The following is a 57,671-nucleotide window of genomic DNA, read 5'->3' on the forward strand; positions in this document are numbered from 1 at the left end:
ATTATCTTTTGCAAATCCTAATTCGCTTCCGGAACGGGCAATGGCAATTACCCGGTAATCCTTTTCAAGGAACTTTTTTACCGTAACGGCGCCCAGGTTTCCATTGGCACCGGTAATAATTATTGTTTTCATAATGTGAAATATACAAAAAAAAAAGACTCTTGCCGAAGTTCGGTTAGGTGCATTTCAAATTTTAAATCTCAAATTCCATTATTGCGCCAGCGATATATTAACCTGCACACCTGCCCTGGTAGTTACCATAGGTGCAGAAGAAGAAATATAAGGGATGGTTCTTTGCTGATCGAAATAGAATTTCAGTTGTATGCGGTTGCTTAACACATAATCTATAGTAGGGTTAATGGTAATTACTTTTTGTCCCTGGGTGGCAAAAGCATTGCTTTGATCAAGCCTGCTGTTGGAAGTAATATTATCCGTTACGCTGAAATCTATAGTAAACTTCACATCGCTTTCCGATCTTTTGCTGGTCGTGTCTGAAGTTTTGTTAAATAAATTAATATTAAAAGGGAGGGAGAAGCCGCGTATGCGCCATGACCCGCTGAAGTTTATCCCCGAAGAGCGCATTTCACTCAACTGGTAATCAATAAGGCTCAGGCTGAGCGTGCGGCTTTTAATGTACTCGAATCTTACCGATACCTGGTTTTTTAGCGAAAAAGTAACGCCAAGCAATGGCGAAAATTTTTCTTCTATAGTAATGTTTGGTACTAAAAAGTAAGGAATGAAATTATTGGAGGTGGTATCAAGAAACGATGGAAAGCCCAACCTCCACCTGTCCTGGAAGAGCAGGTTGGAATTAAAAGCGTTCATGCCCAAAGTGCTTTTGTAATCATGGGTCAGGGTAAAGTCGTTAAATATTTTGCTTAATGATTCTATGCGGCTGAGACCTGCATATTCAATATGCCAGTTGGGTTTGGGCAGGTAGCCCGAAAACGGGTTAGACCTTACATTGGTGCCACCTGTTTTTAATAATGATACCTGGTTGGGATCTTTTTTGGTATATGCCGCAATAAAAGACGGGATGAGTACATCCTGCGCGTAACGGCTGTAACCTAAGTAATAACCATCGGAGCCCTTTACCTGGCTATAAGGATTTTTAACGCCTAACCGTTCCGACAAAACAATACGGTTTTCCTGGAATTTTTGAAACGTTTCACTGATCAGGTTAGGATCCGTTTTTTTAAACATGGTTTGAAAGGCAATATAGCTGATGCTAAAGCCGCCACCCGCGTAAGGGTTAAGATGGCCGAACTGTCCGTTTCCAATTGTGTCTTTAAACAACTCGCTATACGTTCTGTTGAATGTTTTACTCAAATTAAAATCAATACGCAGGTCGCGTACGGGTTCCAATTGCGCGGTAGCAGTAAATTGCTGGTCAAAGGTTTGACGTGTGAGATTATTCTGCAGGCTGTCTTTTGATATTAATCCTTTTTGTGCTGCTTTGTTGAGCCAGTTACTATTGGGTTGGTTGCCCAGAATGAAGCCAAGTCCAGGTGCCATACTGCCCCAGTTCTGCCCCAGGTATTTGGTACTGTCGGTATAGCCCGGTATAAATGAAGTAGCGCCTTCACTATAGGTGAAATTAATCCGTTTAACAGATGTGATAATTTTACCGATGCCTTTCACAAAACCATTCAATTCGGGCAGCTCATTTGGATTGCGCTTTTTTCTGGTATTAGCCGTATCTGCTTTTTGATTGCCGGCTGGCGGTGGTTTCGGGGCGTTATCGCCCTGTTGCTCCAATGCCCTGAATATCCTGAATTTGCTGTACAGCCTGTTAAAATCAAGATCAACCGTAGCTGCTTTTGCGTTGCTGTTTTGTATGGTATTACCCAGGTTTATTGCCAGCCGCGATGCCCCGATCCAGCTATATGTTGTTTTATAGGCGAGGTTGGCGTTTGTCCAGTCGAGTACCGGCAATTTGGAAGTAGGTAAAGCATAGGTAAGATCGGCCCGCTGGTTGTATAACACATTTCTTCCCCCTTTAAATAAATTCCGGAATACGGTATCTTTTTTTGCCTTATTATCCAATCTGCCGGCAGGCTCGTCTATCCTGGCATTATTCATGGCCTCGTAATCGAAATTCAGCGAGCGGCTGATATCCCAGCGGTAATTATAATGCCTGTCGAAAGTAAAGAACTTATCGTAAGTTTCGGGAATTTTAAAGGGGCTGGGAGCTGTACCCGGAACATATACTTCACGGGGGCGCAACGCGCCAAACTGCCGGTTCACATCCCAGCGGATACCAATAAGCGAAGGGGTGAAATTGAGATTAAAATCACGCACCATTGCCAGCCATGCCGATTTGCTTTTGAACATGTTTTTAAATGGCTCCCACGATTTTACCTGGCCGGTGTAATTGTATCCTATACCTGCTTTATATTTTTTGATCTCGTTGTTTTCAACCAGCGGATTGTGCTGTTTAATGGAAGTATAGGAGTAGCTGAGGTCGAGATTGGAAATGCTCCATAATCTTTGCCGCTTTCCTTCCGGCAATACTTTTCTTACATTGGTGAAATTTACGGTTTTAATGGTGGTAATATCAATGGCTGCGTTTCTTATGGAGTCTTTTAAATTTCCCTGTGCGGCCCCCAGCTTATCTTTTAGCTTGATATCCATGTCATAGGGGTCATATTCCGGGGTGCTGATGGTTTGGGAAACACTGGCGTAAAAAGGGATTTCTATTCCGGCACCACGGGGCAGTAATTTTCCTAACTCTAAGTTAGCAGCAGCATCGAACTGAGCAAAATTATCTCTTGCCCTTTCATTTACTCTTTGTTCCAATGCGCCAAACCCAACAGAATGGGTATTGCCTGAAAAAGTAAGCGTACCCAAATCGGCCAGGGCAATGTCAACCCTGCCCAAGGCGGCCCATCCGCCTTTTTCATCAATCTGTGAAAGCCGGAGTTCATTTATCCATACTTCTGTACAGACAGGCGATCCCGTGCCGTCACCAGGGTTTTCAATGCCCACCAGGAATCCTTTTACTTCGCCGAAGTTGGGATTACCGATCACCGAATACATACGGCTATCCACTGTTTTCCGGTAAATGGCATTGGGGTTAACCAATTGAAGATTCCTTTCCGCTTTTAATTGCTCCAGTACGCCCAGGTCAAAATCGAGGTTGTTTTCTTCCGGCCATATATCTGTGTCAGCCGTAGCGCCAGGCGGGGTTATTTTAAGCGGAATTTTTATTTCATAAAAATTGTTGATGAAATCATTCCCGATTCTTATTACTGCATTAATTCTTCCATCGGATAAAGCAGGTTGCCCATTTACACTTTCGGCATGAATGAACATCATTAACCGGCGATACTGCCTGATGTCTAAATTCATGGTTTTAAATACGCTCCTTGATTCTCCATTAGGCAGATTACATATCTGCATGTTCATGGATTGTTCATTCTGTAAAATATTAATACCGCCGTTGCTGAGCGATTGTACTCTTTCAATACCGGGCGGCATGCGATAGGGAACCGGTTGCCGGCGATCGTTTTCTTCTATATTTACCGCACCCACATTAAAATTTACCGGATCTGCGGGGCTGATGGGTTTATAGATACCTGCTGTATCTAATTCATAAGTAAATTTTCTCCATTGATTTCTTACTAATTCCAGTTTGGCAAAACGCAGTACGGTAGAGTCTTCAAAACCGGTGAGGAACATCCTGATAAATTGTATGGATTTAAAATCGGGGATATTGCCGATTTTTTTATCGTACGCGTCAATCGGAACCCGGAACTGGTACCACATTTGATTTTCTTTACTCCCATTCGCGAGCTGTACGGCTACTTCTTTTTTATCAACAATAAAGTTGTTTCCAATCTGCATTTCAGGATCGGTAGTAGGCTTAATGGCTATGCGATACTGAAAATATTCTTCATTTTCATTAAGTGTATTGTCTTTGTTCAGGTCTTCGGCATCGGGATACATGGTGGCGGCAGACGAAAACTCCGAGCTACCCGATGAAACGGGGGAGTTGCCCTGCGGACCGTTGAAGTTTTTATAACGGCCGAGTATACCCGTATTGGATTGATCGTACGCGCCATCCCGGTAGTAACGGAAATTATCTGAAGAAGGGTCGGCCAGTGCCTGCTGGTATGCTGCTGAGCCACTTCCTAATGTGCTTTCTAAGATTTGAAGATACTGCTGGTGTAATATTTGTTCGTCTTCATCCCTGTTGCCATCAAACCCTACATCCTGGTAAGGCCGGTCATCGGGTTCATTACTGAATGCCTGTGTAACCTGTATAGGGTTAACGGGAACGGTACCCCAAATAGAATGATCTGTTTGGGCAGGGATTTTAGGGGTGGGGAGTCCGTTTTCATAGGCTCTCTTGCCATCTTTCAAAATGTCTTCCGATACATTGCCTAAATTAAAATACAGTTGCCCGCCGGCGGGGTTAGTATTTTTAATAAAAGGATCGAGTATCCAGAACTCAATGAATTCCACATTATTGGTTTCAAAATCTGTTTGGTCAATAGCGCGCATCATGCCGCCCCATCTTTTTAACGGGTTATTTAGTTTGCCCGTTCCGTCTATGCCGGTTGCATCGTAGTTATAAGGACCTCTTTCTTTTGGATAATAGGCCAGGTCAAATGTTACTAATTGATTTAATCCAAAATCAGGCGTGCGCAGGGGAAATATTTCCGACTGGGATACCGCCCGTACGCGGGGGTCAGAAAGCTCCTCTATATTATTCTGGAGCGGGTTACTGGCGTTTCTTCTTTCCTGTAATACCGGTTCAATATTGTACCATGCTAATTTTGCCCTGTTTTTGCCATAATCATAGTTGTTATAAAGTGCGGCTTCAGGAAACAGCACATTCCCGTTTTTATCGGTAGCGCCAAGGGGCGTACTTGCCAAAGCCCAGCTTATAAGCGGGAAGCGCAAATCAATACTCGCTCTTGTTCCTTCAAAGTCATCAATATAAATCAGGCCGTTTTTGCCTTTCCCGATCTGCGGCGCATGTCCGGGAATAATTTTTGCCGCTTCACCAAAAGCGGTAATGGAGGAAATGCCTTCGGGCGTATAAAAAGGAAGCTTATCCAATAGCCTGTTCAGCCGCGGCACTTCGTTGCGGTAGCTGAAATCCATGCCCAGCATGGTATTGCGTATGGGATCTTCGCCATAACCCATCTTGGTAAAATAGGGTCTTTCACTCAGCCGTACGGCAGTGGCGCCTATAGTAAGGTTTTTGTTTGCCAGGTAATCTAAGCGCAGTCCCATATAATTCCGCTGCTGCATGCCAAACGCAGCCTGGTTTTCAAACTGCACGTCTACGGGTATGCCGGAACTCAGAATGGCCTGGTTAAGTATCCTTACTGTTCCCAGGCTATAGTTCACTTCATAATCGGCGCCCTCCTGTAGTGTTCGTCCTCCGGCGGAAACGGTTACCGACCCCTGGGGTACATTAAACGCGTTCAATGATATTTCAGATTGGCCCATAGAAGAGGCCTTTGCCATTCCTTTCATTACAAACCGGTTCAGGTTGGCATAGGTTTGTGCTATAGCTTTAATGGTGTCGTATAATGGCAGGTACAAATACTTTTGTTGAAGAGCAGGGTCGCTAAAGGCAAAAGCAAGGTCGCGGCCAAAAGGCTCCAGTACGGGAAACACAATCTGAGCTTTATCCGACATAACGGTATAGCCTTCCATAAAGTCGAAAACACCATCCGGCTGAGGATCGTTTTGGTTATTGAGCCTGTCGAGGTTCAGCAGTGTAAGTAAAGGTACACCTGCCTGGTTGCCTTCCGGTAAGTATCTTTTTTGCCCTCCCCCGGGTTCATCATATAATACATTTAACTGAAAGTCGGTACGGTCTAATGAGGAGAGGTAGTCTCCGTTATCACTTTTGAGCGTATAAATATTTTTCATCATCAGGTCCCAAACAGGTAGCTGGGTACGTGCTGATGTGGCTTTTAATAATTTCAGGAACAGCACTTTTTGAACGCCGGAAGTAGAATCAACCGGAATATCCTGTGAAAACTCACCTACCTGGTATACCCGTCCGTTATAGGAATACTGAAAGGCTACAGCCAATACTTCGTTGGGTTGTAATGCGCCGTTTAATGACACATAACCCAATTGCGAATTATAAATATACTGGCTCGAATCGAGTTTGCGTGCAAAGGTCTTTTCAAAATCCTGCACCTGCCGTAACCCCATTCCTGTAAGGTTGCCTACTACCAGGGAGGGATTTCTGTTTGACTGGTTGCCGGTAATCTGGCGGTAGAGGTTATTGGCATCATTACCGGGCAATTCCAGGTTATTTCCCGATCCTCCCCACGGTCCAAAGGGGCGGGGTTCTCCAATATCCATCAATCCCACAATGTCCCTGGTATCGGTGGTAGTGCCGCCCATTCTGTTGGTTACCCACACTTCCAGGCGCATTACCTGTACCTGGGAGCTTATTACCGGCAGGGTTTTCATGGCATCGTTGTACTTTTTATTGAAGTATTGAGCCAATAAAAAGTGGCGGTTCTCATCATAATCATCACCTCTCACCGTAATTTGCGATGTAGATGCGCCTCCCTGCAGCGCTCTCGACTGTCTTTGTGATTTTTGGGTAGCAAATACACCGGTTACCCAAAGTTTTCCAAACTGCAACTGTGTTTTTATACCAAAAAGCGATTGGGCTCCCGGAATTAAAGTGCCTTTGGAAGCGAAACTGGTATTACCCAGCTCAATTTTTTTAATGATTTCATCAGCGGTACCCGTATATTCCAGCTTCAACTGGTTTTCCCAGTCAAATGTAGATTGCGTGTTATATGAAATGGGCAGTTTTACCTTACTGCCAATATTGGCAATTACGTTAAGGTTTGCAGCCATATCAAAATCGAAGCCTCCGTTTTTCCGGGCTCTCTCCGGCAACGTAGGGTTTTTGATGTTCTGACCCTGGTAGCCGGCGGTAATGGTTACGTTACCCTGTGGCCGAATATCAATCTTCCCGTTTCCAAAAAGACGGTTGAACAAATCATCGGTAGCGGTAAGTTTAGGGCGCAGCAGGCTCCTGTTCAATAAGCTGATGGTATTGGCGCGCTGCCTGAAATAATCATTTTCCTGCCTTCTTGCCTGTATCCTGGTAAATTCTTCAAAAGTGAGCGAAGTAGGTTTGCGGTAGTATTTATTACCTATTTTTTCAATGATGTAATATTTTTTCTCCTTATAATCATAAACAATAGAATCGGTAATATTAGCGGGGTCTTTAAGGTCGAAGCCCCGGAAACGCGTTGAGCTAAACTGGTCGCTCCGCCGGTCTGAAATGGGGTATTTTAATGTATCCTGTACGGGTAATGAATCCTGGGGCAGGGGTATAGTATCCCTGATCTGGTATGTATTACCGGCGCGCGCAGGAGCAGCAAATACTACTGTGCCAAATGTTGATACCGCAGCAATACATACTATTGTACGAAGTATGTTCCAGTTTCGTAAAGCCAATTTTCCCTTCTTGTTTAGTAGGTAGATTTTTTCTCAAATAAGCTGTAATGCTTTTTTAATTAATGTTTCGAGGTTTTCAGCAGAGGGAGCGGACGCGGAGGCTTTTTTAATGGCATTTTCCGCTACGTTGCGAACAATGCCCAGTGCCACCAGGGCATTTAACGCATCCTGTTCCAAAGTATTGTTTATGAGGGCGGAACCGGTGGTTTCAAAGCTGGTTTTGCCCATTTTATCTCTCAGTTCAAGTACAATCCTTTCTGCCGATTTTTTGCCTATACCTTTTATTTTTTCCAAACGAAAGGTATCACCTTTTATAATAGCCTGCGCCAGCTCATCGGGCTGCATAGCTGAAAGCATCATCCTGGCTGTTGAAGTACCTACGCCGTTTACGCTGATTAACTGGGTAAATATATTTTTTTCAGCCATGTCGAAAAAACCATATAAGGTATGGGCGTCTTCCTTAATATGAAGCCAGGTATACAAAGAGCCTTTTTCAAGCGATTGTATTTTGGAATAGGTATTGAGGCTTACCTGCACCTCATAGCCTACTCCATTAACATCTACATGCACTACTGCGGGAGATTTATATACAAACTTACCTGTAACAAAAGCTATCATTTCTTATTGTAAAGATGGCAAAGATAAAGCATTGTGCTTGCAGGAAAGCTATTAATTCCTGTTTGCACGGGTTATAAAGAAAGGATTTCCTCAAAAAATTAAGCGCATGTTCCCTGTTCAATTTTTAAGCCGGATTTTTATATAATATAAATTAAACAGAAAAACGGTATCCCTGGGTTGGTTTATCACTATAATTGTATTTTCGTGCCCAATTTTGAAATACAAGGAATATGAGTTCAAAAATTACTGCCGCCATTACTGCCGTTGGCGGATATGTGCCTGAATACCGTTTAACAAACGCTGAACTGGAAAAAATGGTAGACACCAATGATGAGTGGATACTTACCCGAACGGGAATAGCAGAAAGAAGGATATTGAAAGGTCAAAACCTGGGTACATCTGATATGGTAGTGCCGGCCGTGCAGGAAATTTTAGACAAAAGAAAAATAGGGGCAGATGAAATAGATTGTTTAATAGTGGGAACGGTTACCCCCGATACCATATTTCCTTCTACAGCAAATATTGCCTGTCATAAACTGGGTGCGGTAAATGCCTGGGGCTTTGACCTGGCGGCTGCCTGTTCAGGTTTTTTATATGCTTTAACTACAGGAGCCGCGCTAATAGAAAGCGGGCGGTACAAAAAAGTGATAGTGGCCGGAGGCGACAAAATGAGCGCTATAGTTGATTATAGCGATCGTACTACCTGCATTATTTTTGGCGATGGTGCTGGTGCGGTTTTGCTGGAACCCAACACGGAAGGGTATGGCGTATTGGATAGTATTTTAAAAAGCGATGGCGCCGGCGGACATCACCTGCACATGAAAGCGGGCGGTTCTCTGAAGCCTGCATCCGTAGAAACGGTTACCAATAAAGAGCATTATATATACCAGGAAGGCCAACCTGTGTTTAAGCACGCGGTAAGAGATATGGCGGATGTGAGCTATGAATTAATGCAGCGCAATAACCTTGGCGCTGATGATGTGGCCTGGCTGGTTCCCCACCAGGCAAACAAGCGTATTATTGACGCTACCGCCAATCGTATGGGACTTCCGCATGAAAAAGTAATGCTGAATATTCAAAAGTTCGGCAACACAACCGCAGGCACCATTCCGCTTTGTTTATGGGAATGGCAGGATCAGCTAAAAAAAGGAGATAATATTGTATTGGCTGCTTTTGGCGGAGGATTTACCTGGGGTTCTACATTAATTAAGTGGGGATATTAAAAACGATTTATTTATGGTTTGTCGTTTATAGTTTATTGTTAGCTGCAGTGAGCTATAGAATAATTCCAGTAACCTCACCTGTACTTATTCCCGCAGTAATCCGGCCGGAATCTATTATTGTGGTTTGAAACTCTTCTTAATTTTTTCAATAAGGTTTATCTCCACTATTTTTTGAGCCATCAGGATCATGTTCTTAAAGGATGGTTCGTTTGAAATGCCATGGCCGATGATCACGGGTTTATTAACGCCCAAAACAGGAACACCGCCATATTGTTCAAACTCAAAGCGGTCAAAATAGGCATCGTGAATATTGCGGCGTTTAATAATATCGTATACACTTTCCGCCATTTTAAGCATCACGTTACCTGTAAAACCTTCGCAAACAATTACATCGGCTTTATCCAGAAAAACATCGCGTCCCTCTATATTGCCAATGAAATTGATCAAGGGATTTTCTTTAAGTAAGGGGTAAGTAGCCTGTGCAAGCAGGTTTCCTTTACCTTCTTCCTCGCCAATATTCAGCAGGGCAACGCCCGGATTTTCAATATTCCATACATGCTGAACGAATAAGGAACCCAAAATAGCGAACTGATTTAGATTTTCGGGTTTGCAATCGGCATTAATACCCGCATCTAATAAAAGTCCCAATTTCCCATTTTCGCGGGGCATATAGGCGCCAATAGTGGGGCGGTTTACGCCTTCTATAGGTTTGATGCTGTATAATGCACCTACCAGCATAGCGCCGGTATTGCCCGCGCTAATAATAGCATCGGCCTTTCCGGTGGCCAATAAATGAAAGCCTATAGCAATAGAAGAGTGTTGTTTTTCTTTAAGCGCCTTTGTAGGGTGTTCATGCATGTCAATTACCTGCGAAGCATGAATGATGGTAAAACAACCCGGCTTTAGCGGGTATTGCTGTAAAAGCAGTTGCAGTTGAACCTCGTCTCCTATTAAAAGAAGATGAGCCGGATCCGGTGCTTCTGACAAGTATGACAATGTTCCTTTAACAGCTTCCAATGGTGCGTAGTCGCCACCCATCATATCTAAGGCGATGATCATGCAGCAAATTTGAGGAAAATCCGGAAAATACAAATCCCAAATCCAAATAATATTATTTATCCGGAATTGGGAACCATATTAAAAATGGAAAGAAAAGCTATTTAATCGGCGATTTTTCTACCACTACCTTCCCTTTGTAGTAGAGCTTTCCTTCGCTTACATGTGCACGGTGGCGTACATGCGATTCGCCTGTAGCGCTGTCTTTACTTAACGTCACGGTCTCAGCTATATAATGTGTCCTTCTTTTCGCACTGCGTTGCTGAGAGTGTCTGCGTTTTGGATTGGGCATAACACTAAATTTTAATTGTTTCTGAATTTATCCAGATCTTTCCAGATCGGATTTCCATGTTCTGTATCGCGTTCATTTAGTTTCCTGAGCATATCCAGCGCTTCCTGGTTGCATTTTGAACTGCCATCTGGGTTTTCACCACATGTTCGTTGCAACGGAATACTCAGGTTAATAAATTCGTATATCCAGCCTTCTACATTAATGTGGCTTTCGGTTCTTGATATATAATAAACATCCGGATCTTCTTCTGATACATTCATCTCATCCGGGTTGTCTACCATTTTCACCAGTACTTCAAAATCATCCCACAAATTCTTTTCTAAGGTATTGCCACATAAGTCGCATACCAGGGTAACCGTTCCTCCAATCTCAAATTTAAGCATGAGAAAAGCGGTTTTTTTATCCAGGATCAGCTTTACGGTAACCCGTGTATCTGTAAAGTCCTGGGGCTGGTGGTTTGCAAAGAACTTATCATCTATCTCATAAACATATTCGTGCTTTCCCGGCTTCAGCCCCACAAAAGCAATCTCATATTCATGCCGGTTTGCCATGCTTTTTGTTTTAAGGTTTGCAAAGGTAGTGAAATAGGATGAAATAATGCAATGATAAAAAAACCTTGCTTACGATGATTTTACCGACTTGCCCAACATTGATGTATAGGTAGTTATATAGCTGCTTTAGTTTAATGTATGGAGGAGCCAACAACTCAATAAAAAGCATTGTTATTATTGCCGTGAATTGGAGGGTACATTCCAAATTGGCCTTCCCTGCCGGTTGTTGTAGATTTGCTTCCAGAATATATAATATGAATGGTGTAAAGATTTTCCTGCCTTCTGTTTTTCTTTTCCTGATCCTGGGCGCACTGGTTGTGATTTTCCAAAGGCTGCTCATTCAGTATGGATTTAATATAAGCGTATTGCTTTGGGGCAATGCGTTTTTATTCGGGTTAAGTTTCATTTCGTTTTTGTTTCAGCAAAAAGCCACAAAATCTGCTTCCGCACAGCTTTTTATCCGTTATTTTTATATTGCTTTCCTGGTAAAGCTGGTATTGGTGGCTGTAGTGGCGCTGGTATATGCACAAACGGCGGCTAAGGTAAATAAGGTATCAATCATTGCCTGCATGCTCTTTTACTTAGTATATACTTTTCTTGAAATAAGCGTGCTGCTTAAAGCCGGTAAGCAAAAAAATGCGTAAAAAACACGAAGCTCCTCTCGGTACTTTGAATTCCTATTTGCCTGCCGGCGCTTATCATACGGTAATGCAATATCTTCAGCACTATAAAGTGCATCTTACTATTACAAAAGAAAGAAGGAGTGTTTTGGGAGATTACAGGTTTGCTGTTCATGGAAAAAATCATCGTATCAGCGTAAATGGCAATCTGAATGCATTTGCATTTTTAATCACTTTACTGCATGAGCTGGCACATCTTATAGCTTTTGAAAAATATGGAAACCGGATCGCATCTCATGGAAAAGAGTGGAAATTAGTGTATGGGGAGATTTTGCAGCAATTCCTGTTGCTTGATCTTTTTCCGGCGGATATTGCAAATGAAGTAAAAACAACCATGCGTAGCCCTGCGGCCGGCAGTTGTGCGGAAGATGGTTTGATAAGGGTACTCAGGAAATATGATCAGAAAGGGGATGACAAAAAGCTGGTAGAACAAATTGATGTTAACGGGTCATTCCGCACAGACGATGGCAGAGTATTTAAACGCGGTGATCAGTTGCGAAAGCGGATCAGGTGCTTAGAAATAAAAACGGGCAAAATGTATTTATTCAGCCCGGTGTATGAAGTAACTCCTGTATAATGTAATTTTCTTTGCTATGCCTTTACCAGAATGATGGTATACGTACCGTCAGCCCCCGGAAAATCAGAATCAGTAATTGCATAAGCTATCTTTAATGTAGTAGCATTCACATCAATAAGATCAAACGTTAACGGGTCGCCGGTGGACGGTGTAAATTGAATTTTGGTATCATTGCTGGTCAGGCTCCATGTGCCCGAACTTGCGGAAGAAGGATCGCAGGTTACGGCTCCTTCGTCAATAGTATAGGTGTTATCTGCCTTGAGTGTAAAAATATTATCTTTCAGGCATACTATCTGTGGAACAGGAAAATCAATAACGCTGGTACCGCCTGAATTTTTTACATCAGATACCTTCCATTTGTTTGACAACAGTTCTTTTTTGGTTGGTTCCTTTGCTTCATCGCCTTTATCTTTTTGACAGGAACTAAATGCAAAAGTGGAAAAAAGCAGGAGGAGCAGTGCATATTTTCCAAACAAAAGACTATGCTTCATAAAAAGGTTTTATAACAATTAAGAAAAGCTGTAACGCGTTGCCTGCCCAGGCAGGTATAAGTGTAAAGTTAAGAAGATGCAATTAACTCAGCATAGCCATTACTCCATAAAGTATAAAATAACTTATGGCAACAAGAGCAAAGAAAAGTTTATCTGCATTTTTCATACTGGTAAGGAGTTAATAGTAAAGATGTAAACGATCCGTTTATCCGGATGTTGTTTAATGTCCGTATTTTTTACTGCCGGGAATAAAATTTTGCATAGATCATGGATGATCATCCATATTTCGTGCCAGAGATGACATATGTGCAGTTAATGAAAAGCATTACCTGATAAGCGTAGTTGTACCTTTTAGGTGGAACCTGCGGCCGGTATCTGTATGCGTGTATTCCAGGGCCCATACATAAGTGCCGCTACCCTGAATCTTTCCGTTAATGGTTCCATCCCATTTTTTGAAACGATCAGTAGTTTCAAACACTTTTTGTCCGTATAAATTAAACACCCTGAAAATAAGATTAGCGGCTTTATAGGCATTTAAAGGGTAAAGATAATCATTGAGGTTATCGCCATTTGGAGTAAATGCGGAAGGGACATCAATATAACAACTGCTTACCAATTTTACTTTTTTCACGGTGGTGTCCATACAGCCATGATTATTCATAACAATGAGCTGAATGTTATATTCCTGGTCTCTTAAAGGCGCCGGGTATGATTGGGCAGGTGGAGATTTCATGATGCTTCTTGCGCCGTTGCCAAAATTCCAGTTCCAGTGTACAATGTTGCCGGTACTTACATCCTTGTATATGGTAGTATCCCTGGGGCAAATAAATTCAGGGGCTTCGAAATCTGCTTTCAGTTCGTTATCCAAAAAAATATCTGCAGATACGGTATCGCTGCAAACGCCGTTTGAAACAATAAGTGTTGTATTCTTATGACCGAAAACCGGGTATGTTTTTTGAAGCTCCCTGCTGTTCCCGGAGCTGTTGTCATCAAACAACCACATCCATTCATTTACCTCGTTAGCCCCGTTATGAGTGTATATAATGGTATCTGTTTTACAGCCATAAAAAATGGTATAGTCAAATGCCGCGGAAACGGTATCTTTTGTGGTGAAGCTTAAAGCGGCTCCTGCAGGTGTTTCTTCCCCGCATTCATCAATAATAGTATTGCCATCGCTTCCGCTCCGGAGCGTTATAGTATATGATCCTTTTTGTACTGCAGGGGCGGTAAGCTGTATGTTTATTATATTACTGGTATTATTATCGTTACAGTTGCCGGAAGCGGAGGCAATGGCAATACCGGGTGATCCGGTTATCATAAAATCGCTTCCGTTGGAGGCTATGGAATTACAGCGGATAGGTTTCTTAAACAGCAACTGCAGCATACCCGGTGCACAGCCCGGCGTAGTTAAACTATCCATAGGGGTAGGCCGAACCGGTAAAACGCTAAATGGTATTTTTTCTCCTTCTTCAACACCCCGGTCACAATTATCTAAGAGGGTGTTATCATCTGAGCCTTTTTTCATGATAATGGAATAATCGCCGGTAGGTAATGGACTGTTCAGTGTAAGTGTAACAGAGTCCATATCGAAGCCCGAAAGGCAACCGGCTGCAGATGCCCCAATGACGGAGTAGGCAGGATTTGAAACTGTAAAGTCGCTTCCATCTGCCGCAAGAGAATTGCATCTCATTTTTTTATTCAGCCTCACAATAACATTGGTACCATCGCAATACGCTCTTGCGTTCTGGAGATGCGGAATTTTTGGATCGGTTATATTGGCGGTGCCGCCTGTAAAGCTGAGCTTATATCCGCTTTGGTTGGTTATGGTAAAATGGCTCACTAATAAAAGGTACTGGCGACCCTCTATAAGGGTGGGCATTTTACTTTTATTAGGGTAGTCGAATCCGGCGCAATTGGTAAACGAACCGGCATTGGAAGCGGTACCGGTTGCACCCGGACGTGCAGACCAGTTGCTGGCTATGTATAAATTTCGGTTAGTGTACACCTCTGCGGCATTATGGCCGGTTATGTCAAACAATTGCCAGTCGTAATCATCAGATTCAGTAAGCGGGGTAATGGTAAAGCCGAGTGTACCTGAAGCAAAACAGGTGAACTTGTACCAGAATGGGTTGAGGTCTCCATAGGCGGCATCATCGTTTTCGCAGCCGGGAACAGGAATTAAGCGCCCCCCGCAGGCCGGAACGGTTTGTTGTGTAAAGGTAGATGTGCCACATACCGGGAATGCTGTACCCGGGTTTTGTCCTAAGTTGGTACAGGTTTGCGCGTAAGCACTACTTAGCAGTGTGGTACAGATGAAAATAAGAGGAATAGTTTTCCAGTGCATTATTGAAAAATAATGATATTATTGAACAGGGAGGTGAGTAAAAAATATTAAGAAACGTTGCATTGGCTACTTCCAGAAACAATTATACAGCTATAACTACAGGTAACAAAACCAAATGCTCCTGTTTTGATGTATAAGCTGTTAGTAAAATATCATTCAAGTGGATGCTTTCTATGAATGCAGTTAACAAATAAGCTGTATGTTTTGATGAATGATAAATGCGGGATTTTTTAATACGCTGGTTGTCAGCATGCGCTTATTCCAGATAAAATTCTTATGTTAAGATGTTGAATAATCAAAAATACTTTTATACCTTGCAGTTCCTTATTGATGTTGTAAAGTCTGTACTTCGGCGTCAAATTTATTTCCAATCGTCTTTTGACAAGCCTGTTTCCATTTTTTTTTCGTATAATGAGCATTTAAGCAGTTTTAAAGTTATTGTTTTCATAAACACTAATCCTTTCTTCTAAGCCCAATCTCCTCCCTGGAACCTCTATACTGTTACAGAAAAAAACTTAATATGAACCGATTCGTACGCAATTTAGTCTGGGGTTGTTTGTTAGTATTTATTACGGGAATGGCTATACCTGTTGTAGGACAGGTTTTTAATCCCAACGATCCGGTTGTAGTGTATAATCCCGGTAATCCGCCAGCCGAGCCGGTATTTGGCGAGCCAGGGAAATGGGTAAAAACCAACCGTTTACCCTGGAACACTTCTTCGTTTAAGGCGTATATCTATAAAGGGATTCCTTTTCGGCTTAAATGGCCAAAAAACTACGATGCTTCAGGTAATACCAAATACCCATTATTCCTTTTCTTTCATGGTAAAGGGGAGAGAGGTAGTATTTACGATAACGAATATCAGTTGTTTCACGGAGGAGAATTGCATAAGAATGCAGTAGATAATGGCACTTTTAATGGGTTTCTTTTGTATCCGCAAACAGATGAGTCGGATGGTAGCTGGGGTGGTGAAAGGAGGGGGTTTATAAAAGAACTGATAGAAAATTTTCTTATTCCTCAGATTTATGTTGACCCTTTCAGAATATCTGTAGACGGGCTTTCCGGGGGCGGGCTTTCTACCTGGAAATTCTTTGAGGCATACCCAAACCTGATTGCAGCATGCCTGCCTATAAGTAGTTCTGGTTCAAGCCTAAACACTATTATTATCAATAATAAATTTACTCCCATTTGGTTATTTCAGGGAGGGTTAGACCTAAATCCTTCGCCTATTAGTTCACAATATCTTAATAAGATTGCACAGAACGCGGGAGCGAATTTCACTTATACAGAATATCCAAATCAGGGTCATGGCTGCTGGTATTCTGCATGGGGCGAAGCCGATTATTTTCCGTTTTTAAATCGTGCCAATAAAGCCAATCCATGGCCCTTGTATGGCAAAACTGAATTCTGTAATACAGGTCCGGGTTCTGTTAATACAACCATAGGTGTTACTGCAGGATTCAATGAATACCAGTGGCGGAAAAATGGTGTATTGCTTACCGGGGAAGGAACTGCTTCCAATACGCTTACGGTAACAGATATTGGCGTTTACTCCTGTCGGATAAGAAAAGGAACAACCTGGTCAGATTGGTCACCTCTTCCAGTTGAAATTAAATACAAAACCAGCACTATACCACCTACAATAAAAGTAAGTGGTTTAGGAAGTAAAGTGTTACCCGCACCTGATGGAAAAACTACTGTAAATTTAGAAGTTCCTGCCGGTTATGCGGATTATAAATGGGAGAAAGTGGGTGATACTACTACCCTCAGTAATGGTAATGCTGTAAATGGAGTGGGTATAGGTAGCTATAAGGTGAAGGTTACTGAACAATTTGGCTGTGCCAGCACATTTAGTAATCCTTTTACTGTTATTAATGCTAATGGTACTAACAAGCCAGACGCGGCAACCAACCTGATTGTTATCCCGCTTTCCTATACTTCTTTGAAGCTGAACTGGAGCAGTAATCCGAACCCGGCTTACCCTCAAACCAATTTTGAAATTTACCAGGCAACTCAGTCTGGCGGACCTTATCAGTTTATTAGCCTCGTTGATGGAAATGTGTTCTCCTTCATAAAAGAGGGATTAACTCCGGGAGTTAAATACTATTACATCGTAAGGGCTGTAAATAATACCGCAGCATCTCCGGTTTCAAATGAAGCATCTGCCGCTACGCAAAAGGATATTGAGCCTCCCACGGCACCGGGTAACCTGTATGTAACTGGCACAACAAGAAATTATGTAGCACTTGCATGGGAAGAATCAACTGATGATGTGGGTTTGGATCATTATGAGATTTATATCAATGGTATTAAATCCTATGTTACTTCTGAAACGGGGTACACGCTATATGGATTGGATTATGGCAAGATTTATAATTTTACTGTTAAAGCAGTTGATATTGCGGGTAACAAATCAGCCCCCAGCAACCAGGTAACTGCTCAGCCTCTGGCCAAAGGACTTAGTTTTAAGCATTACACCGGCACCTGGGACAATTTGCCTGACTTTAATTTATTAACACCCATTTCAACCGGTGTAGTGCCTAATGTAACGCTTGCAAACGCCAGCCAGGCAGAGAATTACGCTTTTTTATGGGAGGGCTATATTCGCATTCCTTCCAATGGAAATTATACTTTTAGAACCAATTCTGATGATGGGAGCAAATTATATCTTTCTACCTACAACCACACTGCTGCAGCATTGGTTAATAATGACGGGTTACACGGTTCACAGAATGCAGACGGCTCGATAACGCTTGCAGCGGGCGTTTACCCTATAGCCGTTACTTTCTTCCAGAAAGGCGGTGGGGCAAGTATGAGTATATCCTGGCAAAAATCTAATCCGAATGGCTGGGCGATGACTCCCATTCCCGATGCTGCTTTTGTTGATCCTCCATCTCCGCCTGCGGGAGAGGCTCCTGTTAAACCATCTAATTTGACGGCCACGGTGGTTTCTTTTAAAAAAATAAATCTTACGTGGAGCGATAACAGTGCCAATGAGAAATCTTTTGAACTGTACCGCTCTACAGACCCTTTGAGTGGCTTTATCACTATTGGGGTACTGCCTGCCAATGCCACCAGCTTTTCAGATACATTAGTACAGCCTTCCACAACTTATTACTATAAAATCAGGGCGATCAATCAGTATGGAGAATCTGACTTTGATAAGGCTGGTCCGGGTATAGAATATGCTTATTATGAAAAAACCGGTATGTCAGTAGTTCCCGATTTCAACACAATGACTCCCCTTAAAACAGGGAAAGTGGGTGCGTTTGGACTGGGAATGCAAATGAGACCGGACAATTTTGCTGTAAAATTTGATGGATTTATTAACATTACTACCGGTGGTGTATATACGTTCTATTTACAGTCCGATGATGGGTCACGTTTATATATTGATAATAATCCGGTAGTGAATAATGATGGATTGCACAATTCTGCTAATGAAATACCAGGACAAGTTACTCTTACAGCAGGTGTGCATGCTATCAGGGTTACATTCTTTGAAGCAACGGGAGGTGAAGCGTTAATTGTGAAGTATCAGGGACCAGGCGTTACAAAACAGGACATACCGGCTAGTGTATTAGGGGATATGTTAGCCAGCGCCACAACATTAGCGCCACCACCTGTGCCGGCTGCTCCGAATGGATTAACCGCTGTTGGCATTAGTAATTCCGCTATAAAAGTAGCCTGGGTAAATAATGCAACAAATGCAACTGGTATTGAGTTGTATCGTTCATATAACGGGAATCAGGATTATGTATTATTGGCTACCCTCCCGCCAACCACAACTTCGTATAATGACGCCGAATTATACCCCAGCTCCTTATTTTATTATAAAGTAAGGGCAAAAGGTGAAGGTGGGAAATCAGGATACAGTAATGAAAAAGACGCCAGAACACTGGGTGTTGTACCTTCTGTTGTACCTATTGAAAATGTATATATGCGTTATGGTACACAACTTCAGTTAGGTGTTGAAGCTACTTCGGGCTCGCCGGTTGTAATTACATTGCAGGTAAGTAACCTGCCTTTATTTGCTGTGTTTAATCAAACCGCTAATGGAAAAGGGGTGATTACGTTTAATCCTTCCGTATCTGACGCAGGTGTTTACAGCAATATTCGTGTAACAGCATCCAATCCGCAGGGGGATATAAATACGGCTCAGTTTAATCTTATAGTTAACGATAATTATGTGCCTAAGATTACACCTATCCTCAATGCAACTGTTAAAGAGCAGGAAAGCTTACAGGTTAATTTGTCGGCAACAGATAATGATGCAACGGATCAGCTTGCCTGGTCCTATTCCGGACTACCTGGTTTCGCTACAGTAGCTTCCGCAAACAGGTCGGCCGTATTAACATTTAATCCAAAATATGGGGATGAAGGAGAATATCGTGTAAAAGCGTATGTAAATGATGGACGGAATGGAAAGGATACTGCTTCCTTTATTTTAAAGGTAGCCCATGCAGTAGTAACCAACCCCGATGACGGAACGATTCCGGTTAATCCTAAAAATGTAACGGGAGTATTTGTGAATAGTTTAAATGCTGTGAAATTAACGTGGACGAATATGGCTTATAACGCCATTCGGAATGAAATATACCGTTCTAACTATATGACAGGCGGCTATGTTTTACTCAATCCGGGTGCCAGCAATAAGGATGATACATTTTATGTAGATAATACGGTTACCGGAAATAAGACTTTTTATTATCTTGTTAGAGCAGTAAATGCTAATGGCGGTTCAAATTCTTTGATTGTTAAAGTAACCACACCAAACAGGGCGCCGGTTATTAATATTGAAGATATTTATGCAAAAAGTGGAAATGTAAAGACTGTTACGGTTACTGCAACAGATGATCCCGGAGATGTAATTACACTTTCCGCATCGAATTTGCCCTCCTTTGCCACTTTTACAGATAATGGCAATGGTAATGGGGTTATTCAGCTTTCTCCTACAGGTTCGCACATCGGAACTTATGAAGGTATCAGTATTAAAGCAAAAGATCAATATGGGGCAGCTTTTGTTAAAACGGTAAAGATTATTGTTACAGATAAATATATTACCTCTGTCTTTGTAAACTTTAATAATAAGGATTATCCGGTTAATTTTATGCCCTGGAATAGTTTTAACGCTGCACAGGTAGGATCTACTTCAGTAGCAGCGAATACTACAATTTCTAATCTCAAAGAGGAAACCGGCGTGGTTACTACGATGAGTGTAAAATTACTCGAAAAGTGGCCACAGACATACGGGGGCATAGTCACTGGCAATAATTCGGGAGTTTTTCCGGATAGTGTAATGATGACAGGATATTATTTCTACACACAAGCTTCCTCTCCTCAGAAGACAGTCAGGATTTCCGGGTTGAACAATAATAAAAGGTATAATTTAATCTTTTTTGGTAGCAGATCATATACTAAACCGCAGGTAACGTATTTTACAGCAGGAAGTCAAACCGTTTCACTAAATGCAACCAATAATGGTTCACAAACAGTACAAATCAATAATTTAATGCCTGATCAGGGTATTATTGATGTAGTAATTAAAGCTGATACGGATAAATATGCTGTTGTAAATGCTATGGTGATCCAGGAGTATGATAATACCGTAATTCTTCCTCCCACCAATCTCAACATGAGCAAAAGCACGAGAAGTTCGATCAGCCTCTCCTGGAAGTCTAACACAACAAATTTATCAGGTTTTGAAGTTTGGCGGTCTGATGCTCCAAACGGTACATACTTGAAGCTTCCTGCTACTATTCCTGGTAATGTATTTACATATACCAATGAAGGATTAACCACCGGTACGATCTACTATTATAAGGTGAGAGCTGTTTCCGGTACCGGCTTTTCCGATTTCAGTGATTATGTTAGCGGTGCTACAATTAAATATGCGGTTAATATTAACTTTAATGACGGTTCAGAACTTGGCCCATCGCAACCTGCGCCATGGAATAATACGAATCAATTGGTGTATGAAGGATTTATTTTGCCAAACCTTTTGAATGATGACAATCAGAATACAGGTATCAATATGACAGTAGTAGGTAGCTTAAATTCCTTCAGCGGTACTAACCGGCAAGATAATTCTCTTACAACAGGTAATAATTCCGGGGTTGTTCCTGATATCGTAATGTCTACCTTTTATTTCTTAGAGTATAGCCAGGTAGGAAAATTACGGATTGATGGATTAAACCAGACCATGCGGTACAATTTTGTATTCTATGGCGGATGTAAGGACAGGGGTAAGGGTCAGGTAACCACCTACACTATAGGAAATGAAAACGTGAATTTGGATGCGAAGAACAATACCATGAACACTATACAAATTAATAATGTTGCTCCGGATGAGAACGGAAGTGTTTTGATATCGCTTACTCCGGCAATCGTTAGCGGATTTGGTTATATTAATAGTCTTGGTATTCAGGCTGTTCCTTCAGACATTAGTATACCTTCAGGAAGAAAAGTTGTCCAAACCGGCAATAAGGATGCAGTGTTGTTACATGAACATTCCGTTGCTGATCCGAAAACAGCTGGGAATGTAATAGTGGGTACTTACCCTAATCCTTTTGTAGATGATATCATGCTTAAGCTTTCTTTAGATAATCCTGTTAATAGGATTGTTGTAATGCTTAAGGACATCTCCGGGAAGTTAGTATTTTCTACTACAGTAATGAATCTGCAAAAGGGGATTAACGAGCGTAAGCTGGGATTAAAAGGAAGCAGGCTGTCTCCCGGGATTTACGGACTTCAACTTTTGGGAATGCCTGGAGGGGGGAAAACAGCCATTATTGTTGTAAAATAGATATAGTTATTTAATTTTAGATGGAAGCATACGGTGTATGCTTCCATTTTTTTGATATAAATTTTGACAAAAGGAATGGAAAAATTCGATCTTGTACTGGTGGGTACCGGGTTTGCCTCAAGTTTTTTTTTAAGGAAATATCTTGAAAAATCTCCTCCGGGTAATCGTGTCCTCGTATTGGAAAGGGGAATAATGTACCCTTATGCAGAACGGCTAAAGGTTGCAAGGGGAGAGCAATCAGATGTATTTGAAAAAAGAGCTAAAACAGGCGATACCTTTATCAACAATAACGAAGATAAAGTATGGATGTTTGATCCAAATTTTGGAGGTAGTTCTAATTGCTGGACAGGCTGTACCCCAAGATTTTTACCCAATGATTTCAGGATTAAGTCGCTCTATGGTGTTGGTCAGGATTGGCCGATATCCTATGATGAATTAGAGCCTTACTATACTCAGGCTGAAGAAATAATGATGATCGGTGGCCCGGATATTACGCCGTTTCCCAAAAGCAAACCTTACTCCTTGCCACCGCAAAAACTTTCTTCCATAGATAAATTAATTCAGGCTAGGTATAAAGAGCTATACATTAGTCAGCCATCTGCCCGAGCTACTGTAGCAACGGGTAACAGGAATGCGTGTTGTACAAGCGCGGTTTGTGGATTATGCCCGGTAAATAGTAAATTCACTATTGAAAACACATTGGGTTATTTATATGCCGATTCAAGAGTGACGATACGCTATGGTTCGCAGGTGCATCATTTGCTCACAGAGAATGATAAGATAAAGGGAGTAGCTTACCAATACGATGGGAAAGACTACGAAGTATATGCTGAAATTGTTGCTTTGGGTGCGAACCCAATCTTTAATGCACATATTTTATTAAATTCGGGTGATACCAATCCGAAAACAGGAAAAGGCCTGTGTGAGCAAAGAGGAACATTTGTCTATTTATATTTTAAAGATATTGATAATGTTGGTGGAAGTTCGATTATTACGGCTAATGGGTACATGCTTTATGATGGAGACCATCGAAAGGATGAGGCCGCTTGCATTATTGAGAGCTTTAATACACCCTTTATTCGGAATGAGCCCGGAAAGTGGCGGAGAATAGCAAAATTAAAATTTATATTTGAAGATCTGCCTGACGACAATAATAAGATTGTTTTGAGTGATAATCTCTTAAAACCAAAAGTTGAATATACTAAGCATAGTTCGTACGTAGATAAGGCAATGAATAATTTGAAAGGTAATATTGATCAAATATTTTCTTTCTTGCCAATAGAAAAAATTGAGATGGATGGCTATTTTCAGAAATCTGAATACCATATTTGTTCAACTGTTCGGATGAGTAATTCAAAAGAGGATGGTGTTGTAGACAAAAATCTCATCCATCATCAGTATAGAAACTTATTCGTTTTAGGAAGCGGGGTTTATCCAAGTATCACTCCGGCAAATCCTACGCTTACATTATCTGCATTATCATTAATGGCTGCGGATAAAATCTTCTAATAATAATTTTATTTTGGAATAATGAAAAGAAGAAATTTTATTTGGTTATTAACGGCAGGCGCCGGAGGTGTAGCCGCCGGAGGATATGTTTTTTTTGAAAATTTTGAATCATTGGTACGTAAAATTCTAATAAAAGATACCTCTTCCCTGAATATTTCTGCAGCAGAAATTGATAAATATCTGTTGGCTTCAAGAAAAAATAAAAGCTTGGTTAATGGACTGCCATTTCCCAATCAGCAATTATTGAAATGGCATTATTATCTTGATAATCCATTGTTTTCTCTACCATATAATACAAAGTATACAGTAGACCGTAGCCGGATTGTGGGGGATTTTCTGCTTGCAACAGACTTTTTTAATAATAAAATGGACACTAAGAAACCTGTTAAATATATAGATGTCTACGACCCCTACCAGAAGCCGTGTTCGAACCCATTTTCCAATCTGTTTTATCCCGATGCATAGCCTACACCTGAGTGGTGTTTAATATGTAAACTATTGTAGAAGAGATTAAATTATTCAACGCTAATTTGCCTTCTTATTTTTTCAGGCTTATCTTTATTCTTTATGACGGATATTTATCCAGATAAAGATCATATCACTTCTTACGCTCCTCTTTTCGCAGAGATCATCATCCCTTTAGCGCTCCCCAAAAACTATACCTGGCATATACCTTATCATTTAAAAGACAAGGCAAAAGCAGGCTGTCGGGTAGAAGTTGTTCTGGGGAAAAATAAAAAATATGCAGGTATTATTAAACGGCTGCATGGCAATAAACCCGTGGCATTTGAACCAAAGGATATTTTGAATGTGCTGGATGCTGAGCCTATTGTGTTTGAGCAGCAGATGAAATTGTGGGAATGGATAGCCCAATATTATATGTGCAGCGAAGGAGAAGTGATGGCTGCGGCCCTGCCTTCTTATTTTAAACTGAGCAGTGAAACGATTTTAATGTGCAATGAAGAATATGGGGACGATTTTTCCACCCTTGACAATGATGAATATATTATTGCAGAGGCGCTCCATATAAAAAAGGAATTACGGCTTACGGAAGTACAGCAATTGCTGGACGCTTCACATGTATATCCTGTTATTAAAAGATTAATTGAAAAAAAAATATGCTTTGTTTGGGAAGCGCTCAAAGAATCGTACAGTGCAAAAAAAGAAACCTATGTTGTTATTAATCCTGTATATGCAGATGACGATGCACTGTCCGGCCTGATGAATAACTGGGGACGGGCGCCAAAGCAATTAGAGCTGTTACTTAGCTATCTGCATCTTACAAAAACAGAAGGCGAAGTTACCAAACCGGCACTCTTAAAAAAATCGGGAGCGTCTGATGCGCAGTTGAAAGGACTGGTAGAAAAAAATATTTTATGGCTTGAAAAACGCACAGTTGATCGTTTGCGCTACCTGCCCCTTCATATTAATGTAGATTTTAGTTTAACTCCTGCTCAGCAGGAAGTGTTTGAAAAATTGAATGGATTATTTACAGAGAAACAGGTTTGTCTTTTGCATGGCATCACCTCAAGCGGTAAAACACAAATATATATTAAGCTAATAGAGCAATACATTAGCCAGGGAAAGGAGGTGCTGTATTTGTTGCCGGAAATTGCACTAACATCACAGATTATCCGCCGGCTGCAAAAACATTTTGGCGGATATATCGGCATTTATCATAGTAAGTTTAATCAGAACGAGCGGATTGAGATATGGAATAAAATTAAAACCGGGGAACTAAAAATAATACTTGGCGCCAGATCCTCTCTTTTTCTGCCGTTTACCAACCTTGGTTTAATTGTAGTAGATGAAGAGCATGATACTTCATTTAAGCAGTACGATGCTGCTCCCAGGTATAATGCAAGAGACAGTGCTGTTTACTATGCCACGCTTTTTGGATCGAAAGTTTTACTGGGTAGCGCAACGCCTTCTCTTGAAAGTTATTATAATGCGTTGCAAGGCAAATACGGCTTAGTAGTATTAAATGAAAGGTATGGAGGCGTTCAGCTTCCCGCAATTGAAATCATAGATACAAAGCAAATTGTGAGAAAGGATAAGTCGAAGATCATACTCTCTCCGCAATTAAAGAAAGCAATGGAAAGCGCTTTGGAGCGTGATAAGCAAATAATACTTTTTCAAAACCGCAGGGGATATTCACCTTACCAGATTTGTGCTGTTTGCGGATGGATTCCGCAATGCAAGCACTGCGATGTTAGTCTTACCTATCATAAGCTCAGCAATAAGCTGGTTTGTCATTATTGCGGAACAACCTATCCCAATGCTGCCACATGCGCAGCATGCGGAAACCATACTTTTGTACAGCGTAACTTTGGAACAGAGAAAATTGAGGAATACCTGGAAGAAAATTTTACAAAAGCAAGGATTGCAAGAATGGATGTTGACAGTGTAAAAGGCAAACATGCGCATGATAGCCTTATACAATTATTTGAACAGAAACGTATTGATATCCTTGTTGGAACACAAATGGTAGTAAAGGGACTGGACTTTGAGCATGTTAGTCTTGTTGGCATATTGGATGCGGATAGCATTTTAAGTTTTGCTGATTTCAGGGTAAATGAGCGGGCCTTTCAATTGATGGAACAGGTGAGCGGACGGGCGGGCAGAAAAAAAGAACAGGGCAGGGTAATGATACAGGTGGTTAATACTAAGCATCCGGTACTTCATTTCGTGCAGCAACACGATTATGCAGCGTTTTTCAGGCATGAGATCGAAGGGCGCGAACGTTTTTTTTATCCTCCCTTTTCCCGGATTATTCTTATTACATTCCGGCACAAATTAAAAGAACGCACTGCGGAAGCGGCCCAGTATTTTGCTTTGGGTTTACAAAAAGAGTTTGGGAAGTATATAATTGGTCCGGCTGAGCCTCCTGTTAACCGGGTGCGTAATCAATACCTGATGGAATTGCTGTTGAAAATTCCCAAAGACACTGCTTTCATCAATAAGTGCAAAACCGCTATACAAGGCCAGGTCGTTCATCTGCATCAAAATAAGACATTCCGGAGTGTAGTAATTATTATTAATGTAGATGCAGTGTAACTCATACCACAACCTTCTTTACTAGGGATAAATGAAAAGCTATAACGCATATAGCATGCGCTCGCTTCCCCGTAAAGTGCCAAAAATTCTGGCTAATCCCCGAAGAAAGAAGACCGTTAATTAACCATTATTTCTATTGTTGCGCCTATGCCCCTTTCGGTAATAGCATCGCATTGTGGTTTAAGTTCATCGTATTCGCCCTGTTTTACCGCGTATTTGCCTTTGAAATGAATAATATAGGCGCATTGCTCTGCCTGTTCGTGTGTGTGACCGCAAACCGCTTCCAGTGTTTCAATAACCCACTCAAAGGTATTCACCTCATCATTCCATACAATAAGCTGGAATGGTTTTTCGGTTATAACCAGCGTTTCTTTCTCTTCTGCTGTGGATGTGTTCCCAACCGGCATAGTTGATTATTTTCTTTTCAAAATTAGGATTTACTGACCAATTGTAATCACCTTCCCCGAAAACAGTATACTGCATTTTCTAAAACAACTATTTACATAATATAGTATTGATATGGGGTACAATATAAATTACCGCTCTGCAATATTTTATTATTTTTGACAGCATTTCAATAAATGGATAACTGTGCCAAATTATGATACTATTAAATGGCTTTACTTTTCCTTTAAATGATCCGATTCCAATTTTCGTTATCGTATTATTTATTATTTTGCTGGCGCCTATTTTACTTCGTAAATTACGAATACCCAGTATTATTGGTTTAATACTGGCGGGCATGGCAATTGGCGATCATGGCTTTAACCTCATAGCCAAAGGCAGTATTGACTTATTTGGCAAAGCAGGGCTGTTATATATCATGTTTCTGGCCGGTCTCGAATTAGATATGGCAGAGTTTAAGCGGAACAGGTATAAAAGCCTGGTTTTCGGATTCTTTACATTCATTATCCCGCTGGGACTGGGTTTTTTATTATGTTATTATCTCCTGCATTTTAATTTTATGGCTTCATTGCTGGTATCCAGCATGTTTGCTACACATACGCTGGTAGCCTATCCTTTAGCCAGTCGTATGGGCATTGCCAAAAATGAAGCAGTAACCATAACGGTAGGAGGTACTATTATTACAGATACGGCCGTTTTATTAATACTGGCTGTAATAACGGGTTCCATAAAAGGCGAATTAAATCAGCAGTTCTGGCTTAAACTGGGCTTTTCTTTCCTGGTATTTGCTTTAATTGTGCTTGTTGGATTTCCGTTGGTAGGCCGCTGGTTCTTTAAGAAAATAAAGGATGACCAAACAACACATTTTATATTTGTATTTGCAATGGTTTTCCTGGGCGCGCTTTTAGCAGAGTTAGCCGGGGTGGAAGGTATTATCGGTGCCTTCCTTGCCGGGCTGGCGCTGAATCAGCTAATACCACATACTTCGCCATTAATGAATCGTATTGAGTTTGCGGGCAATGCTTTATTTATACCATTTTTTTTAATAAGTGTAGGCATGCTGGTTGATTTGAAGGTTTTACTGAAGGGCAACGAAGCGCTGATCATTGCCGGAACACTTACAGCTATGGCGCTCTCTACCAAATGGGTTGCGGCGTTTATTACACAAAAAATGCTCAGGTTCTCCGCAATTCAGCGTAATGTAATGTTCGGGCTCAGCACTTCTCATGCGGCAGCTACTATTGCTGTTATTCTTATAGGGTATAATATGAAGATCATTGATGAGCATGTTTTGAATGGTACTATTATCCTGATACTGGTTACCTGCACGGTTGGTTCCTTTATAACAGCGAATGCTGGGAAAAAACTGGCCATTGTAGAAGCCGGTAAAATACCCGATGTAATTAATATGCAGGAGCGCATACTTATTCCCGTTATTGATCCCGACAAAACCGATGACCTGCTGGATTTTTCGGTGATGCTTAATACACAGCAGCAAAAAGTACCCATATACATGCTTACTGTAATGCAGGATGAAGACAGGCTGAAAGAAAAAGTAGCATTGAACAATAAGAACCTTGAAAAAGCGGTAAAGCATGGTGCGGAAACCGATACCAAAGTGCAAACAATTACCAGGGTAGACCTGAACATGGCAAATGGTATTGCCAGGGCGGTAAAAGAAATGCTTATTTCCGATGTTGTTATTGAGTGGTCCAACAAGAGCAACACGGCAACCGCCTTTTTATTCAATTCTTTATTTGGCACAACAACGCAGAATATTCTGAACAGTGTATGGGAAACGGTTTTCATATGCCGGTTTAAGTACCCGCTTAACACAACAACTAAAATTGTTCTGGTACTAACTAAAAACGCGGAATATGAAATTGGATTTCATCATTGGGTAAAAAGGGTTATCGCATTGTCGAAGCAGGCGGGTGCCCGCATCCAGGTATGCTGCGCGCCGGCTACACAAAAAGCTTTTGCGAAAGAGTTAACTAAAAACCGTGGAAGCGCAGAAGTTTCTTACCGGCATTTTGAAGAAGTGGAAGATTTTTTGGTGCTGGCAAGAGAAATACACAGTAATGACATGATTATTGCTGTAAGCGCCAGGAAAGGAACGATATCTTACCATTCTTATATGGAAAATTTACCTGGAAAGCTGTTAAAGCATTTTGAAAAGAACAATTTTATACTTTTATATCCCGAACAAAGACAGGCAGAGTATAGGGAAACCGGTGTGCAGCCGGAAGACCTTGTACTTACTCCTATACAGGACCAGATAGATAACATTAATAAACTGAGCAGGGCTGTGAAAAAGATTTTTAAAAAATAAATTTTATCATTGTTTGCTTTTGCAGATTAAATTTGATGCCATCATATGAATTTACAACCTATTCAGCGTGTTGAAGGTTTAACGAAGCAGGAGTTTACTGAACGATTTATCAGAACAAAAACGCCTGTTATTCTTAAAGATTTTATTAAGGGGCCTGCCGTAGATATTTGGAATTATGATTATTTTAAAGAAGCGGCCGGCGACCTTATTGTGCCGGTACATGGCAGCGAAAACGCTCATCCCGATATGGTGCATAGCGCCCCCATGGCCAAAATGAAATTCAGTGAATACTTAGATCTTATACAGCGCGAACCCACTGAATCGCGTTTATTCCTTTTTAACTTGCTAATAGAAAAGCCGGAGATAAGAAAGCAGTTGGTTTTTAATAAAATAACCGATAATATACTTACCTGGTTACCGCTTATGTTCTTTGGTGGCGGCGGTTCCAGTACCCGCAATCATTTTGATATTGATATGTCGCATGTTTTTCTTACCCAGTTTCACGGGCAAAAAAAAGTTACTTTATTCCCTAATAACAACTCTTCGCTCCTCTATAAACTCCCCTATAACTTTCATGGTATCGGCGATATGAAAAACCTCGATTTTGAGAAGTACCCGGCATTAAAGTACGCGAATGGCTGGGAGTGTGTATTGAGCTTTGGTGAAACATTATTCATGCCGGCGGGTTACTGGCATTATATACAATATGTAACGGGAGGATATTCTGTTAGTGTACGCGCCTTATCATCGGCCCGCGACAGGGTTACGGGTTTCAGCAATCTTGTATTTACCCGCAATTTTGATAATGCCATGAGAAAACTGCTGAAGGATAAATGGTATAATTATAAAGTGAAGGAAGCGCACAGCAGGGCCGAAAAAGCTATTCAGCGGATGGAGCAGCAAAACAGTCATATATAGCAGCCCCGTTAAAATTCTACTACGGCATACGCTTTGTTGTCTACATAAGGTCCGCCCGGGTGGCGGGCGGTATAATCCAGGTTGATCCAGTAGTTGCCAGATTCCTCCCTGTAGTATAAGCCTGTGAAGTTTTCTGAAGCAAATAAGTGGGTGATAGCTTCCTGCAATTCAGTAAAATTTTTTTTATCGCCGCAATATAGCTCAGGATATACATGATTTTCGGTTAACACCATCCTGCATTTGGCCCCGATAGCTTTAAGGCCCGATATCATTAAAATAGTATGATCGTCACAGTCTCCGCCCATACCATTTTCAATGGTTTCCCTGGGCGATGCAAAATACTCATCACGGTCGGGATCGGCCACATATTTGAAATTATTATTGATGTACTTAAAAAGAGAAAGATAACGAACCTTAGGCCCATATTTTTTATGGTAATCATCAAAATATTCAATAGAGTGATTTACGGCAAAGTTCCGGGTAACGGAATCTTTAGGATTAATCTTCGACCGCAGCCCTTTTACTGCCTTTTCCACTCCCGAATCAAACAGGTCGGGTTTAATAAGGTACAGGTCTTTTTCTTTATTGTCTCTGATATCCCAGCTTTTTACTACCAGGTTTTTATAATCAAGGATCATATTCCCAAGGTTATATCCTTCCGTAAGCTGGTTGTATATTACAAAGCCTGCCACTAAAATAAAGGAAGGAATAATAAGCGGTCTGAATATCCATAAAACAAGTCTCACCAAAGCAAATGCGGCAATAATGGATATTAATAAATCCACATTCCAGTAACCTATAATAACCGGAGGAATAAAGCGATTGATCAAAGGCGCCAAAGGAAGTATGGTGAGTAATCCTATGACGTTTAATACAAGGCTTCTTGCAAAAAAATGTGTATTGGCGTTTTCTCCCATTGAATGTAATAATAACGCAAATTGCAATGTATTATATTATACGTCTTGTTAAAAAAAAAGCGAAAAGATATACACATTCCTGTAAGGACATTACCTGCCGGATAAAGCGCGTAAATAGTATCTTTTTTTATCACCTGCTCATTCAGGTAAGTACAGGTTAGTTCCAAAATGGAATTGCATTACTTTCGGATATATTATTCAGTGCCTTCCCCTTATTAATGATTTCACAAATGACAGTAGCATTATTTGTGCCATGTTATATAGACCAGTTTTATCCGCATGTTGCCATTGCCACCCTGCAGGTATTGGAAAAAGCCGGGGTAACCGTTGTATATCCTCCAAAGCAAACCTGCTGCGGGCAGCCCATGGCCAATTCCGGCTTTGAACATTTAACCCGGGGTTGTAATGAATTGTTTGTGAAGAATTTTACCGGTTTTGATTATATCGTGTGCCCCTCAGGCAGTTGTGCACTGCACGTTAAACAACATTTGCATGATGCTGAAAACGAAAAGGAAGCAGAACATATAAGAGCACATGTATATGAGCTAACCGAATTTTTAACCGATATAGTGCAGGTTGAACAGTGGAATGCCCGGTTTCCCCATAAAGTGGGCATGCATCAAAGCTGTCACGGACAGCGCGGATTAGCGCTTTCGCATATGAGTGAATTGGTGGCCGAACCTTTTTCAAAGCCCGGCAAACTGCTCAGTATGGTGGAAGGGCTGGAAATAGTGGAATTATCCAGAACCGATGAGTGCTGTGGTTTTGGCGGCACATTTTGTGTTGCGGAAGAAGCGGTTAGCGTTAAAATGGGTAAAGACAGAGTGAATGATCACCTAAGCCGCGGCGTAGAATATATAATTGGCGGCGATGTAAGTTGCCTGATGCATATGGATGGTATTTTACGCCGGCAAAAAAGCAAAGTACAGGTAAAGCATATTGCTGAAGTTCTGAACAGTCATTAACATATTAGCATTGTCATATAATCATATACCATGAGCCAAGGAAATAAAGAAGATCATGCGGCGCTGGCGAAGCGGTTTAATGCGGATGAGCCACGGGTAAACTGGCACGATGAAACGTTGTGGTGGGTACGCGCCAAACGCGATAAAGCGGCGCATACTTTGCCGGAGTGGGAGCAATTAAGAGAAGCGGCTTCGCAGATCAAGAACAATGTATTATCAAATCTCAGCGAATACTTATTGCAGTTTGAGGAAAGAGCCAGAGGCAACGGCGTAATTGTGCATTGGGCTGCCGATGCAAAAGAGCATAATGAAATTGTGTATCATCTTTTACAGGTGAATGGAATAAGCAGGGTTGTTAAAAGTAAGTCTATGCTTACGGAAGAATGTCACCTCAACAACTATCTGCAAAACCAGGGTATTGAAGTAATTGATACCGATCTGGGTGAACGCATCGTGCAATTGGCGGAAGAACCACCGAGCCATATTGTGCTGCCCTGCATTCATAAAAAGAAGGAAGAAATAGGCGAAATATTTCACCGGCACCTGGGTACGCCGGCCGGCAATGCCGATCCTCAGTTCCTCACAAATGCCGCCAGGCTTGATTTAAGGGAAAAATTTTTGACCAGGCGTGCGGCAGTGACCGGAGTTAATTTTGCCGTGGCAGAAACCGGCGAATTTGTGGTATGTACCAATGAAGGCAATGCCGATATGGGCGCTCACCTGGCCGATGTGCATATTGCCTGTATGGGTATTGAAAAGATCATACCGCAACGCAAACATTTAGCCGTTTTCTTACGTTTGCTGGCCAGAAGCGCTACGGGGCAACCGGTAACCACGTATTCCAGTCATTTTAAAAAACCTCGAAAAGGAAAGGAAATACATATTGTGCTGGTAGATAATGGACGCAGTGTACAATTGGGGAGAGTAGATTTCCGCAATTCTCTTAAATGCATACGCTGCGGCGCCTGCATGAACACCTGCCCGGTGTACAGGAGAAGCGGAGGGCATAGCTATCATACGGCTATAGCAGGACCTATTGGTTCTATACTTGCACCGAACCTTGATATGCGTAAATATGCCGACCTGCCGTTTGCGTCTACATTATGCGGATCGTGCACCAATGTGTGCCCGGTAAAAATTGATATCCACGATCAGTTGTACAAATGGCGGCAGGTAATAGTAAAAGAAGGATACGCTTCTGCTGCTAAAAAAATAGCTATGCGGGGAATGACCTTTACCTTATCCCATCCGGCGGTATATCAGTTGGCGGGCAAAGCAGGCAGGTGGGTAATGGGCAAAGTGCCGTTTATAGTAAATAATAAATTGAATCCCTGGTATAAGCAACGCGAAATGCCGGAGCCTCCGAAGCAGTCATTCGGAGAATGGTATAAAAAGAACAGGAAGGGAGATGAATGAATTTGTAGTTTAGTGTTTGTGGTTTATAGGTTGACAATTCCTTCGGATTTCTAATTTTAGTTTTCGAATTTGTCATTTGAATTTTATTTGGTTTTTGTATCTTATTATTTGAGATTTTTTATTCACACTATAATGAACAGCAGGGAAAGAATTCTTGGGGCAGTAAAAAACAATCAGCCGGCGCAAAGCGCCCTTCCGGAGCTTCAATCTTTTTTGCGCAACAGTGAAGGTACACTTCAGCAATATGCAGCTACTTTAACTGCCATTGGCGGAGTAGCGCATATCGTAAACAGTTATGCCGAAATTGAAAGCATCATCGGGCAGGAATATAAAGGAGCCCAAAGAATAATATCTCTCTGTAAAGCGCTGCCTATGCCCGGAAATCAAATAAAATATGATGATCCGCATGAACTGGAAACGGCAGACCTTGCTATTATAAGCGCAGCATTTGGCGTGGCTGAGAATGGGGCGGTTTGGATTACAGATGATATGCTTCCGCAAAGAGTGCTCCCTTTTATTACACAGCAGTTAGCTGTTATCATTAAAAGAACCGATATTGTTCCAACCATGCATCATGCCTATGAAAGAATTGGGAATGCGGATTATGGTTTCGGTGTATTTATTGCCGGACCTTCTAAAACAGCCGACATAGAACAATCGCTGGTATTGGGCGCGCATGGACCCAAAACCATGCGTGTTTTTATATTATAATAACTTCACTTTATGTCATTAAAATTACCTGCCGGTTTATTGATGCTGATGCTGGTCTGCCATGCGTCTTTTGCACAGCAAACGATTCCCTTATATGAAAAAAATATTCCGGGGGCATTAAATGTTCCCAATGAAGAACGCTATGATTCGGTTAATGCGGTTGCTTTTAAAGTGTTTACGCCAACACTAACCGTTTATCTTCCGCAAAAGGAAAATGCAAATGGCGCGGCGGTTGTAATTTGTCCGGGTGGTGGCTATGGCGGCCTGGTAATGGGTAAAGAGGGGTTTGCTATTGCTGAATATTTCGCAAAGCAGGGTGTAGCGGCGTTTGTATTAAAATACCGCTTGCCGGATGATAGAATTATGAAGGATAAAAGTACAGGCCCATTACAGGATGCGCAGCAGGCGATTAAATTAATAAAACAACATGCCCGGCAATGGAATGTGGATACGGCGAGGGTTGGTATTATGGGATTTTCGGCAGGCGGACACCTGGCTTCTACTGCGGGTACTCATTTTAATCATCCTGTTATTGCCGTTAAACCACAGGTAAGTGTTCGTCCTGATTTTATGATATTGGTATATCCTGTCATCAGTATGACAGACAGCCTGGGGCATCGTGGATCGAGGAATAACCTGCTGGGTAAAAATCCGTCACCCCAAAAAATACAATTGTTTTCCAGTGAGCTGCAGGTTACAGCCCAAACGCCACCCGCTTTTTTAATTCATGCGGGCGATGATAAAGCAGTGGATGTTGACAACAGTATTTCTTTTTATGAAGCATTGCGGCACAATAAAGTGCCTGCAGAAATGCATATTTATCCAAAGGGTGATCATGGTTTTGTTTTGAAAATGCCTGTGGAAGAGTGGATGAGCATTTGCATAAAATGGATGAGGCATAGCGGGTTTCTGTAATGGTAAATAACCGTCCTGCCCCTAAGTACAGGATGGTTGTGCAAGCGAAGTTGTTTATCTTTAAAATATCATTAACGATCCCCTGGGTTATTATGCTTGCCCATAATGTACATAGCGATACCAAACTGCTGCAGTCATTGAAGTCCGGTGACCAGTCTGCATTTAACGCACTTTATGAATTATACGCTGCATCGTTAACGGGCTATGCGGCTTCCAGGGTAGCCTCTCTTGAAGAAGCCAGGGATATCATACACGATCTTTTTGTATATATATGGGATGAACGGGAGAATATTGCAATTACCACTTCCTTCAAATCATTTCTTTTTGCTGCTGTGCGGTATCGCATTATTGATCATATCCGTAAAAATATCACACGCCGCGAGTATGCAGAGATGACGCAGCGCCTTACTAATGATTTTATTAATAATGCAGAAGATGAATTGACTGCTAAAAATCTTAATCAAACAATAGAGCTCGCGGTCAATAACCTCCCGCTGCGTACCAAAGAAATATACCGGTTGAGCCGGCATCATCAATTGGCTGTTAAGGAAATCGCATGCCAGCTTCATCTTTCTGAGCAAACCGTAAAAAATCAGCTTACCACCGCGCTCAGTTACCTGCGTGCTTCATTGGAAAGACTGGCTATATTGGGTGTATGGGTATTATTACATTAATGTGATGTAATCATCAATTTTTTTCTATTTTTTATAGTACCATTACTTTCCTCATCCGACTACTTCCTGTATTAGTTTCCCAAACTGGTTTTACATTCATATAATGCCATAGTGCAAATGAGTATTTCGCAGATCAAAAGTTTGTTAGACAGCTATATTGCAGGCAGCGCCACGCAGCAGGAGCAACAATTGGTGGAGCAATGGCTAGAAGAAAGTGACCAGCAAAACACGGAATGGCATCTAATGAATAATAAGGACAAAGCGGCATGGCTATTACAACTTTACCGTGATATTGATAATAGTATTACCCCGAAAGATGCTGGCCGGCAGGATGATGATACCATAGATTCATCCCTTGTATGGTATAAGAAATTTTGGGTTCCTGTGGCGGCCATGCTTATTATAAGTATTGGTACAGGTATTTATTATTTTTTGCTTCCTCAACACGAAAAGACAATACCGGTGAGCGCTGCCGCTCCACAATTACAGGAAGATGCGCTTCCGGGAACCAATAAAGCGATACTTACGCTGGATAACGGGAAAACAATATTACTGGACGATTCACAAAATGGTATGCTGGTAAAGCAGGGCGGTACTGCCGTGAGCAAGCTGGGAGGAAATTTAATGTACAATACAAAAGGCAGTGATGATAAAGATGCGCCGGCAGTGTTTAATACATTAACAACACCACGCGGCGGGCAATATAAACTGGTATTATCGGATGGAAGCAAAGTATGGTTGAATGCGTCTTCATCTATACGTTATCCTGCCTCTTTTGCCGGTGATGAAAGAAAAGTGGAAATAACAGGCGAAGTATACTTTGAAATAAGTCATCTTACTGCTGAGACGTCAAAGGGGAAGGCAGCGAAAAGAATACCCTTTAAAGTAAAAATAAATACGCCGGGCAGAAACGGAGCGGAAGTTGAAGTGCTGGGTACCCATTTTAATATAAATGCTTATGATGACGAAGATGCAATAAGCACAACCCTGCTTAAAGGAAGTATAAAAATATCGCCATCCAAACCGAAAGAAAAATCATTGGAGGCTGTTATTATTAAACCGGGGCAGCAGGCCAGGCTTAATAAAACCGGGTCGCTGCAATTGCTGAAAGACGTGAATCTGGAAGAAACGGTAGCATGGAAGAATGGATTATTTATGATGAGCAGCGCTGCTATCCCTGCTGTATTGCGCCAGTTAGCACGCTGGTACGATGTTGATATAGTTTATGATAATGGCATACCGGAAGGACGTATCACCGGTGATATTCCCAGGGATATGAATTTATCGGAAGTATTAAAAGTAATGGAACTAAGCGGGGTTCATTTTAAAATTGATAACAAAAAGATTATCGTGAACCCGTAAAAGATAAACTTATTATTAGTAAAAGCGTGAGCTGAAAAACCGAAGTCCCGCAGCAACGGAACTCCGGCAAGTATTCAGGTTAACCTCTTAATAATAATCGTAGCGGATCATTTTATTCATTTAACCTAAACTAAGCAAAACTATGCGATTGATTGCGTTTCGCAAAGCATTATCCTGCACGAGGCGGGTGCGTATGTTTCTTCATCCCAAAACATGGCTGATTATGAGGTTGACCATTGTTTTATTAATTGCTGCCTGCATGCAGGTGCACGCCAGTGGATACGCCCAGCGTATTTCCTTATCAGCGCAAAATACTTCCCTCGAAAAAGTACTGCAAAAGATCAGGAAGCAATCAAAGCTTCATATGGTGTACAGGGAAGAATGGCTGGATCTTGCCGGGAAAGTGACCTTATCACTTAAAGATGTTTCCATTGAAGAGGCTTTGGAAGCCAGCTTCAAAAACCAACCATTAACTTATGAACTGGTTGGCAATACCATAGTAGTAAAGAAAAGGGAGCGTTACAATGTTGCCGTTCCTTTGCCGCCTGCTGTTGCAGAAGTTCCGGCCATTGTTATTACAGGCCGGGTAACAGGCGGCGATGGGACCCCTCTCGGCAATGTAAGTGTTATATTAAAAGGCAGCACAACAGGCGTAACCACCGATGCCAATGGTTCATTCAGCATCAATGTACCCAATGAAAAAGCAGTGCTAGTATTTTCATCTGTTGGGTTCCAGATACAGGAGCTTACCGTAGGCAATAGAAAAAATATTGAGATCGTATTATTGCCTGCTGTTTCTGAATTGGAAGATGTGGTGGTAGTGGCATATGGCTCGCAAAAGAAAGTATCGGTAACCGGTGCTGTTTCTTCTGTAAATTCCGATGAGCTCAGGCAAAGCTCTTCTGCAAGCCTTGCCAATGCTTTGGCAGGAAGACTCTCGGGATTAACCTCCATTCAGTCGGGCGGTGGCCAACCTGGCCGCGATGACGCTACCATGTATTTGCGTGGGGCTGCTACTACAAACGGGCAGTCACCGCTTATTCTTATAGATGGTGTGCCAAGAGACAATATACGAACACTGGATCCTAACGAGGTAGAGTCTGTTTCTATTTTAAAAGATGCTTCTTCAACAGCCGTATTTGGGGTAAGGGGTGCCAATGGCGTTATCCTCATCACTACCAAACGTGGATCCATAGGAAAAACAAAGCTGACCATTAATGCTGAACAGAGTTTTACTTCCTTCACCCGCGAACCAGAGCGCCTTCATTCGCTTGATTATATGCGTTTGAGAAACGAAGCAGCCGCCAATGATGGCATTACGGATATTCCTTTCCCGCAGGAGGTAATGGATAAATATGCCAACCCGCTTGCCGGGCTTGATCCGAATGATCCTGATTACGAAAGCAAGGCGGCGCTTAGAAGATATATCTATCCCGACCACGATTATTACCGTGAATATATTGCACGCTATTCCCCGCAAACGCGCGTAAACGTAAGCGCCAGCGGCGGTACCAGTAAGCTCTCTTATTTTGTGAATGGTGTATACCTTCACCAGGGTGGCAACCTCAAAACAGAGCCGGAATCGGTGCTGGGTTATGATGCTTCTTCCTGGATGGATCGCTATAACTTCAGGGCCAACCTGGACTATAAAATAACATCTAACCTTAAAGCATTTTTAAATATCGGAAGCTATATTGAACAGGTGAATATGCCTGCCGCCTGGCTATACGGAAATGATACCCACTGGATGATCACAGATCTTATTTACCAGGCGCAAACCATTCTTCCCATAACGCCCGGACCAACTACTATTGATGGCTATGGTGTTGCACCGGGTCAAATTGTAGACCCGGGTTATATGGATCGTTCAGCCTTTGAGATCATGAACCGTTTTGGATACCGCAACGAAGTAAGATCTAATTTGAATAGTTCCTTTGGACTGGATTGGGATTTAAGTGAAACCGTAACAGAAGGGTTAAGCATAAAGGGCATGATTTCCTACGACTCAAAGGCAACCACTGCCATGCAGGGAAGCAAATCGGAACGGCTTTACCTTGCTAATGTTAATTACGAAACAGACGAGTTAAGCTATGCCATTAAACGTTCCGATGAAAGCCTGCTTTCATTGGTGAAAGGAGCCGATTCGCGTTATAATATTAACCTCCAGGGTTCTGTTAACTATAAGCGACAATTCGGAAATCACGATGTTGGTGGTCTGGTTCTGGTGCAGCGCGATAACTGGGAATCAACACTCGGAGAAATACCATTCAACGTATTGGGTGTTGCGGCAAGAGCAACCTATGGTTATGATAACCGCTACCTGGCCGAAGTAAATATGGGCTACAACGGTTCAGAACAATTTGCACCCAGCCATCGCTTTGGCTTTTTTCCCGCGGTATCTGCAGGATGGGTAGTGAGCAATGAGGCATTCATGCAACCTTTCTCAAATGTTGTTTCCAACCTTAAATTCAGGGCCTCTTATGGTAAAGTGGGTAATGACAGGATGGGCAATGCCCGCTTTCTATACCAGGATAACATTACTATGGGGGGAGGGCCACTGGGTAGTTTAGGTTTGGGGCAGGGTGTTAACCAGGGACTTTTGGGAAATCCAAATATAAGCTGGGAAGTGGCCGAAAAGCAAAACTTTGGTGTGGATTTCGGTCTCTTCGGTGACCTAAACATTTCCTTCGATTATTTTTTAGAAAACAGGAGCCAGATACTGATTTCCAGGGGAACGATTCCTGAACTGCAGGGTGTGCCGCTAGGCAATATTCCGAAAGCAAATTTGGGACGGGTTGATAACCGGGGTTATGAAATTGAACTGACCTACAACAAGTCGCTCTCTAAAGATTTTTCCTTAACAGTTAGAGGCAATTTTGGCTATAATCATAATACGGTGAAGTTTGTAGATGAATCCATGCGCGATGACACCTATGCATATCAATACAGGAGCACAGGCTATGCACTCGGGCAACAATGGGGCTACAAAATTGACTACAGCAATGGCAACGGCTATTTTAACAGCCAGCAGGAACTGGATGCCTATCTTGCCAAAACGGCCTATGGTTTTGGCGTACCCCGTTTGGGCGATTTTATATACCAGGATTTAAACGGCGATGGCACCATTGATGCCAAAGATGAGGCGCCCATTAAATACACCAGCATCCCTGGTATGACCTATGGGTTTTCGTTGGGTTTGCGGTATAAGGGCTTTGATTTTACAGCATTTTTCCAGGGTGTAGGACGATATTCCAGTATGTTTGGCAGTCCACAGGGTGTATATGAATATATTATACGCGGCACCTATTTCGGCTATCACAAAACCGCGTGGACGCCTGAACGTTATGCCAGCGGCGAAAAGATCACTTACCCTGCTTTAAGCACACATACTACCACCAATCACCGGGCGAACGACTTCTTTATTATGAACCGCGCCTTTACAAGGTTAAAGAATATTGAACTGGCATATACGCTTCCCGCCAGATCCCTTACAAAAATTGGCGTACAGGAACTGCGATTGTACGTAAGCGGACAAAATCTTATTACCTGGGATCATTTGCCTTTAAATCATCTTGATCCGGAAAATGTAGGATCAATAGATTATCCTGTAACCAGGATGGCAAATATTGGCGTAAACATTACTTTCTAACAATTTAGATAAAGCAATTATGAAAATTAAACAAATCATATTATTGTTAATCGTGTCGTTGCTTACACTGGAGTCCTGTAAAAAGGCGCTGGATATGGCGCCCGACGGAAAGGTTACGATGGATGAAATTTTTTCCGACAACGATAAAACGGCTGCATTTCTGAACAGTTGCTATAATAATATGCCGGCAAAAGGAACCCGGTACTTTTTCTGGAGCCGCGGACCTGTGGTATGGAGTGATGATGCCTGGGATACGGATGCGGAAGCGGAGTCCTGGATCATGGCAGGACGCATGTACAACGGCGATGCATCTGCCGGCAGTCACCCGATAACCAATATCAGCACAGATGCAGGCAATGGCGACTATTGGGCAAGATATTGGAGCGCTATACGCAACTGTACTATTTTTATCAGCCGCATTGATGAAGCTGCTGTAAAAAATGAAGCTGACCGCAGCCGGTGGAAAGCTGAAGCACATTTGCTGAGGGCATACTATTACGCTGAATTGCTGAAATGGTTTGGACCCGTTTTACCTGTTAGCCGTGAACCTTTTGAGTTTTCGGATGACTTTTCTAGCCTTGAAAAAGCAAGTTATTATGATGTGGCCAAGTTTATTATGGAAGATTGTGATGTGGCCATAAATACAGCAGAATTACCCTGGAGAATTACCACCAATGGTGAAGCAGGGCGTGTTAATAAAGCCATGGCCGAAGCCATCAAATCGAAGATGATCCTCTTTGCAGCCAGCCCGCTTAATAATGGTGGCGCCAATTACTGGCAGGAAGCATACGAGGTTAATAAAGCTTCACTTCAAAACCTGCGCAGCAACGGCTATGAATTATACAACAAAGTAAATCTGCCCCAAACCTATCTTTCCGATGTTGCTTTTATAGGTCCTGATAAAAATGAAAAATCAGCGCTCTACAATGAATACTTCACACAAAACATGGCGTATACAGCCAATCCTGTAGATAAAGAAACGATATACCAAAGCAGGGATGGTCAGGGAAACATCTGGAATATTGATGGCATAGGCGCGCAGGACGGTTATAAATCCGGCACCTGCCCCTCGCAGGAACTGGTAGATTCCTATGAAACGATTGACGGGAAGCCTGTTCTTAATCTTGAAAATCCCTACCTCGATGAAAAACATCTCCAGCCCAACTACAATACGGATAATACTTTATATGATCCAAACGATCCTTACGAAAACCGTGACCCCCGTTTTTATGCATCCATTTATTATAATGGGTCTAAAAGAAAATGTTTCTGGAACTTTTCTGAAGCGGCGGAATCACCTGAAAATTACCCTGCGGGCATTGGTAACCGCACAAGAATTATTGCCACTTATGTTGGCGAACCGCAAACAGGCATTAACGCCACTGTAAGAAAAGCTACCCGCACAGGATATTTCGAACGCAAGTTTTTGCATCCCAATTCAGGAGGAGATAACCCCGTGGGGGGCGCTAACTGGAAACTATTCCGCCTGGGAGAAGTGATCCTCAATTTTGCAGAGGCTGCTGCAGAAGCAGATCAGTTAACAGAAGCTGCTGATGCTGTTAATGAAATAAGAAGAAGAGCAGGAATGCCTGATTTACCGGCCGGACTTTCAAAGGATGAGCTCATCCGGCGCATTCGCAATGAGCGCAGGGTAGAACTGGCGATGGAAGAAAACCGCTATTTCGATATACGGCGCTGGACGGAACCCGGTGGCGATCTGTCTAAAACAGACAGGTGGATCACTGCTATGGAAATCAAGCGCAACAGCAATGGTACCTATACATATGGCCGCCGCACCGTACGCGATTCGGAGCGCAAATGTTACACCAATAAATTTTTATGGGTGCCCATGCCGTTGGCCGAAGCCAATCGCCTGCTTTCTATTACAGGAGAAAACTGGCAGAATGCAGGTTGGTAAAAAGTAAACAGGTTTAATTGACTTACAACGATACATACATGCAACATACATCAACGATAACGATCAAAACAATACAGCTGCTTGCATTTTTGCTGATATATTTCTGCGGATCAGCACTGCATGCACAAACACCATCCACCACTATAAGTGGCAAGGTTACCGATGCATTTGGTGAACCGCTTTCGGGGATACTAATCAATTCCTCAAACGGAAAAAACGGAACATCCACCGGCAGAAATGGCGAATACAATATCATTGTGGATGATAACAGCGGTATACTTTTTTTTTCCGGCAGGCGCTATACTGCTCAAAAAATAGCAATTGGTGACAAAGAAAATATCAATATCAAACTCCTGCAGGATATATATGGAAGAGATGATGTGATTGAACTGGGCTATACATCTCAATTGCGAAAGGAAGTTTCCGGGGCAGTGTCTTCCATTACAGGTGAGGAACTCGAAAGCGCTCCTGTTGCCAACTTTACGCAAACTTTGGCCGGCCGGCTTGCAGGCCTTACCACGCAGGAAACATTTTCAGAATTATCGCGTGCCAATACCAATTTATATGTAAGAGGTCTTTCCTCCGCCCGGTTAAATGGACCATTGGTTATTATAGATGGAATTATATGTGCTTACAACAGCAATCAAACGCTGGAATATATATCTCCCAATGAAATTGAATCGGTTACCCTTCTTAAAGATGCGTCTACTCAAGCGTTGTATGGCATACAGGGTGCTAACGGGTTAATTGTTATTAAAACCAAACGCGGCAGAAAAGGTGAGTTGCAGATCAAAGGAAGATTCGACCAGTCTGTACAACAGGTAACCACAAAACCTGCTTTTTACGATGCTGCCAGCTATGCGGAAATGAGAAACCAGGCTGCGTTTAATGACGGGCAGGGTCAGAACTATTTTTATTCCCCTGAACAAATTGAAAATTTTCGTTCGGGTGCTAATAAAGATTTGTATCCGAATAACAACTGGTACAACCAGTACATGAAAGACATGGCATCCATGCAGCGTGCCAGTGTTAATTTATCGGGTGGAAACGATAAGATACTTTTCTACTCCAATATCAATTTCATGCATCAGGGCGGGCAGTTTAAAACGGATCAATCCAAATACAACCCCAATGCAAACAATGTATGGTTTAACTACAGGTCCAATGTAGATATGACCATTAATAAATACCTGAAAGCTTTTGTACGGCTGAGTGGTAATATTAAAAGAGAACGTACGCCCGGCGCCAGCAATGAAGCTGTTTACAGCAGCATTTTCCAGATACCTTCAAATGTATATGGCCCGGTTACGCCGCCCGAAGTTGATAAGGGCACTGGTGAAGTGATTGATGATGGCGGTAAGGTTATCACAACAGAAAGAGTAGCTTCTCCTACATATGGCATGCTTAACCGTACCGGTTACCGAAGACATACAGTAACCAATATAACTTCGCAGTTTGGGCTGGATCTTGATATGGGCTTTCTTACCAAAGGATTAAACCTGAGTGGTGTATTTGCTTATCAAACCAATTCCGTAGGCAGCTTGTCTACCACGCAAAATTATGAACGCTGGGTAAGAACAGATAATGCCGATACACTGGCATTTATTAAAAAAGGCGGAGAAACCAATACACCGCTTGCATATAGTAAATCGCATTCTTATTATTACCATCTTACCTATAATACCGCTTTGAATTATAAGCGCGATTTTGGCAAACACAATATTAGCGGCATGGCCTATATGTTCTATCAAAATCTTACAAAAGCCGATGTGAGTTCACCGTGGTTGCTTCCTTATAACCGGGTGAGCTCGGGCGTTGAAGCTACTTATGGGTATGATAACAGGTATTTAATAAAATTTGATGTTGGATATTCAGGATCGGAGCAGTATGAACGCAGCCAGCGTTATATTGCAACACCTGCTGTATCGGCTGCATGGGTAGCCTCTAATGAAGCTTTTTTGCAGAACACAGCGTGGTTAAGTAATCTTAAATTAAGAGCCTCGTATGGCAAAACGGCCAATGATCAAAGTGGGCTTAACCGTTATGCATATCTCGACAATGTAACCGTAAGCGGGGGAGGCCCAATCGGCTATCTCCAGTATTATATTAATGAAAATCAAAGAGGCAATCCTTATATCCAGGCGGAGATTTCTACGAAGAAAAACTTTGGTATTGACCTGGGTTTGTTCAATTCAATTTCTGTTTCTGTAGATGTATTCAACGAGAAGATGGAGAACATGATTGTAAGCGCGGTATCTACCATACCCAGCTACCAGGGCATTCCGTTGAATTTTTATCCGAGTACCAATTCCGGAACATTTAAAAACACGGGATATGAAATTGTTGCCAGTTATGATAAGGTGGTTAACCGCGACCTGTCTTTTTCGGCGGGTGGTATGATGAGTTATGCCAGGAATACACTTGTGAAAGTAAATGAGGCTACCAAAACAACGGATTACGCCTATATAAAATGGCAGGAAGGATATTCTTATGGACAGCAGTTTGGTTACCAGGTTGATTACAGCAATGGTAACGGCTTCTTTAATACACAGGCCGAATTAGACAACAGCAATCTGGAATACGGTTTTGGCAATCCACGATTGGGCGATCTTAAATATAAAGATCTGAACGGAGACAGTAAAATTGATGACCGCGACCAGGCGCCTGTTGGCACAGGAGCATTACCGCGGGTAGTGTATGGAATACATGGAGGATTTAATTATAAGGCATTCGAGTTAAATTTTCTTTTCCAGGGCGTGAGCAATTATTCAACAATGATTGGTGGCACAGGCATTTGGGAAACTTCTTTCGATGGCGTATTTGGAGCTTTGCATGCCAATGCCTGGACGCAGGAGCGGTATGATAACGGAGAAAAAATTAGTTCACCGGCGCTTTCTTTGGCTAAAACAGTTAATCATGAAGCAAGCGATTATTATATCTATAACCGCGCTTACCTGCGACTCAAAAACCTTGAGTTGGCCTATACGCTGCCCGCGTCTTTGGCCAATGCCATTACAGCAGAGAAAGTAAGATTCGTACTGAGCGGGCAAAACCTGGTTACATGGGATAAAATGAAGTCGGATGATTTTGGACCGGAAGGCGGCGGTTACTCTGCATTCCCTGTTTACAAAGTATACAACGTGGGCATTAGTGTAACCTTTTGATGGAGGACAATTTATTAATCTGGATTTTTAATAGCTCATTACATGTGCTAAAATCAAAATAAAAATCTACACATGAAATGAGCCGTGATAATGCTTATCACTAACCAGGATGATTATTTGGCGAATTCCATTTGGCTAAAAAAATAAAAAATAAACAAATGAAATATTATTATAAAATCATTATTTCTTCCATATTCCTGCTTGTTCTATTTTCCTGCAACAAGAAACTGGATCTGCCCAGTGATGGCCGGATTACCATTGACCAGGTATTCAGCGATTATAACAGAACGCGTGGATATCTTAATTCCTGTTACGGGCATTTACCTGCTCCTTATATGGACAGGGCTTCGTTTACAGATGAAGCGCAGGATGCAGATGACATTACTTCCGGTTCAAGATATACCATGTGGTATGGCGGTAATATTACTTCCCAAACCTATGCCCTGTATTCTTCGGATGGAAGCCCCTGGGCACAACTTTTCCAGGGAATCACCAAGTGCAATACATTTATTGAAAACATAAGAACCGCTACGGTATATGCCAGCGAGGAAGTGAAAGCAGGATGGACAGCGCAGGCGCATACCTTAAGGGCTTTGTATTACCTGCAATTGATCAAGCGATATGGTGGTGTACCTATTTTTGATAAACCTTTGGATATCCTGCACGATTTTAGCAAAGACAACCGTGCTACGTTTGGAGAGGTGGTGAAATTTATTATGGCCGATTGCGATTCGGCGCTGGCTGTACCCAATACACAAAATGGGTTTTCCTGGAACATTTACGATAACCAGTTTGGTATTATGAGCCGTGCTGTAGCATATGCTATTAAATCGCAGGCAATAACGTATGCCGCCAGCCCCTTATGGGCCGATGGCACTTACAGTTGGGCAGATGCGGCCCAGGTAACGGCTGAAGCTTTGCAGCAGTGCCTGGCAAACGGATATAAACTCTTTGATGAAGTACCTGCCTCCGGCATTGCACAAAACTCTTACGCGTTGTACTTTTTTACAACATCCAACGATCAGCGTGCTGTGGATAAAGAAACCATATACCAGGGTGGTGGTCAAATGCAGGTATGGAAATTTGCCGGGCTGCCCAGTACCCCGGGCATGGAAAAAGCAGGCCCATGTCCTACGCAGGAACTGGTAGACAGTTATGAAATGGCCAATGGCGAAGCGCCCATCAGCGGGTATTCAGATGCCAGCCGCCTGATTCCCATTGTCAATCCTGCTTCAGGATACGATGAAACAAATCCCTATGCCGGCCGCGACCCCAGGTTTTATGCTTCTATTTATTACAATGGTGCAGTGCGGAACCTGGATCAGCCCGCCGGGAAAAAAGTAGAAACATATGTGGGTGGTGAAGAAGAGATATCAGCACTAAACCGTAAGCATACACGAACCGGTTATTACCAGCGTAAGTTTAATAATTATAAGTCTGGACAAAACAATGACGCCGACGGTGCTATACGGTTGTTTCGTTTGGCCGAGCTGTACTTAAATTTTGCAGAAGCCGCTAACCAGTCTGTTGGGCCGGATGCAGCGGTTACAGCCAACGGACAGTCCATGACGGCAAGAGAAGCCGTAAGTGCAGTAAGGGCAAGAGTTGGAATGCCTGCTTTTCCGATAGGCATGTCTAAGGAAGATTTTGATAAAAAATACCGTAATGAACGAAGGATAGAATTGGCATTTGAAGAGCATCGTTTCTTCGATGTTCGCCGCTGGAAAATATTAAACCAGACAGATCAGTTTGTTACAGGTGTTGAGATCACGAAAAATGGGGCAGACTTTACATACAACCGCTTCAAATTTGAAGACAGGGATTGTTCGTCAGATAAATACCTGATGTACCCCATTGACCAGGATGAAGTAAATAAAATAATCGGTCTTTCTGATGTGAACTGGCAGAATCCGGGATGGCTGGATTAGTGTGGTGAGTAGGGAGTGGTGAATGGTGAATAGTGAGACGTGAAAGGTGAGACGTGAAAGGTGAGTGGTGAGAAGAGAGACGTGAGAAGTGAAATGTTGAGTGAACAACATTATTGAAACAGACATGATGTTTTTTGAATAGTTAACTGTAAATTTTTCATAAACGAGGCTATAAATCTCCGATGGTAATTTTCTCAGGCAGTTGGTTCAACTTACCGCTCCTGGCTTTTCAGGAGCGGTATATTTTTTTACCCGTATGAATGATTTTTTTACTGCTGTTTGCGGTCATATGAATCCCCGGAGAAAGCAATACCTGTCGTATGCTTATGGACTGGACTGGGGCAAGTGGAACACGGTATGGCATCCTATCAGGTTTTAATATAGAGTAAACGTGAGAATTTCACACCTAACGTCTGTCATCATACGATTGACTAACACTAATAAAACATCCGCTAATATAAAATCCGGGTGTTGCATTAAACCTGTTTAACATTATGAAAAGAAGAATACTGTTTATTGCGCTTGTTGCCTTATTAAGTAAACTGCATGGATATACTCAAACCACCGCTGAAAATGATTACCGCGATATATATCCCGACACCTGGGTGGCTACCGATGGCGTTGGCAGAACCATGCCGGCGTTTAATGCGGTGGGGCCGGTTAAGCATGATCAGCGCCGTGTTGTGGGCATTTTTTACATTACCTGGCATAGCGATAATCTCGCCAACCTTAAGCCTCCTTATAGTGCAGATGTAACCAAAGTGCTTGCCAAAGATCCGGCTGCCCGGCTTGATGCCAAACATCCTTTATGGAAAGAAGGATCATATCACTGGGGTGAACCGGAAGCCGGGTTTTTTTTGAGTAAAGATGAATATGTGATCCGCAAAGACATGTCTATGCTGGCCGATGCAGGCGTGGATGTGCTGATCATGGACGTAACCAATGCGGTTCGGTACTGGAGTGAGTGGGACGCTGTTTTTTCGGTAATGCAAAAAATGAAGGCAGAAGGAAATAAAGTGCCTGAATTTTGTTTTTGGGCATTTAACGGACCGGTCATTACAGTAGTCCAGGATTTATACGACAGAATTTACAAAGAAAATAAATACAAAGACCTGTGGTTTCACTGGGACGATAAGCCTCTGCTGTTATATAATGGCGACCCAAGTGTGGATGCAAACGGAAACGGCGTAAAGAATCCCAATCTACATTATGATTCCACGGCATTAACCAACCGCAATAACCCTCATTACGGAAACCCTGATTACACTGAAAAATTTTATAAAGACTACACTAAAGAAGTAAAAAAATATTTTACCCTGCGTACGATGTGGTGGGGATATTATAAATGGGCGGGTAAGCGTTTCGTGGGCACAGAAGACAACTGGAGCTTTGGATATGATTTAGGCAACGAAAAAGTAAAGACCATGAATCCCGACAGCCTTGTTTCTATACACAATGGAAAAAAGGAGGAAGCCGCCGTTACGCCTGCGCAGCATCCGTCAAGTCTTGTTGGAAAATCATGGTCCAGGGAAAAAGGTGAGCCGCCGTTAAACCAATATGATCTTCCTGAACCTACCTACGTACCGTGGTTGAAGAAAACGGTAAGCAATCCGGAAGGCTATGGTATTTACTTCCAGGAAAGATGGGAAGAAGCATTGAAAACCGATCCTCAGTTTTTATATATCAACGACTGGAACGAATGGACTGCAGGCAAGTACCAGCCGGCAGATGGAAAAACATTTGATTTCATGCGCCGCAAAAGTCCCTATTTTTTTGTTGACCAGTACAACGCCGAATTTAACCGTGCCATACAGCCCATGAAAGGCGGCTATACGGATAATTATTACATGCAGATGGCACAAAACATCCGCAGGTATAAAGGTGTGCGTGCCATACCGGAATTAAAAGGATTGTCGAAGATGAAAGTGGATGGAAACTTTGATGACTGGAAAAAAATATCGGTAGAATACCGCGATACCAAAGGCGATGTTTTTCACCGTGATCATAAAGGATACGGTGGTCTGCATTACAGCAACAATTCGGGACGTAACGATATTGTAACCTGTAAAGTAGCAGTAGATAAAAACAATGTATTCTTTTATGCCGAAACAGACCAGCCGCTTACCCCTTCTATTGGCAATAACTGGATGCTGCTGCTGATAGATGCGGATCAGGATCCGGCTACCGGATGGCATGGATATGATTTCCTTATCAATAAAAAAATTAAGGATGATAAAACCACAACCCTGATGCGTTATGATGCCAATACCGCAAGCAATCACTGGACAGAAGTGACCCAATTAACATACCGGTATAACGGCCATGCACTGGAGTTGTCTGTTCCGCGCAGCATTTTGGGCTTAAAAGGTGATGGATTTACTTTCGATTATCATTGGGCAGACAATCCCGAAGACCTCGAAACGCCCATTTCGCTCAGCATTAACGGTGATAGTGCACCCAACCGCCGGTTCAACTATCGGAGCATCTGGAAAAAATAAGTTCAGAAAGCAAACAAAATCATTGGTCAGTCACACTAAAAATTAAGAGATGAAATATTGCACAGGTTTATTGCTTCTTGCTTTTTGTTTACAATCAAGGGCCCAGTCGCCAGGCATTAGCGCTATAGCCACAGATGCCGTTGGCAGAACTTTACCTGGTTATGAACAAGCAGGCGCACCTAAGAAAGATAAGTTTGTAGGATTGTTTTACTGGACATGGCATACACAGCAAAGCAAAAACAATCCACCTTATAACGTTACCGAATACCTTTCGCGCGACCCCAAAGCAATACATGATTATAATAATCCCATATGGCCCAAACGCAAAAGTCCCTGGTTTTGGGGTGAGCCTTTGTTTGGTTATTATATTGATACCGATGCATGGGTGTTGCGTAAACATGCAGAGATGCTGGCGGATGCAGGTGTTGACGTGATCATTTTTGACTGCACCAATGGTAATATTACCTGGAAAGAATCGTATATGAAATTGTGTGAAGTATTTACACAGGCACGAAAAGATGGTGTTAAAACTCCTCAAATTGCTTTTATGCTGCCCTTTTGGGTGGGCGTTGGCGGCAAGGAAATATTAAGGGAAATATACAATGATCTGTACAAACCCGGTAAGTATAAAGACCTGTGGTTTAACTGGAAAGGGAAACCTTTTGTAATGGGATCTCCGGAATTTGCCGAAGACATAGCCGGCAGAGCGAATGATCCCGCACTGAAAAAAGAATTGCAGCAATTCTTCACCTTTCGTACGGGTCAGCCGGTATACAACAAAGGGCCCGAAAAACCAGACCATTGGGGATGGCTGGAAATTTACCCGCAGCATGGTTTTGTAAAAAAAGAGGATGGTGGCTTTGAACAGGTAACTGTTGGAGCAGCGCAGAACTGGACAAAGGAAAGAGGATTAACTGCGTTGAATGCTACCGGTGCTTTTGGCCGTAGCTATACACATGCAAAAGGCCACATTACAGAGCCCGGAGCGGTAAACTATGGGTACAACTTCCAGGAACAGTGGGACCGGGCGCTGGAAATTGATCCTGAATTTATTTTTATTACCGGATGGAATGAATGGATTGCGGGGAGGTATGATGTTTGGCAGGAGCAAACCAACGCATTCCCTGATGAATTTAACCAGGAAAACAGCCGCGATATTGAGCCCATGAAAGGCGGGCATGGCGATAACTATTACTACCAGATGGTAAGCAATATCCGCAGGTTTAAAGGTATACCAGTTACGCAGCCTGTATCTGCGCCTATAACCATTGCCGTTGACGGAAGATTTGCAGAATGGAATAAAGTAACACCGGCTTTCACATCTCACAAAGGCAGTACCATTCACCGCAACAGCGCGGGTTGGGGCAGCTTGCATTATACGAACAATACAGGAAGAAATGATATTGTGCTTGCCAAAGTGGCCAGGGATAATGATCATGTTTATTTTTATGTTGAATCCGCTAAGGCATTAACGCCCAAAACAGACCCTGCATGGATGCGTTTGTTTATTGATATTGATCTGGATAAAAATACCGGGTGGGAAGGATATGATTTTGTGATCAACCGCATTAATCCGGGTAAGAAAGCTATAGTGGAAAAAACGGATGCAGCATGGAACTGGCAAAAAGCCGGTGAGGTGGATTATGCAGTGAATGGCAATAAACTGGAAATTAAAGTACCAAAAGATTTACTGGGCATTACCGGCGAGCCTGATTTTGGTTTTAAATGGAGCGATAATATGCAGGAGCAGAACAATATCATGGATTTTTGGATCAATGGCGATACAGCGCCTGCCGGAAGATTTAATTATCATTATACAGCAAAATAAAAACGCTGCATGGTTTGCTGCCGGGGCAATCGCCGTGGTACGTGTCTCACGTACCCCCACCAGGGCTTCTTTTTATTTAAGTTGACCGGCGACAATTTGAACTTTTCTCACCGGAGGTAAGTGCATCCGTTTCTACTGCCCTGGCTGGTGTCTCCACCACCAGCCAGCGACAATTGAATACACCACCTTTAGTTAACTTTTAAAATTGTAGTCAATTCAAATGAGAAAGTTTATCCTTATTGTTTGTATGAGTTGCTTCATTGCTGAATCATCCATCTCACAAACGCTGGCTGCAACCGACGGGCTGGGTCGTACGCTGGTGCAAAATGATGCCGCAGGAAATCCAAAATCCAATCGTCATGTTGCACTGTTCTATTTTTTGTGGCAGGGCGATAAAGGTTCACCAACATCGCCCAACAACTGGGATTTGCACGAACTGTATACAAACCACCGGGAAGTTTTTGATGATGCCGGTGATCCCAATTGGGGTGGTGGTAAAGGAACTTATTATTTTTGGGGTAAGCCTATTTACGGATATTACCGTGGCGATGATTACTGGGTGCATCTGCGCAATGTTCAACTGCTTACCGATGCAGGCGTAGATATGCTGGTGATAGATGCTACCAACCGGGTTACTTATCCGCTTCAGTCTGAAGCATTGATGAAAGCAATGGATGCAGTGCGGGCACAGGGAAAAAATCCTCCTAAAATTGTGTTCTACACCAATACAGCTTCGGGAGAAACCATGCAGGAGATTTATGAGAATTTTTATAAAGAAGGAGCGCCTTACCGTCATCCGGATTGCTGGTATTATTTAGATAATAAACCCCTGATTATAGGAGTAACCAAAGAAACGGAAGGTAAAGCGTATAAGAATTTTTTCACTTTCAGGGAGTCGCAATGGCCAACGGTGCCCAAAGTACCAAATGGTTGGCCCTGGATTAGTTTTACCCGGAAGCCCGAAGTACACTACAATGAACGTGGTGAAAAAGAAATTATCAACGTGTCTGTGGCGCAACACCCAAATCCCACTGCCGGCATGGGAGGTTCGGCATTCTATGGGAACATGGACAACTGGGGACGCAGTTATCATAACAACACGCATGGCAATCCGGAAACCGATATACGGTATGGTTACAATTTCCAGGAACAATGGGATTATGCGCTTAAGGAAGACGTTCCGTTTGTATTTGTTACCGGGTGGAATGAATGGATTGCAGGCCGCTGGAAGAGCATGGATGATAATCCAAAGCATTCCTGGTTTTGCGACCAGGCAAGTCCTGAATACAGTCGCGATATTGAACCTTCTTTAACCGCCGGACTAAAAGATCATTATTACATGCAAATGGTTAATAACATACGACGGTATAAAGGCGTTGAAAAAAATCCGGCAGACGATGCATGGATAACGATTCGCAATATGCAGGATTGGAAAAAAGTAGCGCTTGTATATACCGATTATACCGGTGACACACAACACCGCAATCATCCCGGGGCACAGTCAAAACCCGAAACCATTTACACCAGCAATACAGGCCGGAATGACTTTCATATTATAAAAGTGGCAAAGGATGATAAGCATTTATTTTTTTACACCGAAACAGTACATGATATTACAGAGCCATCGGGCAACAACTGGATGCGCCTCTATATTGATTGGGATAAGAATGCCAAAACCGGCTGGAAGGGCTATGATTACCGGGTTGTAAAGGGTACTGTACTGGAACAATATAGCAATGGTAAATGGACAGTCATTAATAAAAAAGCAATCAAGCCTGTTATTAACGGAAACAAAATGATGCTTACGATTCCGCTTTCACTTTTTAGTAAGTTGGCTGGCCCACTCCGTTTTGAATTTAAATGGACGGATAACATGCAGGAGGAAGACCCGTTGGACTGGTATATCAACGGAGATACAGCACCGGGAGGCCGGTTTAATTATCAGTATACGGCACAATAGAATACACTTCGCTCCTGCTTTTTGCAAAGAACCCAATGTGTAAGATAAAATGAATTTTCCCGGTTACATATATAACCTTCGGAAAGGACACCTGTTTTATTTATAGTTTGATAACGATTGGGATATTAGATTTGTAAATAACCATTTAGCCATGGATGAATTATGTAAGAGAACTTCTATTGCCATGATTGCTGCACTGTGCATATTGTTTGCTGTTTCTGCTCAGGCATTGGGGCAGCAACAAATACAGTGGAAAGATACTGTGGAGGTGGAATGGGAAAAAGCACCAACATCAGGAACGATTGAAGTGCTTAATGGGCGGGTTGGGAAAATAGCCATACTAAAAGGCAAAGGAAAAATAAAAGGAACCCATTTTCAATTTACTTCATCGGGCAGCGCACGTATTGCCATTTATCTTGACAGCATTCGAAATAATCCGGGACCCGGCGCTACACTCCTTACTGTTCAAACCGGGCAAAGGCCGTTTTCTTTTTTTGCGAGAGATGTAAGTACGGCGTTCCCGGTATACATCCCCATATACGGCGTGGTGGTACTACCGGGCAAGGATAACCGGTCTTATACAACCATAAAAGATCATATTGCATCACTGAAGCATCACACAAAACTCGAAAAAATACAGCTTGAACCAGAAGCCTCCTTTGCTTCTGCAGAACATTTTGTTCGCCGGCAGTATGTGCCCACCTGGCTAGGCATCAGCAGGGATTTCCGAATTTTTCAGCTTACAGAAAGTATGCCCGGTATGCCGCGGGAAGCCAGCATCATTACACCTAAATATGCAGCCAGCAATGTTAACCTGCCCGAAACAAAGAATAATGCTTCAGCCTATTTGTTTGTAACAGGGCGTGGCCAGGGTGTAGAACTCAATACAAAGCGCTGGCTGGATGATGGAGTGTTGCCTGTTTTACATTCTGTTACTAAGGATGAAGATGTACAATACCATTCCATTTCATTTGTTGCGCTGGAAAAATCTTCACTTGCGGAACAAGGCCCACGCGGTACAGACTTTCTTGTTGCCGATAATTACAGCCATGGACATATGTTTACAAAGCAACAGGAGGGGGTATTAAAACATAAACTGCAGAAAGCCTTTGATACGCCCGAGGAAACGGTTTTTTATTTCAGGTCTGTTGCAGAAAACAAAGGTAGTGCTCCGGTGTATGCATGGTTTAAAACAGCACGACCGGGCAGTGGATGGTATGAACACTATCCGTACACTTATGATAGCGCAACCGGTCTTTCAACCTATGCGCCGGATAAAGTCTTTTGCACTTCAACCCTAAACGGGAAGCCATTGCCCAATGAAGAAATAGCTATTTTATTAAAGCCCGGCGAAAAAGCGGTGTTCGAGTTTTTTCTTCCGCATACACCTGTTTCCTATACACGTGCCATAGCGCTGTCGAAACAATCGTTTGACGAAAAATGGAATGATTGTAAATCCTTTTGGAAAGCGAAGCTTAAAAGCGGGGCACAAATCCATTTACCCGAGCAGCGTATTGAAAACATGTTGCAGGCGGGATTGCTTCATTTGGATTTGATCACTTACGGAACAGAACCAGATAGCACACTGGCTCCTTCTATTGGCGTATATTCTCCCATTGGTACAGAAAGCGCTCCGATCATCCAGTTCTATGCTTCAATGGGTTGGCATGATATAGCCAAACGATCCTTACAATATTTCCTTGATAAGCAGCACGATGATGGCATGATCCAGAATTTTGGCGGATACATGGTAGAAACCGGCGCGGCATTATGGAGTATGGGCGAATATTATCGCTATACAAATGATAAAGTATGGGTAGAAAAGATAAAACCACAATTGCTTAAATCATGCGATTTTTTGCTGGCATGGCGAAACCGGAATAAAAAGGAAAATCTGCGCGGCAAAGGTTATGGTATGATTGATGGAAAAGTAGCCGATCCTGAAGACCAGTTTCACCAGTTCATGCTTAATGGATATGCTTACCTTGGTTGTATACGTGTTGCCGAAATGCTTGCTGGTACAGATGATGTGCAGGCGGAACGTATAAAAAAAGAAGCGGAAGCCTGGAGGGCAGATATACGCGAATCTTTTTTTAATTCGATGGCGCATTCGCCTGTGATTCCCACGGGCAACGGAAACTGGTTGCCTACTGTGGCGCCCTGGCCCGAAATGACAGGCCCCAGGGCTTTGTATAGTAAAGCGGAAAACTTTTTCTCTCATGCCACATTTACTACCGCCGATGCATTACTGGGCCCCTTATACCTGGTTTTTTGTGAAGTGCTTGATGTTAACGAACCCGCATCAGCCATACTACTGAATTACCACAGTGAAATGTTCTACCAGCATAATGTTGCATTTAGTCAGCCTTATTACAGCCGCCATAACTGGGTGCAGGCAAAGCTCGGCATGGTAAAACCTTTTTTGCAAACTTATTATAATGCTTTTGCAGCGCTTGCCGACAGGGAAACATTTACCTTTTGGGAACATTTTTACCATGTAAGTGTGCATAAAACCCATGAAGAAGCCTGGTTTTTAATGGAAACGAGGTGGATGCTATATATGGAGGAAGGCTCTGCGCTACATCTGTTGCGTACTATACCCCGCAACTGGATGGAGGATGGTAAAACTATCGAACTTAAAAATGTTTCCTCCTATTACGGTCCCTTAAATGTGAAAGTTAATTCCGCTGTAAGTAAAGGATATATAGAAGCTGCTGTTGAATGTAAAACAGGCAGGGGCCTGAAGTCCGTAAGTATTCGCTTACCTCATCCCGATGGTAAAACCCCAATCAAAATAACAGGAGGTGTATATAATGAAGAAACGGAAACAGTAAGTATACCGTCCTTTAATGGCGCTGCCCATGTAAAACTGGAATACTGAGAAAGGCATTTAAAAAATAGGTTTCGTTAGTAAATATTTTTTACCTTAACCCGTAATTAATGGTGGATTGATAGTGTATGGTAATAGGGATGCCACACCTGCATCATTGATAAAAACATTCATGATCAAAGAAAAATTGCCTTTAATGAAACGACGTTCAGCCATAAAAAACCTCATGATATTTGCGGGAGGGATATACCTTCTCCCATCCTGCGCCGGAAACGGCAAATCATCCATTGAACTTAAGAATCTTGACATACTGGTGGGTGAAGAAGCCTTGTTGGGAGAAGTTGCTGAAGCAATGATCCCCAAAACGGCTGATGCACCCGGCGCCAGGGGCCTTAACCTGCACTTGTTTACTTTAAAAATGGTAGATGATTGTCATAATGCCGAAGATCAAAAAGCTTTTAAAGCAGGACTTGCTTCTCTGAATAAAATCTCGCTGGAAAAAAACAACAAACCCTTTAACCAGTTAGACGCTATTACCAGAATTCAGTTTATTGAAAGTACCCTGAAGGATACTACCAATAATCCCGCGCTTCGTACTTTTTTTGAGATCACCAAACGAAGAG

General features: G+C 42.3%; 35 protein-coding genes (1 of these 35 running past the window's edge). 25 read left to right on the forward strand and 10 right to left on the reverse strand.

All coding sequences use genetic code 11. The features are described from left to right. From VL121_RS21725 to ruvA, 3 genes are all read right to left on the reverse strand, one after another. Positions 1-132: NAD-dependent epimerase/dehydratase family protein (locus VL121_RS21725; protein WP_414635427.1), on the reverse strand; the 132-nt coding region annotated here is incomplete at its 3' end. 78 nt (positions 133-210) lie between these two features. Further along, positions 211-7,455, reverse strand: a complete 7,245-nt coding sequence (gene sov / locus VL121_RS14705) for a T9SS outer membrane translocon Sov/SprA (RefSeq protein WP_325406625.1) — start codon at positions 7,453-7,455, stop codon at positions 211-213. A gap of 33 nt (positions 7,456-7,488) precedes the next feature. Next, complete coding sequence (gene ruvA, locus VL121_RS14710) at positions 7,489-8,073, reverse strand: Holliday junction branch migration protein RuvA (protein WP_325406627.1); 585 nt, start codon at positions 8,071-8,073, stop codon at positions 7,489-7,491. A 230-nt stretch (positions 8,074-8,303) separates the two neighbouring features. On the opposite strand from ruvA, the gene VL121_RS14715 reads away from it, so the two are divergent. Further along, positions 8,304-9,296: a beta-ketoacyl-ACP synthase III gene (locus VL121_RS14715; protein WP_325406629.1), complete on the forward strand. Its 993-nt coding sequence runs from the start codon at positions 8,304-8,306 to the stop codon at positions 9,294-9,296. Positions 9,297-9,410: 114 nt separating this feature from the next. On the opposite strand, the gene plsX is transcribed toward VL121_RS14715, so the two are convergent. The 3 genes from plsX to VL121_RS14730 all read right to left on the reverse strand — a co-directional run bounded on the left by plsX (position 9,411) and on the right by VL121_RS14730 (position 11,195). Next, the gene (gene plsX, locus VL121_RS14720) at positions 9,411-10,355 is read right to left on the reverse strand and encodes a phosphate acyltransferase PlsX (RefSeq protein ID WP_325406631.1); all 945 of its coding nucleotides are present in this window, start codon (positions 10,353-10,355) and stop codon (positions 9,411-9,413) included. Positions 10,356-10,452: 97 nt separating this feature from the next. Next, complete coding sequence (gene rpmF, locus VL121_RS14725; RefSeq protein ID WP_324558976.1) at positions 10,453-10,644, reverse strand: 50S ribosomal protein L32; 192 nt, start codon at positions 10,642-10,644, stop codon at positions 10,453-10,455. A gap of 11 nt (positions 10,645-10,655) precedes the next feature. After that, the gene (locus VL121_RS14730) at positions 10,656-11,195 is read right to left on the reverse strand and encodes a YceD family protein (RefSeq protein WP_325406633.1); all 540 of its coding nucleotides are present in this window, start codon (positions 11,193-11,195) and stop codon (positions 10,656-10,658) included. Positions 11,196-11,449: 254 nt separating this feature from the next. On the opposite strand from VL121_RS14730, the gene VL121_RS14735 reads away from it, so the two are divergent. Both VL121_RS14735 and VL121_RS14740 read left to right on the forward strand, forming a co-directional pair. After that, on the forward strand, positions 11,450-11,839 hold the full coding sequence (locus tag VL121_RS14735; RefSeq protein WP_325406635.1) for a hypothetical protein: 390 nt from the start codon (positions 11,450-11,452) through the stop codon (positions 11,837-11,839). Next, positions 11,832-12,452: a SprT-like domain-containing protein gene (locus VL121_RS14740; RefSeq protein WP_325406637.1), complete on the forward strand. Its 621-nt coding sequence runs from the start codon at positions 11,832-11,834 to the stop codon at positions 12,450-12,452. The genes VL121_RS14735 and VL121_RS14740 overlap by 8 nt, the downstream gene beginning before the upstream one ends. 14 nt (positions 12,453-12,466) lie before the next feature. On the opposite strand, the gene VL121_RS14745 is transcribed toward VL121_RS14740, so the two are convergent. Both VL121_RS14745 and VL121_RS14750 read right to left on the reverse strand, forming a co-directional pair. Further along, on the reverse strand, positions 12,467-12,943 hold the full coding sequence (locus VL121_RS14745; protein WP_325406639.1) for a lipocalin-like domain-containing protein: 477 nt from the start codon (positions 12,941-12,943) through the stop codon (positions 12,467-12,469). Positions 12,944-13,268: 325 nt separating this feature from the next. Beyond that, positions 13,269-15,287, reverse strand: coding sequence for a T9SS type B sorting domain-containing protein (locus VL121_RS14750; RefSeq protein WP_325406641.1), 2,019 nt, complete (start codon positions 15,285-15,287; stop codon positions 13,269-13,271). Between the two features lie 520 nt (positions 15,288-15,807). Here VL121_RS14750 and VL121_RS14755 point away from each other — a divergent pair. The 4 genes from VL121_RS14755 (at position 15,808) to priA (ending at position 26,658) form a co-directional block, all read left to right on the forward strand. Then, a complete protein-coding gene (locus tag VL121_RS14755) occupies positions 15,808-22,092 on the forward strand; it encodes a fibronectin type III domain-containing protein (RefSeq protein ID WP_325406643.1) in 6,285 nt (2,094 codons plus the stop codon). A gap of 75 nt (positions 22,093-22,167) precedes the next feature. Further along, positions 22,168-23,601, forward strand: coding sequence for a GMC family oxidoreductase (locus VL121_RS14760; RefSeq protein WP_325406645.1), 1,434 nt, complete (start codon positions 22,168-22,170; stop codon positions 23,599-23,601). Positions 23,602-23,622: 21 nt separating this feature from the next. Then, positions 23,623-24,066 carry a hypothetical protein gene (locus VL121_RS14765; protein ID WP_325406647.1) on the forward strand — a complete coding sequence of 148 codons (444 nt, stop codon included), beginning with the start codon at positions 23,623-23,625 and terminating at the stop codon, positions 24,064-24,066. Positions 24,067-24,168: 102 nt separating this feature from the next. Beyond that, on the forward strand, positions 24,169-26,658 hold the full coding sequence (gene priA, locus VL121_RS14770) for a replication restart helicase PriA (RefSeq protein ID WP_325406649.1): 2,490 nt from the start codon (positions 24,169-24,171) through the stop codon (positions 26,656-26,658). A gap of 116 nt (positions 26,659-26,774) precedes the next feature. Here the strand turns inward: priA and VL121_RS14775 are convergent, their stop codons facing one another. Beyond that, positions 26,775-27,065, reverse strand: coding sequence for an ATP-dependent Clp protease adaptor ClpS (locus VL121_RS14775; RefSeq protein WP_325406651.1), 291 nt, complete (start codon positions 27,063-27,065; stop codon positions 26,775-26,777). A gap of 194 nt (positions 27,066-27,259) precedes the next feature. On the opposite strand from VL121_RS14775, the gene VL121_RS14780 reads away from it, so the two are divergent. Both VL121_RS14780 and VL121_RS14785 read left to right on the forward strand, forming a co-directional pair. Next, positions 27,260-29,395, forward strand: coding sequence for a cation:proton antiporter (locus VL121_RS14780; RefSeq protein ID WP_325406653.1), 2,136 nt, complete (start codon positions 27,260-27,262; stop codon positions 29,393-29,395). A gap of 45 nt (positions 29,396-29,440) precedes the next feature. Beyond that, positions 29,441-30,313 (forward strand): cupin-like domain-containing protein, encoded by an 873-nt coding sequence (locus tag VL121_RS14785; protein ID WP_325406655.1) that lies wholly within the window; start codon positions 29,441-29,443, stop codon positions 30,311-30,313. 8 nt (positions 30,314-30,321) lie between these two features. On the opposite strand, the gene VL121_RS14790 is transcribed toward VL121_RS14785, so the two are convergent. Further along, entirely contained in the window at positions 30,322-31,257 is a 936-nt protein-coding gene (locus VL121_RS14790; RefSeq protein ID WP_325406657.1) for a transglutaminase domain-containing protein, read from the reverse strand. A 203-nt stretch (positions 31,258-31,460) separates the two neighbouring features. Here VL121_RS14790 and VL121_RS14795 point away from each other — a divergent pair, with 203 nt between their 5' ends. The 16 genes from VL121_RS14795 to VL121_RS14870 form a co-directional block, all read left to right on the forward strand. Further along, positions 31,461-32,195: a (Fe-S)-binding protein gene (locus VL121_RS14795; protein WP_325406659.1), complete on the forward strand. Its 735-nt coding sequence runs from the start codon at positions 31,461-31,463 to the stop codon at positions 32,193-32,195. A gap of 30 nt (positions 32,196-32,225) precedes the next feature. Further along, positions 32,226-33,611 (forward strand): lactate utilization protein B, encoded by a 1,386-nt coding sequence (locus VL121_RS14800; protein ID WP_325406661.1) that lies wholly within the window; start codon positions 32,226-32,228, stop codon positions 33,609-33,611. A 132-nt stretch (positions 33,612-33,743) separates the two neighbouring features. Then, positions 33,744-34,322, forward strand: coding sequence for a LutC/YkgG family protein (locus tag VL121_RS14805; RefSeq protein WP_325406663.1), 579 nt, complete (start codon positions 33,744-33,746; stop codon positions 34,320-34,322). 12 nt (positions 34,323-34,334) lie between these two features. Beyond that, entirely contained in the window at positions 34,335-35,237 is a 903-nt protein-coding gene (locus VL121_RS14810) for an alpha/beta hydrolase (RefSeq protein WP_325406665.1), read from the forward strand. Positions 35,238-35,275: 38 nt separating this feature from the next. After that, on the forward strand, positions 35,276-35,911 hold the full coding sequence (locus VL121_RS14815) for an RNA polymerase sigma factor (protein WP_325406667.1): 636 nt from the start codon (positions 35,276-35,278) through the stop codon (positions 35,909-35,911). A gap of 117 nt (positions 35,912-36,028) precedes the next feature. Next, positions 36,029-37,273: a FecR family protein gene (locus tag VL121_RS14820; RefSeq protein WP_325406669.1), complete on the forward strand. Its 1,245-nt coding sequence runs from the start codon at positions 36,029-36,031 to the stop codon at positions 37,271-37,273. 223 nt (positions 37,274-37,496) lie between these two features. After that, on the forward strand, positions 37,497-40,922 hold the full coding sequence (locus tag VL121_RS14825) for a TonB-dependent receptor (protein ID WP_325406671.1): 3,426 nt from the start codon (positions 37,497-37,499) through the stop codon (positions 40,920-40,922). A gap of 19 nt (positions 40,923-40,941) precedes the next feature. After that, positions 40,942-42,840 carry a RagB/SusD family nutrient uptake outer membrane protein gene (locus tag VL121_RS14830; RefSeq protein ID WP_325406673.1) on the forward strand — a complete coding sequence of 633 codons (1,899 nt, stop codon included), beginning with the start codon at positions 40,942-40,944 and terminating at the stop codon, positions 42,838-42,840. 38 nt (positions 42,841-42,878) lie between these two features. Beyond that, on the forward strand, positions 42,879-46,004 hold the full coding sequence (locus tag VL121_RS14835) for a SusC/RagA family TonB-linked outer membrane protein (protein WP_325406675.1): 3,126 nt from the start codon (positions 42,879-42,881) through the stop codon (positions 46,002-46,004). A gap of 158 nt (positions 46,005-46,162) precedes the next feature. Next, positions 46,163-47,932: a RagB/SusD family nutrient uptake outer membrane protein gene (locus VL121_RS14840; RefSeq protein ID WP_325406677.1), complete on the forward strand. Its 1,770-nt coding sequence runs from the start codon at positions 46,163-46,165 to the stop codon at positions 47,930-47,932. Positions 47,933-48,188: 256 nt separating this feature from the next. Continuing rightward, positions 48,189-48,311 carry a hypothetical protein gene (locus tag VL121_RS14845; RefSeq protein WP_325406679.1) on the forward strand — a complete coding sequence of 41 codons (123 nt, stop codon included), beginning with the start codon at positions 48,189-48,191 and terminating at the stop codon, positions 48,309-48,311. A 115-nt stretch (positions 48,312-48,426) separates the two neighbouring features. After that, positions 48,427-50,430: a hypothetical protein gene (locus VL121_RS14850; protein WP_325406681.1), complete on the forward strand. Its 2,004-nt coding sequence runs from the start codon at positions 48,427-48,429 to the stop codon at positions 50,428-50,430. A gap of 49 nt (positions 50,431-50,479) precedes the next feature. Further along, positions 50,480-52,258: a glycoside hydrolase family 71/99 protein gene (locus tag VL121_RS14855; protein WP_325406683.1), complete on the forward strand. Its 1,779-nt coding sequence runs from the start codon at positions 50,480-50,482 to the stop codon at positions 52,256-52,258. Positions 52,259-52,478: 220 nt separating this feature from the next. Next, positions 52,479-54,218: a hypothetical protein gene (locus VL121_RS14860; protein ID WP_325406686.1), complete on the forward strand. Its 1,740-nt coding sequence runs from the start codon at positions 52,479-52,481 to the stop codon at positions 54,216-54,218. Positions 54,219-54,369: 151 nt separating this feature from the next. Beyond that, positions 54,370-57,099, forward strand: a complete 2,730-nt coding sequence (locus VL121_RS14865; protein WP_325406688.1) for a glucosidase family protein — start codon at positions 54,370-54,372, stop codon at positions 57,097-57,099. 145 nt (positions 57,100-57,244) lie between these two features. Continuing rightward, on the forward strand, positions 57,245-57,671 hold the 5' portion of the coding sequence (locus tag VL121_RS14870; RefSeq protein WP_325406690.1) for a gluconate 2-dehydrogenase subunit 3 family protein. Its footprint extends 104 nt past the window's final position; 427 of the gene's 531 nt are visible here — the first part of the coding sequence; it begins with the start codon at positions 57,245-57,247; its stop codon lies off the right edge, out of view.

This window comes from Agriterribacter sp., from assembly GCF_035497235.1.
Taxonomy (GTDB): Bacteria; Bacteroidota; Bacteroidia; order Chitinophagales; family Chitinophagaceae; genus Agriterribacter.

What these genes read in the sequence shown, in the direction of transcription:
- ruvA (WP_325406627.1), bottom strand. Translation starts at nt 8,073, where the DNA reads ATGATAGCTTTTGTTACAGGTAAGTTTGTATATAAATCTCCCGCAGTA.
- VL121_RS14740 (WP_325406637.1), top strand. Translation starts at nt 11,832, where the DNA reads ATGCGTAAAAAACACGAAGCTCCTCTCGGTACTTTGAATTCCTATTTG.
- VL121_RS14765 (WP_325406647.1), top strand. Translation starts at nt 23,623, where the DNA reads ATGAAAAGAAGAAATTTTATTTGGTTATTAACGGCAGGCGCCGGAGGT.
- VL121_RS14835 (WP_325406675.1), top strand. Translation starts at nt 42,879, where the DNA reads ATGCAACATACATCAACGATAACGATCAAAACAATACAGCTGCTTGCA.
- VL121_RS14865 (WP_325406688.1), top strand. Translation starts at nt 54,370, where the DNA reads ATGGATGAATTATGTAAGAGAACTTCTATTGCCATGATTGCTGCACTG.
- VL121_RS14745 (WP_325406639.1), bottom strand. Translation starts at nt 12,943, where the DNA reads ATGAAGCATAGTCTTTTGTTTGGAAAATATGCACTGCTCCTCCTGCTT.
- VL121_RS14760 (WP_325406645.1), top strand. Translation starts at nt 22,168, where the DNA reads ATGGAAAAATTCGATCTTGTACTGGTGGGTACCGGGTTTGCCTCAAGT.
- VL121_RS14850 (WP_325406681.1), top strand. Translation starts at nt 48,427, where the DNA reads ATGAAAAGAAGAATACTGTTTATTGCGCTTGTTGCCTTATTAAGTAAA.
- priA (WP_325406649.1), top strand. Translation starts at nt 24,169, where the DNA reads ATGACGGATATTTATCCAGATAAAGATCATATCACTTCTTACGCTCCT.
- VL121_RS14775 (WP_325406651.1), bottom strand. Translation starts at nt 27,065, where the DNA reads ATGCCGGTTGGGAACACATCCACAGCAGAAGAGAAAGAAACGCTGGTT.
- VL121_RS14735 (WP_325406635.1), top strand. Translation starts at nt 11,450, where the DNA reads ATGAATGGTGTAAAGATTTTCCTGCCTTCTGTTTTTCTTTTCCTGATC.
- VL121_RS14730 (WP_325406633.1), bottom strand. Translation starts at nt 11,195, where the DNA reads ATGGCAAACCGGCATGAATATGAGATTGCTTTTGTGGGGCTGAAGCCG.
- VL121_RS14750 (WP_325406641.1), bottom strand. Translation starts at nt 15,287, where the DNA reads ATGCACTGGAAAACTATTCCTCTTATTTTCATCTGTACCACACTGCTA.
- VL121_RS14830 (WP_325406673.1), top strand. Translation starts at nt 40,942, where the DNA reads ATGAAAATTAAACAAATCATATTATTGTTAATCGTGTCGTTGCTTACA.
- VL121_RS14800 (WP_325406661.1), top strand. Translation starts at nt 32,226, where the DNA reads ATGAGCCAAGGAAATAAAGAAGATCATGCGGCGCTGGCGAAGCGGTTT.
- VL121_RS14795 (WP_325406659.1), top strand. Translation starts at nt 31,461, where the DNA reads ATGACAGTAGCATTATTTGTGCCATGTTATATAGACCAGTTTTATCCG.
- VL121_RS14825 (WP_325406671.1), top strand. Translation starts at nt 37,497, where the DNA reads ATGAGGTTGACCATTGTTTTATTAATTGCTGCCTGCATGCAGGTGCAC.
- VL121_RS14715 (WP_325406629.1), top strand. Translation starts at nt 8,304, where the DNA reads ATGAGTTCAAAAATTACTGCCGCCATTACTGCCGTTGGCGGATATGTG.
- plsX (WP_325406631.1), bottom strand. Translation starts at nt 10,355, where the DNA reads ATGATCATCGCCTTAGATATGATGGGTGGCGACTACGCACCATTGGAA.
- VL121_RS14810 (WP_325406665.1), top strand. Translation starts at nt 34,335, where the DNA reads ATGTCATTAAAATTACCTGCCGGTTTATTGATGCTGATGCTGGTCTGC.
- VL121_RS14805 (WP_325406663.1), top strand. Translation starts at nt 33,744, where the DNA reads ATGAACAGCAGGGAAAGAATTCTTGGGGCAGTAAAAAACAATCAGCCG.
- VL121_RS14820 (WP_325406669.1), top strand. Translation starts at nt 36,029, where the DNA reads ATGAGTATTTCGCAGATCAAAAGTTTGTTAGACAGCTATATTGCAGGC.
- VL121_RS14845 (WP_325406679.1), top strand. Translation starts at nt 48,189, where the DNA reads ATGAATGATTTTTTTACTGCTGTTTGCGGTCATATGAATCCCCGGAGA.
- VL121_RS14855 (WP_325406683.1), top strand. Translation starts at nt 50,480, where the DNA reads ATGAAATATTGCACAGGTTTATTGCTTCTTGCTTTTTGTTTACAATCA.
- VL121_RS14840 (WP_325406677.1), top strand. Translation starts at nt 46,163, where the DNA reads ATGAAATATTATTATAAAATCATTATTTCTTCCATATTCCTGCTTGTT.
- VL121_RS14780 (WP_325406653.1), top strand. Translation starts at nt 27,260, where the DNA reads ATGATACTATTAAATGGCTTTACTTTTCCTTTAAATGATCCGATTCCA.
- VL121_RS14860 (WP_325406686.1), top strand. Translation starts at nt 52,479, where the DNA reads ATGAGAAAGTTTATCCTTATTGTTTGTATGAGTTGCTTCATTGCTGAA.
- VL121_RS14755 (WP_325406643.1), top strand. Translation starts at nt 15,808, where the DNA reads ATGAACCGATTCGTACGCAATTTAGTCTGGGGTTGTTTGTTAGTATTT.
- rpmF (WP_324558976.1), bottom strand. Translation starts at nt 10,644, where the DNA reads ATGCCCAATCCAAAACGCAGACACTCTCAGCAACGCAGTGCGAAAAGA.
- VL121_RS14785 (WP_325406655.1), top strand. Translation starts at nt 29,441, where the DNA reads ATGAATTTACAACCTATTCAGCGTGTTGAAGGTTTAACGAAGCAGGAG.